At 72.1% G+C, this 50,872-nt stretch carries 46 protein-coding genes; 23 read left to right on the plus strand and 23 right to left on the minus strand.

Annotated features, from left to right (window positions below):
* The first annotated feature begins 123 nt into the window (after positions 1–123).
* Complete coding sequence (locus BUB17_RS19130; protein WP_072920322.1) at positions 124–1,521, plus strand: IS1380 family transposase; 1,398 nt, start codon at positions 124–126, stop codon at positions 1,519–1,521.
* 141 nt (positions 1,522–1,662) lie between these two features.
* On the opposite strand, the gene BUB17_RS19135 is transcribed toward BUB17_RS19130, so the two are convergent.
* The 4 genes from BUB17_RS19135 to BUB17_RS19155 form a co-directional block, all read right to left on the minus strand.
* The gene (locus tag BUB17_RS19135; protein WP_072920283.1) at positions 1,663–2,502 is read right to left on the minus strand and encodes a bifunctional allantoicase/(S)-ureidoglycine aminohydrolase; all 840 of its coding nucleotides are present in this window, start codon (positions 2,500–2,502) and stop codon (positions 1,663–1,665) included.
* 332 nt (positions 2,503–2,834) lie between these two features.
* Complete coding sequence (locus BUB17_RS19140) at positions 2,835–4,088, minus strand: DUF6986 family protein (protein ID WP_072920284.1); 1,254 nt, start codon at positions 4,086–4,088, stop codon at positions 2,835–2,837.
* A 244-nt stretch (positions 4,089–4,332) separates the two neighbouring features.
* Positions 4,333–4,803: a thioredoxin-dependent thiol peroxidase gene (gene bcp, locus BUB17_RS19150; RefSeq protein WP_072920323.1), complete on the minus strand. Its 471-nt coding sequence runs from the start codon at positions 4,801–4,803 to the stop codon at positions 4,333–4,335.
* Positions 4,804–4,847: 44 nt separating this feature from the next.
* Positions 4,848–6,560, minus strand: coding sequence for an NAD-dependent malic enzyme (locus BUB17_RS19155; RefSeq protein ID WP_072920286.1), 1,713 nt, complete (start codon positions 6,558–6,560; stop codon positions 4,848–4,850).
* Between the two features lie 179 nt (positions 6,561–6,739).
* Between BUB17_RS19155 and BUB17_RS19160 the strand changes: the two genes are divergently transcribed.
* Complete coding sequence (locus BUB17_RS19160; RefSeq protein ID WP_072920287.1) at positions 6,740–7,021, plus strand: hypothetical protein; 282 nt, start codon at positions 6,740–6,742, stop codon at positions 7,019–7,021.
* A gap of 85 nt (positions 7,022–7,106) precedes the next feature.
* On the opposite strand, the gene BUB17_RS19165 is transcribed toward BUB17_RS19160, so the two are convergent.
* From BUB17_RS19165 to allB, 6 genes are read right to left on the minus strand one after another with little or no spacing between them, the layout of a single operon-like run.
* Entirely contained in the window at positions 7,107–8,591 is a 1,485-nt protein-coding gene (locus BUB17_RS19165; RefSeq protein WP_072920288.1) for a nucleobase:cation symporter-2 family protein, read from the minus strand.
* A 32-nt stretch (positions 8,592–8,623) separates the two neighbouring features.
* Positions 8,624–9,502, minus strand: a complete 879-nt coding sequence (gene pucL, locus BUB17_RS19170) for a factor-independent urate hydroxylase (protein ID WP_072920289.1) — start codon at positions 9,500–9,502, stop codon at positions 8,624–8,626.
* A gap of 31 nt (positions 9,503–9,533) precedes the next feature.
* A complete protein-coding gene (gene uraH, locus BUB17_RS19175; protein WP_072920290.1) occupies positions 9,534–9,866 on the minus strand; it encodes a hydroxyisourate hydrolase in 333 nt (110 codons plus the stop codon).
* Positions 9,863–10,375, minus strand: coding sequence for a 2-oxo-4-hydroxy-4-carboxy-5-ureidoimidazoline decarboxylase (gene uraD / locus BUB17_RS19180; RefSeq protein ID WP_208983489.1), 513 nt, complete (start codon positions 10,373–10,375; stop codon positions 9,863–9,865). The genes uraH and uraD overlap by 4 nt, the downstream gene beginning before the upstream one ends.
* Positions 10,376–10,383: 8 nt before the next feature.
* On the minus strand, positions 10,384–10,746 hold the full coding sequence (locus tag BUB17_RS27475; protein ID WP_072920291.1) for a hypothetical protein: 363 nt from the start codon (positions 10,744–10,746) through the stop codon (positions 10,384–10,386).
* A gap of 2 nt (positions 10,747–10,748) precedes the next feature.
* Positions 10,749–12,086 (minus strand): allantoinase AllB, encoded by a 1,338-nt coding sequence (allB, locus tag BUB17_RS19190; protein WP_072920292.1) that lies wholly within the window; start codon positions 12,084–12,086, stop codon positions 10,749–10,751.
* 431 nt (positions 12,087–12,517) lie between these two features.
* On the opposite strand from allB, the gene BUB17_RS19195 reads away from it, so the two are divergent.
* From BUB17_RS19195 to BUB17_RS26270, 7 genes are all read left to right on the plus strand, one after another.
* Positions 12,518–13,333: a hydroxypyruvate isomerase family protein gene (locus BUB17_RS19195; protein WP_072920293.1), complete on the plus strand. Its 816-nt coding sequence runs from the start codon at positions 12,518–12,520 to the stop codon at positions 13,331–13,333.
* A gap of 17 nt (positions 13,334–13,350) precedes the next feature.
* Positions 13,351–14,265, plus strand: coding sequence for a 2-hydroxy-3-oxopropionate reductase (locus tag BUB17_RS19200; RefSeq protein WP_072920294.1), 915 nt, complete (start codon positions 13,351–13,353; stop codon positions 14,263–14,265).
* A 68-nt stretch (positions 14,266–14,333) separates the two neighbouring features.
* Positions 14,334–16,124, plus strand: a complete 1,791-nt coding sequence (gcl, locus tag BUB17_RS19205; protein WP_244277384.1) for a glyoxylate carboligase — start codon at positions 14,334–14,336, stop codon at positions 16,122–16,124.
* An 88-nt stretch (positions 16,125–16,212) separates the two neighbouring features.
* On the plus strand, positions 16,213–17,385 hold the full coding sequence (locus tag BUB17_RS19210) for a glycerate kinase (RefSeq protein WP_072920296.1): 1,173 nt from the start codon (positions 16,213–16,215) through the stop codon (positions 17,383–17,385).
* Complete coding sequence (locus tag BUB17_RS19215; RefSeq protein ID WP_083606444.1) at positions 17,363–17,785, plus strand: allophanate hydrolase-related protein; 423 nt, start codon at positions 17,363–17,365, stop codon at positions 17,783–17,785. Before BUB17_RS19210 ends, BUB17_RS19215 begins: the two co-directional genes overlap by 23 nt.
* A gap of 80 nt (positions 17,786–17,865) precedes the next feature.
* Positions 17,866–18,549: a GntR family transcriptional regulator gene (locus BUB17_RS19220; RefSeq protein ID WP_141243097.1), complete on the plus strand. Its 684-nt coding sequence runs from the start codon at positions 17,866–17,868 to the stop codon at positions 18,547–18,549.
* 602 nt (positions 18,550–19,151) lie between these two features.
* Positions 19,152–19,607, plus strand: coding sequence for a hypothetical protein (locus tag BUB17_RS26270; protein ID WP_141243098.1), 456 nt, complete (start codon positions 19,152–19,154; stop codon positions 19,605–19,607).
* 944 nt (positions 19,608–20,551) lie between these two features.
* On the opposite strand, the gene BUB17_RS26980 is transcribed toward BUB17_RS26270, so the two are convergent.
* Positions 20,552–20,719, minus strand: coding sequence for a hypothetical protein (locus BUB17_RS26980; protein WP_175561420.1), 168 nt, complete (start codon positions 20,717–20,719; stop codon positions 20,552–20,554).
* Between the two features lie 279 nt (positions 20,720–20,998).
* On the opposite strand from BUB17_RS26980, the gene BUB17_RS19230 reads away from it, so the two are divergent.
* Entirely contained in the window at positions 20,999–22,264 is a 1,266-nt protein-coding gene (locus BUB17_RS19230; protein ID WP_072920299.1) for a D-arabinono-1,4-lactone oxidase, read from the plus strand.
* Positions 22,265–22,455: 191 nt separating this feature from the next.
* Positions 22,456–23,796 (plus strand): SAM-dependent methyltransferase, encoded by a 1,341-nt coding sequence (locus tag BUB17_RS19235; RefSeq protein WP_083606445.1) that lies wholly within the window; start codon positions 22,456–22,458, stop codon positions 23,794–23,796.
* Between the two features lie 127 nt (positions 23,797–23,923).
* On the opposite strand, the gene BUB17_RS19240 is transcribed toward BUB17_RS19235, so the two are convergent.
* Positions 23,924–24,193 (minus strand): hypothetical protein, encoded by a 270-nt coding sequence (locus BUB17_RS19240; protein WP_072920300.1) that lies wholly within the window; start codon positions 24,191–24,193, stop codon positions 23,924–23,926.
* Positions 24,194–24,470: 277 nt separating this feature from the next.
* Between BUB17_RS19240 and BUB17_RS19245 the strand changes: the two genes are divergently transcribed.
* Positions 24,471–24,641, plus strand: a complete 171-nt coding sequence (locus BUB17_RS19245) for a CsbD family protein (RefSeq protein ID WP_072920301.1) — start codon at positions 24,471–24,473, stop codon at positions 24,639–24,641.
* A 142-nt stretch (positions 24,642–24,783) separates the two neighbouring features.
* Here the strand turns inward: BUB17_RS19245 and BUB17_RS19250 are convergent, their stop codons facing one another.
* From BUB17_RS19250 to amrS, 3 genes are all read right to left on the minus strand, one after another.
* On the minus strand, positions 24,784–25,116 hold the full coding sequence (locus tag BUB17_RS19250) for an alpha/beta fold hydrolase (RefSeq protein ID WP_072920302.1): 333 nt from the start codon (positions 25,114–25,116) through the stop codon (positions 24,784–24,786).
* 166 nt (positions 25,117–25,282) lie between these two features.
* On the minus strand, positions 25,283–26,098 hold the full coding sequence (amrB, locus tag BUB17_RS19255) for an AmmeMemoRadiSam system protein B (RefSeq protein ID WP_072920303.1): 816 nt from the start codon (positions 26,096–26,098) through the stop codon (positions 25,283–25,285).
* A 3-nt stretch (positions 26,099–26,101) separates the two neighbouring features.
* Positions 26,102–27,202 carry an AmmeMemoRadiSam system radical SAM enzyme gene (gene amrS, locus BUB17_RS19260; protein WP_072920304.1) on the minus strand — a complete coding sequence of 367 codons (1,101 nt, stop codon included), beginning with the start codon at positions 27,200–27,202 and terminating at the stop codon, positions 26,102–26,104.
* A 445-nt stretch (positions 27,203–27,647) separates the two neighbouring features.
* Between amrS and BUB17_RS19265 the strand changes: the two genes are divergently transcribed.
* Positions 27,648–28,622 carry a sensor histidine kinase gene (locus tag BUB17_RS19265; protein ID WP_072920305.1) on the plus strand — a complete coding sequence of 325 codons (975 nt, stop codon included), beginning with the start codon at positions 27,648–27,650 and terminating at the stop codon, positions 28,620–28,622.
* A 396-nt stretch (positions 28,623–29,018) separates the two neighbouring features.
* On the opposite strand, the gene BUB17_RS19270 is transcribed toward BUB17_RS19265, so the two are convergent.
* Positions 29,019–30,965: an acyl-CoA dehydrogenase family protein gene (locus tag BUB17_RS19270; protein WP_072920306.1), complete on the minus strand. Its 1,947-nt coding sequence runs from the start codon at positions 30,963–30,965 to the stop codon at positions 29,019–29,021.
* A 490-nt stretch (positions 30,966–31,455) separates the two neighbouring features.
* Positions 31,456–31,839, minus strand: coding sequence for a response regulator transcription factor (locus BUB17_RS19275; protein ID WP_072920307.1), 384 nt, complete (start codon positions 31,837–31,839; stop codon positions 31,456–31,458).
* A gap of 135 nt (positions 31,840–31,974) precedes the next feature.
* Between BUB17_RS19275 and BUB17_RS19280 the strand changes: the two genes are divergently transcribed.
* The 3 genes from BUB17_RS19280 (at position 31,975) to BUB17_RS19290 (ending at position 33,413) form a co-directional block, all read left to right on the plus strand.
* Positions 31,975–32,457, plus strand: a complete 483-nt coding sequence (locus tag BUB17_RS19280; RefSeq protein ID WP_141243099.1) for a hypothetical protein — start codon at positions 31,975–31,977, stop codon at positions 32,455–32,457.
* A gap of 360 nt (positions 32,458–32,817) precedes the next feature.
* Positions 32,818–33,081 (plus strand): hypothetical protein, encoded by a 264-nt coding sequence (locus BUB17_RS19285; RefSeq protein ID WP_072920309.1) that lies wholly within the window; start codon positions 32,818–32,820, stop codon positions 33,079–33,081.
* Between the two features lie 23 nt (positions 33,082–33,104).
* A complete protein-coding gene (locus tag BUB17_RS19290; RefSeq protein WP_141243100.1) occupies positions 33,105–33,413 on the plus strand; it encodes a hypothetical protein in 309 nt (102 codons plus the stop codon).
* Between the two features lie 291 nt (positions 33,414–33,704).
* Here the strand turns inward: BUB17_RS19290 and BUB17_RS19295 are convergent, their stop codons facing one another.
* Positions 33,705–34,994, minus strand: coding sequence for a ferric reductase-like transmembrane domain-containing protein (locus BUB17_RS19295; protein ID WP_072920311.1), 1,290 nt, complete (start codon positions 34,992–34,994; stop codon positions 33,705–33,707).
* 707 nt (positions 34,995–35,701) lie between these two features.
* Complete coding sequence (locus BUB17_RS19300) at positions 35,702–36,553, minus strand: class I SAM-dependent methyltransferase (protein WP_072920312.1); 852 nt, start codon at positions 36,551–36,553, stop codon at positions 35,702–35,704.
* A gap of 125 nt (positions 36,554–36,678) precedes the next feature.
* Here BUB17_RS19300 and BUB17_RS19305 point away from each other — a divergent pair, with 125 nt between their 5' ends.
* Positions 36,679–39,756 carry an ATP-binding protein gene (locus tag BUB17_RS19305; protein ID WP_072920313.1) on the plus strand — a complete coding sequence of 1,026 codons (3,078 nt, stop codon included), beginning with the start codon at positions 36,679–36,681 and terminating at the stop codon, positions 39,754–39,756.
* Between the two features lie 447 nt (positions 39,757–40,203).
* On the opposite strand, the gene BUB17_RS19310 is transcribed toward BUB17_RS19305, so the two are convergent.
* Positions 40,204–41,415, minus strand: a complete 1,212-nt coding sequence (locus BUB17_RS19310) for an AI-2E family transporter (protein ID WP_072920314.1) — start codon at positions 41,413–41,415, stop codon at positions 40,204–40,206.
* A gap of 324 nt (positions 41,416–41,739) precedes the next feature.
* Positions 41,740–42,087, minus strand: a complete 348-nt coding sequence (locus BUB17_RS19315; RefSeq protein WP_072920315.1) for a helix-turn-helix domain-containing protein — start codon at positions 42,085–42,087, stop codon at positions 41,740–41,742.
* 700 nt (positions 42,088–42,787) lie between these two features.
* Between BUB17_RS19315 and BUB17_RS19320 the strand changes: the two genes are divergently transcribed.
* From BUB17_RS19320 to BUB17_RS19345, 6 genes are all read left to right on the plus strand, one after another.
* The gene (locus tag BUB17_RS19320; protein ID WP_072920316.1) at positions 42,788–43,003 is read left to right on the plus strand and encodes an RGCVC family protein; all 216 of its coding nucleotides are present in this window, start codon (positions 42,788–42,790) and stop codon (positions 43,001–43,003) included.
* A gap of 561 nt (positions 43,004–43,564) precedes the next feature.
* Positions 43,565–44,494 carry an NAD-dependent epimerase/dehydratase family protein gene (locus tag BUB17_RS19325; protein WP_072920326.1) on the plus strand — a complete coding sequence of 310 codons (930 nt, stop codon included), beginning with the start codon at positions 43,565–43,567 and terminating at the stop codon, positions 44,492–44,494.
* Positions 44,491–45,414, plus strand: a complete 924-nt coding sequence (locus tag BUB17_RS19330; RefSeq protein WP_072920317.1) for an RNA polymerase sigma-70 factor — start codon at positions 44,491–44,493, stop codon at positions 45,412–45,414. The genes BUB17_RS19325 and BUB17_RS19330 overlap by 4 nt, the downstream gene beginning before the upstream one ends.
* Positions 45,415–45,927: 513 nt before the next feature.
* Positions 45,928–46,311 (plus strand): DoxX family protein, encoded by a 384-nt coding sequence (locus BUB17_RS19335; protein ID WP_072920318.1) that lies wholly within the window; start codon positions 45,928–45,930, stop codon positions 46,309–46,311.
* 10 nt (positions 46,312–46,321) lie between these two features.
* Positions 46,322–47,266: a hypothetical protein gene (locus tag BUB17_RS19340; RefSeq protein ID WP_141243101.1), complete on the plus strand. Its 945-nt coding sequence runs from the start codon at positions 46,322–46,324 to the stop codon at positions 47,264–47,266.
* 239 nt (positions 47,267–47,505) lie between these two features.
* Complete coding sequence (locus BUB17_RS19345; protein ID WP_072920320.1) at positions 47,506–49,227, plus strand: GAF domain-containing sensor histidine kinase; 1,722 nt, start codon at positions 47,506–47,508, stop codon at positions 49,225–49,227.
* A 13-nt stretch (positions 49,228–49,240) separates the two neighbouring features.
* Here BUB17_RS19345 and BUB17_RS19350 read toward each other — a convergent pair whose 3' ends face one another.
* On the minus strand, positions 49,241–49,912 hold the full coding sequence (locus BUB17_RS19350; RefSeq protein ID WP_072920321.1) for a response regulator: 672 nt from the start codon (positions 49,910–49,912) through the stop codon (positions 49,241–49,243).
* Positions 49,913–50,220: 308 nt separating this feature from the next.
* The coding region (locus BUB17_RS26985) for a hypothetical protein (protein ID WP_208983493.1) at positions 50,221–50,872 on the minus strand (652 nt) is incomplete at its 5' end.

Raw genomic sequence — 50,872 nt, forward strand, 5'->3', positions numbered from 1 at the left:
AGCCTCGATTCACCGTCGGAAATCGTCGCCGGTAGCGGGTCCTAACGCACGAATGCCCCTCTGACCAGGGACGATGTGGCTTGTCTAAGGCCCATATCGTCCGTGCAGAAGGGCATCCGCTGGATGCGACTGTCTCACGGTTCGTCGGCGTTGTCGGCGACGTTCGATGACCCGAATCTCGTGTCGGTCGGCGGGCTGGCCCCGGTCGTCGCGCTCGCCCAGTCCTGCCGGCTCGGTGACCTGGTCGGCGAGAAGCTCACGCTGCAGGCCACCGGCGGGGTCAACGCCGCGCTGAAGGTGCCGGCGCTGGTGGCCGGGATGGTCGCCGGCGCGGACTCGATCGCCGACATGGACCTGCTGCGGCACGGCGGCATGGACCGGCTGTTCGCCGGCATCCGGGCGCCGTCGACGTTGGGCACGTTCCTGCGGGCCTTCACCTTCGGCCACGTCCGCCAACTTGACTCCGTCGCCGCGGCGTTCCTGACCGCGCTGACCGCGGCGACGCCGCTGCTGGCCGACGCCGGCCAGGTCACCTACCTGGATCTGGACGACACGATGCGCCAGACCCACGGCTACGCCAAGCAGGGCGCCGGCTACGGCTACACCAAGGTCAAGGGCCTCAACGCGCTGCTGGCCACGATCTCGACCCCGACCGCGGCGCCGCTGATCGGCGCCGCCCGGCTGCGGCGAGGAGCGGTCAAGTCCGCCCACGGTGCGGGCACGCTGGTGGCCGAGGCGCTGCGCACGGCCCGGGCGGCCGGCGCCGGCGGACCCGACCGCAGCGGGCTGGTCCTGCTGCGCGGGGACTCGGCGTTCTACGGCCACGACGTCATCGCCGCCGCCGGTCGCGGCGGGGCATGCTTCTCGATCACCGCCCGGATGGACGCCGCGGTCAAACGCGCGATCGCCGCGATCGCCGAGGACGCCTGGACGGCGATCCGCTATCCGCAGGCGATCTGGGACGCCGAGGGACAGTGCTGGATCTCTGACGCCGAGGTCGCCGAGATCTCCTTCACCGCGTTCACCTCCCGCCGCACGTCCGACCACGTGACCGCCCGGCTGATCGTCCGCCGGGTCAAGCGGCTCAATCCCGGCTCGGTGCCGGCCGGGCAGGGCGAGCTGTTCGCCGCCTGGCGCTACCACGCGGTGTTCACCGACTCACCCGAGCCGATGCTCGCCGCCGAGAAGACCCACCGGCAGCACGCGGTCATCGAGCAGGTCCACGCCGACCTCAAGGCCGGGCCGCTGGCCCACCTGCCCTCCGGGAGCTTCGCCGCGAACTCCGCCTGGCTGGTGCTGGCCGCGATCGCGTTCAACCTCACCCGCGCCGCCGGCGCACTGGCCTCGGCCTTCCACGCCAAGGCCACCACCGGCACGATCCGCGCCCAGCTGATCAGCGTCCCGGTGCGGTTGGCCCGTTCAGCCCGGCGGTTGCGGCTGCACCTGCCCCGCGACTGGCCGTGGCAGACCGCCTGGTCCCAGCTGTTCGACGCCACCTGCGGCCCCCCGGCAGCCGCCTGACCGACCATCGCCCGCAGGGCCCGACCGAAGACCGACAGTGGAAGACCCGGACAGACCGGCGGCCCACCCACGCCCAGTCGCGGCCATCAAGATCGAGTCATCCGCCGACAGGGACGACCAAGATCGACGGTGGATCGAGGTTCAGACGAACTGCCGGCTCAGCTGCACATGCCGGTTGACGTCCTTGTACAGCAAGTACCGGAAGCGACCGGGACCTCCCGCGTAACAGGCCTGCGGGCAGAAAGCGCGCAGCCACATGAAGTCGCCGGCCTCGACCTCGACCCATTCCTGGTTGAGCAGGTAGACGGCCTTGCCTTCCAGCACGTAGAGGCCGTGCTCCATCACATGCGTCTCCGGGAAAGGGATGACGCCGCCCGGCTCGAAGTTGACGATGTTGACATGCATGTCGTGCCGCACGTCGGTCTGGTCGACGAAGCGGGTCGTCGTCCAGATGCCGTGGGTGTCGGGCATGGGCAGAGGCTCGACCTCGCGCTCGTTGGTGACGAACGCCTCCGGCGGTTCGATTCCGTCGACGCGCTGGTACGCCTTGCGGATCCAATGGAAGCGAGCAGGTTCCGATCCCCCGTTGTGCAGCGTCCACGCAGCGCCCGGAGGGAGGAAGGCGTAACCCCCCGGGTGGAGGTGATGCTCCGTCTCCCCGATCGTCAGCCGGAGTTCACCGTCCACCACGAAGAGCACCGCCTCGGCGCGAGGATCGGTCTCCGGCCGGTCGCTGCCTCCGCCCGGCGAGACCTCCACGATGTATTGGGAGAAGGTCTCGGCGAACCCCGAGAGCGGCCGGGCGATCACCCACAAGCGCGTCCTGTCCCAGAAGGGGAGGTTGCTGGTGACGATGTCGGTCATCGTCCCCTTGGGGAGAACGGCGTAGGCCTCGGTGAACATCGCCCGATTGGTCGTGAGCTCGGTCTGCCCCGGTAGGCCACCTCGGGGGGCGTAGTACGGGGTGTTGGTCGACGTCATGTCGAGCGTCCTTTCGGTTGTGCCGCCGATGCGGCGTCGTGAGGGTGTCTGCTGCGTGGCTCGTGTCCGCCTCGGCTCAGGAGACGGCCGCGCGATTCGGTCGAACCCGATCGGCCTCCGCGCAGCCACGGTGCTGCGGAACACACCGCTGAGCGGTCATCCCGCCTGGGAGGTCACAGGTGTGCCACGCCGATGCCGGCCATCGGCGGCAGCCGGCCGCGCTGCCGTCACGGAGTGCATCCTGCTGCGCTCGGCGGCGTCGCGCATGACCCCTCGCAGGCACACACTGGTCGCGTGGTGGGCGGAGCCCACCGAACCGGCTGCCGCTGCTGTCAAGCATGGGTGCGTCGGGCCAGGCCCTGGAGCCGGGCGCGGTCGACGCCCGTCAGTTCGCTGGCTTCCTCCAACGTCACGGCGCCGCAGTCGACCCCGCGTAGGACGGCAGCCGCGAGCGCCTGGGCCGTCGCAGGCTCGTCCATGACCCCGCCTTCCACCCGGCCGAGGTAGGCCCTGATCCGCGCCGCCGTCGCCGGCAGGCTCGCCCGGAAGAAGGAGTAGGTGGCCAGGTAGCGGGTCGGTAGGTGCCCGGGGTGCATGTCCCAGCCCTGGTAGTAGCCCCGCTCCAGAGAACGTGTCACGAGCCGGGCATGCAGGCGCCAGGCTGCGTGCACCGCGTCCTGGTCACCCGTCGGGAGCACGTTGGTCGACCCATCGGACAGATGCACGCCGGTACCGGCGGCGGCGACCTGCATGACCGCCTTGGCGTGGTCGGCCGCCGGGTGTTCCAGACTCTGGGAGGCGGCGGTGACCCCGAGGGCGGCGCTGTAGTCGTAGGTGCCGTAGTGCAGGCCGGTGCAGCGCCCATCCGCCGCGGCGATCATGCGCGCGACGGTGGCGGTGCCGTCCGCGGCCAGGATGGCCTGCGGGGTCTCCACCTGGATCTCGAACCGCAGCCTGCCCGCAGGCAGAGCGTGGGCCTGCTCCAGCCGAGCGCAGACCTCGACCATGGCCTCGACCTGCGCCACCGAGGTGACCTTCGGCAGGGTCACGACGAACCCCTCCGGCAGGGCGCCGGACGCGAGGAGCCCGCCGACGACGAGGTCGAGGGTTCGCAGGCCGCGCCGGCGGGTCGGCGCCTCGAAGCTCTTGAACCGGATGCCCAGGAAGGGCGGCCCATCCTCGGCTCGGGCGACCGCTGCGAGGGCGGTGGCCCCCTCGCCGGCCGCCCGGTCCTCCTCCTCGTCGGAGCGCTGGCCGTAGCCGTCCTCGAAGTCGACGCGCAGGTCCTCGATCGGCTCGCGACCCAGCTTGGCGCGCACCCGGTCGTGGACGTCGCCCACCAGCTCGACGGGCATGCCGGTGGCGTCGGCCAGGACCTCCGTCGACGGGGCGTGACGGTCGAGCAGCTCCACGGCCGCTGCGCCCCACTGCCTGTGGGCGTCGGCGGAGAACCGGTCGGCCGGGATGTAGACGGTGTGCACCGGCTGCCGGGTACCGGGCCCGGGGTACCGCTGCTGGAGCTCCCGGTCGGCCTCGGCGAGCCGCTCGTCCAGGACGTCGGCGAGGACGTCGCTCAGTCGGGTCATCTGCGTGATCCCTCTCCCGTCGCGCCGTGCATCAGTCGACGACCTCGTAGGCGGGCACAGTCGAGCCGGGCCATGTCCATGCCGGCCTCGACCAGGGACCAGTTGCACTCGTAGGGGTGCGTGGCCGGCCCCACGGTGCTCACGATCCTCGCTCGCCTGGACACCGTGCCCAGCAACCGGGACGGCGACCGGTCGGAGTGCCGGCCCACCTCCGCGGGCGTGGTCACGGCAGCCGGTGTCCTGGTCATCCCAGCGCGAGGGTCCGGCGCAGCTCGGCCACGTGACCGGTCGCCTGGACGCCGTACATCGCCGTCTCCACCCGGCCCTCCGCGTCGAGGACGAAGGTGGACCGGATCACGCCGGTGACCGTCCTGCCATCGAGCTGCTTCTCCCCCCATGCGCCGTACGCCTCGCAGACGGCATGGTCACGGTCGGCGAGGAGGGGGTAGGTCAGCGCTTCCTGCTCGCGGAACTGGGCGAGCCGCTGCGGGTCGTCCGGCGAGATGCCGAGGACGGTGTAGCCGGCACCGCGGAGCGATCCGAGGTTGTCCCGGAAGTCGCAGGCCTCCGTGGTGCAGCCCGGCGTCATGGCCGCCGGGTAGAAGTAGAGGATCACCTTCCCGCCGCGCAGGCTCTGCAGTGACACCTGGGCGCCGTCCGCGGTGGGCAGGGTGAGGTCTGGGGCTGGATCGCCCGGTTGGAGTCGTCTCGACATCGCTCTCTCCTGGGTGAACTCGTGATGGCTGACCCGCACCGGGGTCAGACGGCCTCGATCTGCGGGTACTCCGGCCGCCACATCGCGGCGTGCACCTGCTGGACCGGGTCGTGCAGTTCGACCTGGGCCAGCCCCTCCGCCGCCGCGGCCTGAGCCACCGCGATGCCGACCGCCGCGGAGACCAGCCGCAGGTCGTCCACCGGCGGCAGCAGCGCGGACCCGGGAGCACCCGCGCCGGAGAGCTCGGCGACCGCGGCGGCGGCCGCGGTGAGCATGCCGGTGCTGATGCGCCGGGCCTTGACCACCGAGACCCCCAGCCCCAGGCCGGGGAAGATCAGCGCGTTGTTCGCCTGCGCGATGACGTGCTCCCTGCCGTCATGGTGCACCGGCGGGAACGGGCTGCCGGTCGCCACCAGGGCACGGCCGTCGGTCCAGGCCATCAGATCCTCGGGCAGCGCCTCGCACAGGGAGGTGGGGTTGGACAGCGGCAGGATGACCGGTCGGTCGGCCGAGGCCGCCATCGTCCGCACGATGGGCTCGCTGAAGGCCCCCGGCTGGGTCGAGGTGCCGATGAGGATCGTCGGCTGGGCCCGGGCCACGACCTCGGCCAGCCCGATGGACCCGTTCGGTCCGGCCCAGCCGGCCGTCTCGCCGGCGGGGCGGGCGTAGGGCACCTGGAAGTCCCGCAGCCGGGAGGCGCCTTCCTCGGTCAGCAGCCCGCGGCTGCCCAGCGCCCAGAACCGCTGCACCGCCTCCTCGCGGGACAGTCCCTCCCGCACCATCGCGTCGCGCAGCATGTCGGCGATCCCGATACCCGCGGTCCCGGCGCCGTAGACGACCACCCGCTGGTCGCGCAGCCGCGCGCCGCTGGAGCGCAACGCGGAGAAGACCGCCGCGAGCACGACCGCCGCGGTGCCCTCCATGTCGTCGTTGAAGGTGCAGATGGTCTGGTTGTACCGCTCGAGGATCCGCCGGGCGTTGCTCGCGCCGAAGTCCTCCCAGTGCAGCAGGGCGCTGGGGAACAGCTCGGTGACCGCGGTCACGAAGGCGTCGATGAACTCGTCGTAGCGCTCACCGCGCACCCGGGAGTGCCGGTTCCCCAGGTACATCTCGTCGTTGAGCAGCCGGAGGTTGTCGGTGCCGACGTCGAGGACGACGGGGATGACCCGTCGGGGGTGGATCCCGCCGGCCGCGGTGTAGACGGTCAGCTTGCCGATCGAGATCTGCACGCCGCCGACGCCCTGGTCCCCGATGCCCAGGATCCCCTCGGAGTCGGTGGCGACGATGAGGTCGCAGTCGTCGGGCCCGAGGCCGTAGTCGCGCAGCGCCCCCTCGATGGCGTCCGGCTCGTCGATGGACAGGAAGACCCCGCGCGGGCGGTTGTAGTCGTGGCTGAAGCGCTGGATGACCTCGCCGATGGTGGGGGTGTAGACGATCGGCAGCATCTCCTCGAGGTGCTCGGCGAGCAGCCGGTAGAAGAGGACCTCGTTGCGGTCCCGCAGACTGGCCAGATAGACGTGCTTGGCCAGCGCGTCGGGCCGGCTGCGGTACTGCTCGTACGTGCGGCGCACCTGCCCGTCGATCGACGACACCGCGCCGGGGAGCAGGCCGCCCAGGCCGAGCGCCTCCCGCTCGGCTCTGGTGAAGGCCGTGCCGCGGTTGAGCATCGGGTTGCGCAGCACGTCGTTGCCCCGGGCGCGGATGCGCGCGATCAGGCTGTCGGGCGTACCGACCAGCTCATAAGGCCGTTCGTACACGGGGTCACTCCTTCTGTTCGGTGTCCACCGGTCGCCGGTCGAGGATGGAGTCGGGCACACGCCGACACCTCCCCGCCCCGTGCGGTTGATGCGTGATCCGGGGCAGGTACGGGTCGGTGATGGTGCCTTCGAAGCCCCCGTCCACCCCCACCCGACGGTCTCCGACAGCGTCGGGTGGGGTGGACGGTCATCCCGACGGCCCCCGCGTCGGCACCCATCTCGATGGCCAGCGCGGCTGCCGCGATCAACTCACCGGCGGGATCGTGTTCGGGCACGGCGTGGTCGCGCTGTACGGCACCGGGCGCGCCCTTGCGGCGGGCCTCGGCGACGATCTCGTCGAGCAGGTGGATCGCCCGTTCGGCACCCTCGTACGCCAGGACCGAGTCGAGCGCGTCGACCCACTCTGCGTCTCGACCGGGTCCAGGTCCTCGAGCACGGGGAGCCTCCATGGTGCGAGCTGACTGCGCGTGGTGGGTGCTGTGGGGGAAGCGACCGGTACGGGACGGCGGAGCGGGCTCGGACGAGTGCGCTCCGCCGTCCCGCCGCTCAGCGGGGGGCGTCCGAGTCGCGATGCAGGTGCCGGGTCGGGGTCGGGTGGTCGGTGTCGGTGTGCTCGACCATGATCCCCTCGGCGTCACCCTCGAAGGTGGCGATCGCCGGGGCCTCGGCGAAGATCGGGCCCTCCTCGAGATGGCCCCGCCGCACGTTGAACAGCAGGTTGAGCAGGATGGCGGTGATCGCGGCAGCACTGATGCCGGAGTCGAAGATGACCTCGAACCAGCTCGGGAAGGGTTCGTAGAACTCCGGGACGGCGATCGGGATGACGCCCATCGCGAGCGCGGCCGCGACGATGACCAGGTTGGCGTTGCCGTCGTACTCCACCTTGCTCAGCGTGCGGATGCCGCTGGCGGCGACCGTTCCGAACAGCACCAGGCCGGCGCCGCCGAGCACGGGCAGCGGCACGACCGCCACGATCGCTCCGAGGACCGGGAAGAGTCCGAGCAGGAAGAGGATCACGCCGCTCACCGCGACGACGAAGCGGCTCTTGATCCCCGTCACCGCAACCAGCCCGACGTTCTGGGCGAACGCGCTGACCGAGAAGCCGTTGAAGACGCCGGCCACGGTGGTGGACAGCATGTCGGCCTGCAGACCGCCGGTCACGTCACGGCGGGAGAGCCGCTTGTCGACGACCTCCCCGATGGCCAGGATGTCGGCCGTCGTCTCGGTCATGATCACCAGCATCACGACGAGCATCGAGATGATCGCGCCGACGGCGAAGGTCGGTGTCCCGAAGTGGAACGGCGCGGTGAGCTGGAAGGGTGCGGCGTCGGCGAGGGCACCGAAGTTGGTGGCACCGAAGGGGATGGCCACCAGCGTCCCGAGCACCAGCCCGAGCAGGATCGCCACCCGGTTGAAGAAGCCGCCCAGGAAGCGGTAGATCAGCACGATGATCAGCAAGGTGGCCGCGGCCAGCCCGATGTTGCGCATCGACCCGAACTCGGGGCTGGTCGCGGGCCCGAGTGCCCACCGCATGGCCACCGGTAGCAGGGAGATCCCGATCACGGTGATCACGGTGCCCGTGACCACCGGGGGGAAGAACCGGAGCAGCTTGGTGAAGAAGGGCGCGAGCAGCAGGGCGATGGCGCCGGCGACGATGAGCGCTCCGAAGATGGCGCGGAGCCCCGCTTCCCCGCCCAGCGGGGCGCCGATGGCGAGCATGGTGGAGACGGCCGCGAACGACGTCCCCTGCACGATCGGCAGCCGGGCGCCGATCCGCCAGACTCCGAGGGTCTGCAGCAGCGTGGCCAGACCCGAGATGAACAGGCCGGCGCTGATCAGGTACGTGGTCTGCGCGGGGGTGAGCTCGAGCGCGGTGCCGACGATGATGGGCACGGCCACCACCCCGGCGTACATGCTGAGCACGTGCTGCAGGCCGTAGGCCACCATCGGCCCGGGCGGGAGCACCTGGTCGACCGGGTGCACGCCGGTTGCGGCCGCACCGGTGCGGCGACGCTTGTTCCACTTAGCCATCGGACGGTCTCCTCGGTCAGCGGTCGGTGTGGTCACCAGCCCTGGCCGGGATCGAAGGCCAGGCCGGGGGGAGGGGCGTCGTCACGGCGCACGGTGAGCTCCTGGAGCCCGTAGGGACGGTCGTCGGCGTGGAAGACCTCGCCTGCGTTCCCGATGCCGAAGCGCGCCAGGTCGTAGACGAAGTGGTGCTTGTTCGGGGCGGTGATGCGGATCTCGGCGATCTCCGGCTGCTCCTCGATCAGGGCCGCGCCGGCGTCGTACAGGGTCTGCTGGTGCGCCAGGCTGTAGTGGTTGGCGTAGGTCTCCAACAGCGTCTGAACGGCCAGGTCGTGGGACTTGCCCCAGTCGACGTCCTCACTCGTGTGCAGCCACTGGGCCCGCATCGAGGTCGCCATGAGCCGGTCGTGCGTGGGCGCCAGTGTCGTGAACCGGTCCTCGAGGAAGTCCGCGAACTCCGAGTCGGTGGTCTTGAGGATCCAGAGGTCCTGCACCCCGGAGACCACCCAGGTGGTGGAGCCGTCGTAGGTGACCGTCGCGGTCCGCACGTAGCGGCCGTCGCGGGTGAAGGCGTGCGGGTTGCCCAGCCGGGTCCACGGGTACATCTCGAGGTGCACCCGCGCATGGGTGATCGGCTCGGTGTTGTCCACGAAGTGGCGGGCCAGCCGGATGCCGAACGACTCCGGCTGGGCGACGACGTCGTCCTCCTTGGCGAAGGCGTAGACGGTGTTCTTCTGCGTGTCGGTCGGAAGCACCGGCGAGTTGTCGCCGGTCAGGTGCGGCGCGTCCTGCCCGCCCCAGAGCGCGACGCTGACGTTGTAGTCGACGATCTCGTGGGGGTCGCTGTCACGGAAGACCCGGACGACCCGGTTCTCCGCCTTGCCGTACTGGTTGTGGCCGAGGACGACCGCCATGGGGATCACACTCCTTGTCGATGAACCTTGTCTAGGAACCGCGGTAGGTGGAGAAGGCATACGGGCTGAGCAGCAGAGGAACGTGGTAGTGCCGGTCCTCGGTGACGGTGAAGGCCACCGTCACCTCGGGGTAGAAGCCGGTCTGGCCGGTGGCCGCGAAGTACTCCCCCGTGGCGAACACCAGGCGGTGCGCACCGAGGTCCAGTCCGTCGGGCGCGAGGTCGCGCAGTCGGCCGTCGACGTCGGTGACCCCGTCGCCGAGCGGCCGCCACTCCTCCCCCACACGGCGTTCGAGGGACACCCGCACCCCCACGGCGGGCTGCCCGGAGACGGCGTCGAGGACGTGCGTCGACAGGGAACTCATGACTGCAGCGACCTCTCCAGCCGCAGCCGCGTGATCTGCCGCAGCTGCTCGGCGACCTCGCGCTGTTCGGTCGCGGGGTCGTTGCGCAGCCGCCTGCGGAGCTCGGTGAGCATCTCCGCGGGTGAGCGGCCGGCCGCCCGGATCAGGAAGACCTGGTCGAAGCGCTCCTCGTAGGCGACGTTGCCCTCACGCAACGCGGCGCGGACCTCGGCGTCGGCGTCGGCCATGCCGGACTGCTCCTGCCGGGACCAGGTGGCCTCGGTGGACGAGCCGCCCACCCGCTGTCCGATGCGAGGGTGCGCCGCCAGCGCTTCGGACAGATCGTCGGGTCCGAGTTCCTGGATCACCCGGTCGCTGGCGCTCAGGAGTTCCTGCACGTCGGCGTAGGGCCGGCCAGCGGCCATGCGGGCGACCCAGGCGGGGGCCGCGCAGCAGGCGGCCAACTGCTCCTCGGCCTGGTCGACGGGCAGCGTGTTCAGCGTCCGGAGACCGGCCTGCAGTACGTTCACGGACCCGCTCACCGCGCACCTCCCGCCGGCAGGGCGCGGACCGCGTCGGGGAGTGCGTCCAGACCCTGGGTCGGCCGGCCGGGGAGGACGTCGTCGGCCGCACCGCCGTCCGGTCCGCCCTCCTGGTCCCCCTCGTGCCCGAAGGTGTAGGTCGGGCAGGACGGCGCCTCCGGCTCGATGAGGTTCTCCCGCTCGGCGAACAGCTCGTCGTCGGCGTAGAAGACGCTGCCGCCGAGGCTGCGCGAGGCCAGGTCGGGCAGGTGGGTGGAGTCCTGCACCGGCGGAGGAGCGGCCGCACGGCCGACCGGGTCGATGCCCACGGCATCGGCGCCGGAACGTCCGGCGGTCCGTTCCTGCACAGGGCTGCTCATCGTCAGGCCTCTCCTCGGGTCAACAGGTGGCCCCGCGGCTGGTGGCCGGTCAGCTCCTGGCCGCGCAGCCAGGTGCTGCGGACGACTCCGTCGAGCCGCCGGCCCGCGTACGGGGTGATCGGATTGCGGTGGAAGAGCGCGGTGGGGTCGACGACGAAACCGTCGTCCGGGGCGAAGATGCAGAAGTCGGCGTCGTGGCCCGGTTCGATGCGGCCCTTGCGCCGCAGCCCGGCGAGCTGCGCCGGCCGCTCGGCCATCCAGCGCGTGACGTCGACGAGGGAGAAGCCGCGCCTCCGCGCCTCGGTCCACACGTCGGAGAGGCCGATCTGCAGGGAGGAGATGCCGCCCCACGCCGCGGCGAAGTCGCCCAGGTCGAGCCGCTTGAGCTCCGGGGTGCACGGCGAGTGGTCGGAGACGATGCAGTCGATCGTCCCGTCGGCGAGCCCCCGCCACAGCTGCTCGCGGTTGTCCGCCTCCCGGATGGGCGGGCAGCACTTGAACTGCGTCGCCCCTCCCGGGATCTCCTCGGCCGCGAACGTCAAGTAGTGCGGACACGTCTCGGCGGTGATCCGCACGCCGTCCTGGCGCGCCTCGGCGATGAGCGGGAGCGCGTCGCTGCTGGAGAGGTGCAAGACGTGTGCCCGTCCGCCCGTGGCCCGGGCGGCCTCGATGACCCGGCTGATGGCGCGGTTCTCCGCCGCCCGTGGCCGGGAGGACAGGAAGTCGCGGTAGTCCCCGCTGTGGAGGCTGGGCGCGCGCTCGATCTCGTCGCCGTCCTCGGCGTGGACGATGAGCAGCCCGTCGACGGTCCGCAGGACCCGCAGGTAGTCCTCGAGGTCCGCGGGAAGCAGCGGGGGGAACTCCTCGACGCCCGAGTGCACGAGGAAGCACTTGAAGCCGAAGACGCCCGCGGCGTGCAGCGCGGTCAGCTCCCCCAGGTTCCCGGGGACGGCTCCGCCCCAGAAGCCGACGTCGACGAAGCACTGCCCCAGGGCGCTCTTGCGCTTCACCTCCAGCGCGGCCACGTCCACCGTCGGCGGGATGCTGTTGAGCGGCATGTCCAGGATCGTGGTGACGCCGCCGGCGGCCGCCGCCCGCGTCGCCGACGCGAACCCCTCCCACTCGGTGCGGCCGGGTTCGTTCACGTGCACGTGTGCGTCGACGAGGCCGGGGAGCAGCACGACGTCGTCGCCGAGCTCGACGACCTGCCGTCCGTCCAGACCCGACCCCAGCGGCTCGACGGCGGCGATGCGCCCGTCGGTGACCCCGACGCAGCCCGCCTCCTCGCGTCCGTTCGTCACCAGACGGCGAGCGCACAGAACCGTGTCGTACTGGGCCACGACGCCTCCTGCTGCGTGAGAAGTGGATGGTCCGGGGTCGCTCGCGTGACCGGCGGCCAGTGACGGGGGCTCGGCGGCGCCGGCCCTGCCACAGGTCTGCCGGGCGGGTCGAGTCGACCGTCCGTTGGCGAAGGACGCTAGGTCCGCGAATGTGACCGGGTCAACACGCGGTCCACGGATATACGAAATACTCCTCGGGCCCGAAGAATGGGGCCTGATCCCTTCGTAGCGGGTATCCGATATATCTTCCCGGAACCCCGGATCGGTGCGGCCCATCGCTTGACCGCGCCTGTCAGCAGGACTTACGGTCCGGGACAGCAATTCATCCGCACGAATCCGCCCTCCCGGCGCACCGACTCATGATGTCATTCCGGTCCTTGCGAGTCGGCCGTGCGCTCACATTCGCACCAATCAACCCCACGGAAGACGTGATGGTCGCTCGCAATCTCCGCTACGAGGTCAACTGCTCCATCCTGTTCGCCGAACTGCCCCTGCTGGAGCGCCCGGCGGCCGCGAGGGATGCCGGTTTCGACGCCGTCGAGTTCTGGTGGCCCTTCCCGGTCGCCGTCCCCTCCGACGCCGACGTCGACGCCTTCGTCGGGGCCATCCGGGACGCCGGTGTGCAGCTGGTCGGGCTGAACTTCTTCGCCGGGGACATGCCTGCGGGCGACAGGGGGCTGGTGTCCTGGCCCGCGCGCTCGCAGGAGTTCCGGGACAACATCGACGTCACCGTCGGGATCGGTGAGCAGCTCGGCTGCCGCGCCTTCAACGCGCTCTACGGCAACCGGGTCGACGATGCCCGGCCGGAGGAGCAGGACGCGCTGGCGGTGGAGAACCTGACCCTGGCGGGCCGGGCCGCGAGCCGTATCGGGGGCATGGTGCTGGTCGAGCCGGTGAGCGGCGCACCTCGGTACCCGCTGCGCACGGCGGCCGACGCCATCGGGGTGATCGACCGCGTCGCCGAGGGGACCGGGGTGACGAATCTGGGCTTCCTGTGCGACCTGTACCACCTGGCGGTCAACGGTGACGACCTCGACCGGGCCGTCGAGACCTACGGTCCGCGGGTCGCGCACGTGCAGATCGCCGACGCCCCCGGCCGGAACGAGCCCGGCACCGGCGACCTCGACCTGGACCGCTACCTCGACCAGCTGGCGGCCGCCGGTTACGACGGCTGGGTGGGGCTCGAGTACAAGCCCAGCGGCGCCTCCGCCGACAGCTTCGGCTGGCTGCACCGCTCCGCCGCCTGAGGAAGGTCCCCTACCCCATGAGTGCACCACCCCGACACGGAGGAAGTGTTCCAATGACAACGGTCGCCTTCATCGGCCTCGGCATCATGGGTGGGCCGATGGCCAGCAACCTGGTCAAGGCCGGCTTCGACGTCATCGGCTACAACCGCAGCCCCGAGCCGATCCAGCGGCTCGTCGAGCAGGGCGGGCGCGGAGCCGGCAGCCTCGCCGAGGCCGCGCGGGACGCCGACGTCGTCGTCACCATGGTCCCCGACTCGCCGGACGTCGAGGCGGTCACCACCGGTGAGGACGGGTTCTACGGGCTGGTCAAGCCGGGAACCCTGCACGTCGACATGAGCTCCATCCGCCCCGACGTGGCGAAGAAGGTGGCTGACGCGGGGAAGGAGCGCGGGGTGCGCGTCCTCGACGCCCCGGTGAGCGGCGGCGAGCAGGGCGCGATCGACGCCACCCTCTCCATCATGGTCGGCGGGAGCCCGGAGGACTTCGCCGACGGCCGGCCGGTCCTCGAGGCGGTCGGCAAGACGGTGGTGCACGTGGGCCCGGCCGGCTCCGGCCAGACGGTCAAGGCGGCCAACCAGCTCATCGTCGCGGGCACCATCGAGCTCGTCGCCGAGGCCATCGTCTTCCTCGAGGCCTACGGCGTCGACACCGAGGCCGCGGTCAAGGTCCTCGCCGGTGGCCTGGCTGGTAACGCGATCCTCGACCGCAAGGCCGCGAACATGTTGCGCCGCGACTTCAAGCCCGGGTTCCGCATCGAGCTGCACCACAAGGACCTGGGCATCGTCACCTCCGCCGCCCGCGAGGCCGGGGTGGTCATCCCGCTCGGGGCGGTCGTCGCGCAGCTCGTCGCCAGCCTCAAGGCCCAGGGCGACGGCGCCCTCGACCACTCGGCGCTGCTCAAGCTGGTCGAGCAGCTCTCCGGCCGGCACTGACCACCCACACCCCACGACAGGACGCGGGTCCGGCACACGGGCCCGGGGACAGGAGACCCATGCCTCGCATGAGGGCCATCTCGGCCGCCGTGCAGATCCTCCAGCGGGAAGGCGTGACGCACGCCTTCGGCGTGCCCGGAGCGGCGATCAACCCGCTCTACGCCGCGCTCCGCGAGAACGGCACCATCTCGCACGTGCTCGCCCGGCACGTCGAGGGCGCCTCGCACATGGCGGAGGGGTACACGCGGGCCAAGGCGGGCAACATCGGGGTCTGCATCGGCACATCCGGGCCGGCCGGCACCGACATGATCACCGGGTTGTACTCGGCGTCGGGCGACTCCATCCCGATCCTGTGCATCACCGGCCAGGCGCCGACCGCGCGGCTGCACAAGGAGGACTTCCAGGCCGTCGACATCGCCGCGATCGCCGCGCCGGTCACGAAGATGGCGATGACCGTGCTGGAGCCGGCGCAGGTGCCGCGGGCCTTCCAGCAGGCCTTCCACCTGATGCGTTCCGGCCGGCCAGGCCCGGTGCTGATCGACCTGCCCTTCGACGTGCAGATGGCCGAGATCGAGTTCGACATCGACACCTACGAGCCCCTGCCGGTCTACAAGCCTCAGGCCACCCGCGCCCAGATCGAGAAGGCCCTCGACATGCTGGCCGCCGCCGAGCGGCCGGTGATAGTCGCCGGCGGGGGGATCATCAACGCCGACGCCGCCGACTTGTTGATCGAGTTCGCCGAACTGGTCGACGTCCCGGTCATCCCGACGCTGATGGGCTGGGGCGCCATCCCCGACGACCACCGGCTGATGGCCGGCATGGCCGGGCTGCAGACATCGCAGCGCTACGGCAACGAGAACCTGCTGGCTTCCGACGCCGTGCTCGGCATCGGCAACCGGTGGGCCAACCGGCACACCGGCGGCCTGGAGACCTACACCCGCGGGCGCACCTTCGTCCACGTCGACGTCGAGCCCACCCAGATCGGTCGGGTGTTCACACCCGACCTCGGGATCGTCTCCGACGCCGCAGCGGCGCTGCAGCTCTTCGTCGAGATCGCCCGGGAGCGGCGGGCGACCGGGGCGCTGCCCGACCGCAGCACCTGGGTCGAGGAGTGCGCCGAGCGCAAGCGGACCCTGCTGCGCCGAACGCACTTCGACGACGTCCCGATCAAGCCGCAGCGGGTGTACGAGGAGATGAACAAGGCGTTCGGGAAGGACACCCGCTACGTCAGCACCATCGGCCTCTCCCAGATCGCCGGCGGCCAGTTCCTGCACGTCTACCGACCCCGCCACTGGATCAACGCCGGCCAGGCCGGCCCCCTGGGCTGGACCGTGCCCGCGGCCCTCGGTGTCTGCGTCGCCGACCCGGAGGGCACGGTGGTGGCGCTGTCCGGCGACTACGACCTCCAGTTCCTGATCGAGGAGCTGGCTGTCGGGGCCCAGTTCAACCTGCCCTACATCCAGGTGCTGGTGAACAACTCCTACCTGGGGCTGATCCGGCAGTCGCAGCGGGCCTTCGAGATGGACTACGCCGTGCAGCTCGCCTTCGACAACGTCAACTCCCCGGAGCTCGGCGGCTACGGCGTGGACCACGTCAAGGTCGCCGAGGGACTGGGCTGCAAGGCCCTGCGGGTCCACGAGCCCGACCAGATCGGCCCCGCCCTGGAGGAGGCCAAGAAGCTGCTGGTCGAGCACCGCGTGCCGGTGGTCGTGGAGATCATCCTCGAGCGCGTCACGAACATCTCGATGGGCACGGAGCTGGACGACGTCGTGGAGTTCGAGGAGCTGGCCAGCAAGGGCGAGCACGCCCCCACCGCCATCTCCGCGCTGAACCTCGACACCATGCAGCTGCTCGACTAGCGAAGGACCACCTCCTCACGCCTCGCACGCTCGGCGCGGGGCCCCTGGAGGGTGACCGTTCCACTCCGTTCCCAGATCAGGAGGGCGCATGCGCGTCGTGGTGGCGCCGGACAAGTTCAAGGGCTCTCTGTCCGCGCCGCAGGTCGCCGCCCACCTGGCCGCCGGGTTGGTGCACGCCGTCCCCGGCACGGAGGTCGTCCAGGTGCCGGTCGCCGACGGGGGCGACGGAACGCTCGACGCGGCGGTCTCCGCGGGTTATCGGCGGGTGCCGGTGTCCGCGCAGGGGCCCACCGGCGAACCGGTGGAGACCGCCTACGCCGAGCGGGACGGCACCGCCGTCGTCGAGATGGCCGACGTGTCGGGGCTGCGCCAGCTCCCCGGCGGACAGCTGGCCGCCCGCACCGCGTCGAGCTACGGCACCGGTGAGGTCGTCCGTACCGCGCTCGACGCGGGATGCCGGCGCATCGTGCTCGGCATCGGGGGCAGCGCGACGACGGACGGCGGCGCGGGGCTGGTGCAGGCGCTGGGCGGCCGCCTGCTGGACGCCGGGGGCCGCGAGGTCGGGCGGGGTGGTGCCGCCCTCGCCGCCGTCGAGTTGCTGGACCTCTCCGGTCTCCACCCGGCCCTGCGCGAGGCCGAGGTCGTCGTCGCCAGTGACGTCGACAACCCACTGCTGGGCCCGCGCGGCGCGGCGGCCGTCTACGGTCCGCAGAAGGGCGCCTCGCCCGGCGACGTCGCCGAGCTCGACGCCGCGCTGGCGCGGTGGGCGGACGCCGTGCGGGTGGCAACCGGCGTGGACACGGCCGATCGGCCGGGCGCCGGCGCGGCCGGTGGCGTGGGGTTCGCGGCGCTCGCCGTCCTGGGGGCGGAGCTGCGACCGGGGATCGACCTCGTCCTCGACCTCGTCGACTTCCGCGCCACGCTCCCCGGGGCAGGCCTGGTGATCACCGGTGAGGGCTCGCTGGACGAGCAGACCCTCCACGGCAAGGCACCCGCCGGCGTCGCCGTGGTCGCCCGCGCGTCGGGCGTACCGGTCGTGGCCGTCGCCGGCCGCTCGCTGCTCGACCCCACCGACCTGGCACCTACCGGGATCCGCGCCGCATACGCGCTGACCGACATCGAACCCGACCCCGCTCGTTGCATGAGCGAGGCCGGCCCCCTCCTGGAGCGGCTGGCCGCACGAGTCGCCGCTGACTGGGTGACCGACGACGACGACGACGACGACAAGGAGCCATCGCGTGACAGCACCAGCTGGGTCTGAGGGGAGCGTCGCCGTCCCCCTCTTCCTCAACGGCGAGGGCATGCGCGGGGGGCGGGTACACCCCAGCATCGCGCACTACACCTTCCTCGGTGAGGTGCGGACCGCTCCGCGTTACCGCTTCTACGCCTGCGAGGGTGGCTTTCCGGCCCTGTGGCCGGTCGCCGAGGGCGGGGTCTCCGTGCCCGGGGAGCTGTACGCGCTCCCACTGGAGGCTGTCCGCGACGAGTTCATGCCGGTGGAGCCCCCCGAACTCGAACTCGCCGTGATCGAACTGGCCGACGGGTCGGCCGGCCTGGCCGTGGCACTGCGTCCCGAGGTGCACGCTCGGGGAGAAGGGCTCATCGACATCTCCGACTCCGGTGGCTGGCGCGCCTACCAGGCGAGTTCGAAGCGTCGATAACGGCCCGGAGGAGGCACACTACCTGCCACGTACGCCAGCAGAGCGAGGTGGCAGGGGTGACCACGTTCCGACCGCAGACCATGCAGGAGGCCGTCCTCCAGGAGCTGCGGCGCCGCATCCACGACGGGGAGCTGCGACCGGGAACCGTGATCCGGGTCGATGCGGTGGCAGGAGCGCTGGGGGTCAGCCGGATCCCCGTCCGCGAGGCACTCATGATCCTCGAGGGGGAAGGCCTGGTGACGCACCGGCCGCACGTGGGGTTCACCGTGCCCAGCCTCACGGCCGAGGATCTCGAGGAGATCTACTTCGTCCGCGCGCTGCTGGAGGACGAAGCCCTGCGTCGGGCGCTGAAGAACACCACGGACGCCGACCGTGCCGCAGCCCGAGAAGCGTGCCGAGCAGCGGCGGAAGCCCTCGACCACGGTCAGGTCAACGCCTTCAGCGACACGGGCCGTCGTTTTCACGAGGCTCTGCTCGCCCCCTGCCGCATGCCGCGACTGCTCCGGCTGCTCGACGGCCTGTGGGAGGCGACCGAGAGTTATCGAGCGGCGAACAGCCTGGACAGGAGCGGGCAGGAGGGCCTGCAGGCCGAGCACCAGGTCATGCTCGACGCTTACCTCGATGGTGACGAGCAGCGACTGATCCAGGCGGCGGAGCAGCACCGACAGCATCTGCTCGCCGGCGCTCAGCTGGGCACGTGCTCCGCAACGGACACGCCCGCCGGCCAGACCCAACGAGGCGGATCGGATCTCCCGGCATCCTGAGAAGGATGGATGAGCACCCGCCGACCGATGAGGGCCGGCGAGGAGAGACTCGGCACCGCGACCAGTGCCGGGAACCGCGGGCGCGGCCAGCTGCGGCAGCTGGCCGCCGTGCGGGGCGTCGGCAGCGCGCTCCTCGGGCATCGGCCGGGTGTCAGCACCGCGGTCCTGTTGGTGCGGAGCGCCGCCCGGTGTGAGCCACGAGGTCGGAGAGCGCCGCCTGGTCGCGCTCAGTACCCGGTGGACGAGCGGGTCGCCGGCCCTGAGGGCCTCGTCGTGCAGCCGGAATGGTCCGGCGGGGTCAAGCGTCTCCGAGCCTGCTCCCAGAGGCGAGGACTGCCATGGGCCGCACTGTCGGAAGGCGCACCCCTGCCGCCACCACCAGGGCCCGGCGGTCTGCACCCGCCGCAGGCCACGATGGAGCAGAGCCCCACGGCCCCCGGATTCCAGGGCGGAGGCCGGCGTGGAGTCGCCGGAGACGATGACGACCACGCGCCCGTGCTCTGCTGCGATCAAGACCCTCGGTCATCGATCCGATCACCCACCGGGCGCCCCAGCGCAGCGGCCTGCGGTCGACGTCGCAGTGGACGCTCCACCACCCCACCATGGCCACATGGTGCGGCGGGCCCCAGATCACCATCGGACGACGCTGCGCGCTGCACCATCCGGAAGTCGCCGGCGTCACCGCTGAGACCGTCGACCAGCGGTCAGCGCCGGCGGTCGAGGACGTCGAGCACTGCGGCGATGTCCTGCACGTCACCCACCAGTCCGAGACCGGCACGTCGGCGACGCGAGGGCTCCAGCCTGGCACGCCGGGTCAGCCCGGCTCGTGCGAGCCCGACATCGAGGTGGTCCTCGTACGCGGGGCAGCCGAGGTCGGCGATGAGATCGACGTCGACGGCGTCCTTTTCGTCAAGATATGTAGTACTCATGCGTCTATTGAAGCCCGGGATTCCCGGTCGAGCAAATATGATGTCGGACACCTTTGGCAATGTGGCAAAGGGCACGACATCGCAGGGCTGGAAGTTGAGTGCGACAGAGACGGAGGATTGCGGACGTGAGACGAGGGAGTCGAGAGAAGCGCACCTGAAGACCTCCGATCCGGCTGAGAACGGCTCGGGGTGGCGTTCGCATCCGGCCTTCGCCGGAAACGGCGCATCGGTGATCCATCAGCATGGGTTCATCACCGAATCGGCTCCTGACCTGCAGTTGTGCCGCTGGACCCGACGGCGTTGGTTGGCCCGTCGCGGGCTGGTCGTGAACTTCTTGCGTGCTCTCCGATGGGCGATACAGGTTCCCTACCGCCGGTGGTGCCACCTCTGGTGGCCGATGCCCGCCCCAAGGCATGGACCACCCGTCCAGCATTCTATGCGGTGGTGGTCATCACTACCGAGATGAGCGCAATATTCACCAGAATCCACTCAGCGGGACGCTCCGCAATTCCGAGGACGTCTCCTGGACCATGCTTTCTGCACGCATCGGAGCGTCGTTCTTCCAGCGCTGCCATCGCCACTGGCCATCGGGGGCGGGAAGCACACCGGTTCGCGGGCGCTCGCTAGCGGGGAAGGACTGCACTCCCCGCTCGTCGACGATGTCGCTCGGAGGCCGCTGGGCTACTGCAACGTCGACGCGTACCGGAACGCCATCGAGCCGCACCCGTGGGGTCGAGCCGCCTCCACCGACGCGAAACCCGGTGCTGACACCCACAGCTCCACGGTCTCCAGCTGTGGCTCGCAGGTCAGGACGGTCGTCACACCAGTTCCTTCCTCCTGGCGTGGACGTGTTCCCAGCATGGCCGCGGGCCGCGTCGCGCCCTACGGCCCCGGTCGGTCAACTCGACCAGCGACCGGCTGCCGACGCTCGGCAAGGGCCGGGCGGTGGTCGTTCCAGTCCCCCCTCGGACACCGCGTCACCCCGGTGTTCCTGCAGGTCGAGAGCCGGGGTGTTCGTCTGTCGAGGCCAGCCGGGGCGTCGTGATGCCCGCGTGGTACTTCGCGCCTTCGGATCAGCCCTCGAGCAGCGCGGCGGAGCGGTCGTGCGGCCGGATCACCGGCAGTAGGTCCTCCCCCATCGCCTCGGGGGCCCGGAGCACCTGGCCGACGCCGCGGCGGGCGAACCGTTCCGAGTGCCGGTGGGTGCCGTCCAGGTGATCTCCTTCGTCACCGGAGCGCACGGGTCCCCTGGAGGAACGGACTGCGATCGAGCACCGGGTGGCCTGTCACAGCGCCCGATCCTCGACGATCGTCGATCCGCACCTCCTCGTCCACGCCACCCGCTCCTGATGCCGGGCTTGTCCTCCGCGAGTGCACCGACTCAGCGCCGGGACGCCGTGCACCGACGCAGACCAGGACCTCCGGGTGAGCCCGGGGGACGACCGCTCCGCCGCCGTCCTGGGCTGGTCGCACCCTCAGGCTGCACGGTCCGCAGGCCAGACGCTCTGTAGCGTCTCGCCGTGACCGTGGAGACGAACTGGGCCGGCAACCACACCTACCGGGCCGAGCGGCTGCACCGGCCGACGACCCTGGAGCAGGTGCAGGAGATCGTCGCCACCGCCCCGCGCATCCGCGTCCTGGGCTCGCGGCACTCCTTCACCGGCATCGCCGACTCCGCGGAGCTCCTCTCGCTGGAGGCCGTGCACGCCGCGGCGACCCCACTCGCGGGGATCGACGTCGATCTCGAGGCCGGCACCGTCTCGCTCGGCGGAGGGGTCAGGTACGGCGAGCTGGCAGAGGTGCTTCGTGACGCGGGGGCCGCTCTGCACAACCTCGCCTCACTCCCCCACATCTCCGTAGCGGGCGCCGTGGCCACGGCCACCCACGGCTCAGGTGTGGTGAACGGAAACCTCGCGACGGCCGTCGCGGCGATGGAGATCGTGACCTCCAGCGGCGAGATCGTCCGGGTGTCCAGGGGCGATGCCGACTTCGACGGGATGGTCGTCGGCCTAGGAGCCCTCGGTGCGGTCACCCGGCTCACGCTCGACCTCGAGCCCGCGTTCGACGTCGAGCAGCGGGTGTTCGAGGGGCTGGCCTGGGACGCCCTCCACGAGCACTTCGACGAGATCACCGGGTGCGGCTACAGCGTCAGCCTGTTCACCCTCCTGGGCGACGACGTGGAGATGGTCTGGGTCAAGAACCGACCCGACCGAGGCGGCGCCCCCGCCGGCGACCTCTTCGGCGCCGTCCCGGCCGCCGTGGACCGGAACCCGGTCATCGGCCTGGACCCGACCCCGTGTACCCCGCAGCTGGGTAGGCCCGGGCTGTGGTCGGACCGCCTACCGCACTTCCGGATGGGCTTCACCCCGAGCGCGGGAGACGAGATCCAGTCGGAGTACCTGATCCCGCACGGCTCCGCCGTGGCCGCGCTCCAAGCGGTGCGCTCCCTCGCCGAGCGCATCCGGCCGCTCCTACTGGCGTGCGAGATCCGCACCGTCGCCGCGGACCGACTGTGGATGAGCACCGCCTACGACCGGGCCAGCGTCGCCCTCCACTTCACCTGGAAGCCCGCTCCGCCCGCCGTGGAGGACGTGCTCGTCGACCTCGAGCGCGTCCTGTCGCAGTTCGCGGCGCGCCCGCACTGGGGAAAGGTCTTCCAGGCCGACGCCGCCGCGATCGCCCCGCTGTACGAGCGGCATGCCGACTTCCTCAGCTTGATCGAGCGGCTCGACCCGCGCGGTGCGTTCCGTAACGCGTGGTTGGAACACCACCTCCTGACGAGCTGACCGCGGCGGTCGCGCAGGTCGACGGACCGGAGCAGGCCAGTCAGCTGGACGAAGTCACTCAACCGGTCCCCTCGAGGACGGTCGTGCCGGGCATCGCTCCTGCACGCCGGTCGGACGGCTGAGGCCTGCCCGCACCACGTCGGGCCAGCGATGATCACCGCGCTACCGGACGACTGTGCCAGGGTCGAGTGATGACCTCCCGCGGGGCCGCCGAGGTGGTGGGCGAGCTCGGTCGGCTCCTGCTGGGCGCGCCGGTTCCTCTGTCGATCCGTTGCTGGGACGGCTCCGAGGCCGTCGTCGAGGGGGCTCCCACGCTGGTGGTACGCCACCGGAGGGCCTTGCGCCGCCTGGTCTACGCGCCCGGGGAGTTGGGGCTCGCCCGCGCTTACGTCAGCGGGGACCTCGACGTCGCAGGCGATCTCTACGCGGCACTGGGCTCTCCGGACGAGCTGCCGTCCCGCCCGGAACTGCACGTGGATCGGCGGGCCCTGGCGCGGCTGGTCGGCCCGCTGCTGCGGCTCGGGGTGCTCGGGCTGCCCCTAGCGCCGCCGCCCGAGGAGGCCCGGTTGCGCGGGATCCGGCACTCGCTGCGTCGCGACCGGAGCGCCATCAGCCACCACTACGACGTCGGCAACGACTTCTACCGCTTGCTGCTGGGCCCCTCACTGGTCTACAGCTGCGCCTACTTCACCGAACCGACGGCGTCGCTGGAGCAGGCCCAGAAAGCCAAGCTCGACCTGGTCTGCCGCAAGCTCGGGCTGCAGTCGGGGATGCGGCTGCTCGACGTCGGGTGCGGCTGGGGTTCGCTCGCCCTGCACGCGGCGGCCGGGTACGGCGTGTCGGTGATCGCAGTGACCATCTCCGCGGCCCAGGCCGAGCTGGCCCGCCGGCGCATCGCCGACGCCGGGCTCACCGAGCGCGTCGAGGTCCGGCTGCAGGACTATCGCGAGGTCGTCGACGGGCCCTTCGACGCGATCTCCTCCATCGGGATGGCCGAGCACGTGGGGCTCGCCCAGTTGCCGAGCTACGCCGCCAGGCTGTACGCGCTGCTGCCGCCCGGTGGCCGGCTGCTCAACCATGCGATCGCACGGGGCCCGGCGGCCGGTCCCGACCGGCCCGATCCCCGGTCGTTCCTCACGCGGTACGTCTTCCCGGACGGCGAGCTGCAGCCTCTGGCCACCCACGTCCGGGTCCTCGAGGAGGCCGGCTTCGAGGTCTGCGACGTCGAGGCGCTCCGCCGGCACTACGCGCTGACCTGCCGGGTCTGGGTGAGCAATCTCGAGCGCCGATGGGATGAGGCGGTTCGACTGTCCTCCCCGGGCCGGGCCCGGGTGTGGCGGCTCTACCTGGCGGGATCGGCCCTGGCCTTCGAACGCCACCGGGTCGGGGTGAACCAGGTGCTCGCGGTGAAGCCGGGAGCACCCGGACAGGTTCGACTCCCCCTGCGCCGTCCGGACTGGAGCCACCCTGCCGTGAGGGAAGGCCACGAGCCTGCAGCGGCTCAGCCTGAGGACGTGGCGGAGGACCAGTAGCGGCATCCGGTCACCTGCTCGTCCCCTGGAGCCCCTCCTCACCAGCTGACCGGCGGTCGGCGTGCGTCGATGGACTGCAGGGCACCCGTCGGCTCCAGCCGCTACCTGCCCCGGAGACGGGGTGGCGTCAGGCCGGCGACCCAGCACCCGTCCCGGGCGACGCACCGCGGGTGCGCACCATGCCGGGGCACCATCCGCTGGAGGTGGTGCTGCGGCCCCGCCCGGGGGGCGGGACGAGCCGGCCGTGCAGCTCCCGCCCGTCGCCGGCCCAGTGCAGCAACTCCTCCTCCCACGGCCGGGCGAGCAGTGCCGCGCGCTCGTGCAGCTCGACCTGGACGGACAGGAACCCGCGGAGTCCCCGCCAGGCCCGCGACGTCGACGTCCTCCAGCTGAGCATCGGTCCCCTCCCGGACTGCCCGGCCTCCGGCGGCGTCCGCCGCCGGACCCAGGGTCGACCGCGCGAGGCCCGGGGGCCAGTGGCGGGAGTGACCCCGACCGCGTCCTTCCTGCCAGCTTCCGGCCGGGTTCCCGACGCGCGGGCGTACGCGGCACCTCATGGCCATCACCTGCCCCAGACCCCTCGTGGTCCCTCCGGGGGTCCACGGGAGACCCCCACGGTCCCGGACTCCGATGCGCTGAGGGTGCCCGCCCACCGATGCGGGTAACACAGGACCATGAGCGCTGAGGACAAGATCAGGAACAAGGCCGAAGAACTGCGCGGCAAGGGCAAGGCAGCCGTCGGCCGCGCCACCGACGACCCCGACCTCGAGGCCGAAGGCCGGGCTGAAGAGACGAGAGGCAACGTCAAGCAGGTGGGCGAGAAGATCAAGGACGTCTTCAAGTGAGGCGGGTCCGCGGAGGTCTGCCCCGTTCCCTGTCACGCTGAGACCCTCACGGTCCGTCGATTCCCACCCCGCCGACCTGCCCGTCGTCCGCGAGCGCGTCGATGGGCGGGCGACCGAGTGGCGTCGGTCTCCTGGAAGCCGGCTACCGGTGCGTGCCCGTCCGGTCGGCCTGCTGATCGAGCCAGGCGCGCAGTTCGTCTGCCGAGGCGATCGAGGCGTCGAGGTGCACGAGGTGACCGGCGGCGCCGACGAGGCGCAGTGTCGAGCCCGGGATCGCATCGCGCAGGGACCTGGCTCGAGCGACGGGGGTCCAGGTGTCGTCCTCCCCCCACCCGATGCGGACCGGCGCTCGGACGCCATGCAGTCGGCCCGCGAAGTCGTCGGTGCAGCGCTCGTCGGCCCGGGCGATCTGGCGGTAGAAGGCCGCGCGGCCCTGCTCGGTCAGCCACGGGGCCGCCAGTTCGTCGAGTTGCACCTCGGTCAGATCACGATGGCTCGCGCCGGCGATGTAGCCCGCAGCGCTCCTGCATGGACGGCTTCCGGTGGTCGAGGACGACGTCGGGGTGGGCGACCGGCCGCGGATGTCCTCGGTGAGCACGGCCTCCGACCGGTCGCCGGCCGCGCCATGCGGGTCGTTGTCCTCAGGAGGTTCGTCCTCCTGCCGCGTCGCGCAGGAGGAACGCGCCGTACCCGACGACGCGGGCGCGCCCCGCTCCGCTGTCCGCCGACGTGGCCAGACGGAGCAGTTCGACCGACATGTGGCGCTCTGCGGCGTGGTGCAGCAGCCCGCGCAGAGGTTGGTGGCCACAGGCGTCGTCCGGGCGCAGGGCGGCGGCGTCGCGGGCCAGGACGGCGTCGGCAGTGCGCCGGTCCCGCTCGTGGGCCGAGGGCTCGTCGAGGTGGTGGCTGAGGTCGGTGGAGACGACCGCGAGGGCGCCGTCGACCGCGAGCAGAGCGGTCAGGACAGCCGCCACGGACTCCGGCTGCGTTCGGCCCACCAGCACCGGCAGCACCGCCACCTCGGGGCCGAGGACGCGCTGGAGGAACGGCAGCTGCGTCTCCAGGGAGTGCTCGCCGTCGTGGGGACGGTCGTCCACCGCCACGCCGGGCAGCGCAGTGGCCACCGTCCGGGCGTCGTCGTCGATCCTCACGATGCCCAGCGGTGTGGCGAAGGCGTCCACGGCCGGCACCGCCATCCCGTCGAGCGGGCAGAAGTGTGCCGGCCCCAGCAGCACGACCCGGGGAACGGCATGCGGTGCCACGGTGAGGTGCGCGTACGCGGTCGCGGCCACCGCGCCCGAGTACCGGTACCCGGCGTGCGGCGCGACCACGGCAGCCGGCGGCACCGGTCGCGGCTGGCCGCAGACCTCGTCGAGCAGTCGGTCCACCAGGTCGCGCAGCTCCTCCGGATCAGCGGGGTAGAACCGGCCGGCGACCGCGGGCGGGCGCACGCGCACCGATCAGCTCCCGGCCACGGACACCGGCAGCCGCCGCGCTCCCCACCTGCCGACCGGCCCGTCGTAGCGCCCCGGCACGGCGGCACCGCACGAGGCGCAGCGCCCGTCGTCGGTGAGCCGGTAGCGCCCGATGACGTACCAGTTCCGCTCCACGAGGGCCTCACCGCAGGCCGGGCATGTGGTGCGGCCGCCCTCGGCGTCGTGCACGTTGCCCGTGTAGACGAAGCGCAGCCCCTGTTCCAGGGCGATCCGCCGCGCGCGGGTCAGCGTCGCCGGCGGGGTGGGCGGGACGTCGCGCATCTTGTAGTCCGGGTGGAAGGCGGTGAAGTGCAGCGGGACGTCGGGCCCCAGGTTCTCGGCGATCCAGGCACACTCGGCGCCGATCTCCGCGTCGGAGTCGTTGTGCCCCGGGATGAGCAGCGTGGTGATCTCGAACCACACGTCGGTCTCGTGCCGCAGGTACACCAGGGTGTCGAGCACCGGCTGCAGGCGGGCGGCGGACACCTTCCGGTAGAAGTCGTCGGTGAACGCCTTGAGGTCCACGTTCGCCGCGTCGACGTGCGCGTACAGCTCCCGTCGCGGGTCGTCGCCCACGTAGCCGGCGGTGACCAGGACGGACCTGACGCCCCGTGCCCGGCAGGCGTCGGCGACGTCCACCGCGTACTCGAGGAAGATCGTCGGGTCGTTGTACGTCATCGCGACGCTGCGGCAGCCCAGCCGCTCGGCGGCCGCGGCGATGTCCTCCGGACCGGCGGCGTCGGAGAGCCGCTCGATCTCCCGCGACTTGGAGATGTCCCAGTTCTGGCAGAACCGGCAGGACAGGTTGCACCCCGCGGTGCCGAAGGACAGCACCGCGCTGCCGGGCAGGAAGTGGTTGAGCGGCTTCTTCTCGATGGGGTCCACGCAGAACCCGCTCGACCGCCCGTACGCAGTCAGCACGACCTGGTCGTCGACGCGACCGCGCACGAAGCACAGGCCCCGCTGGCCCTCGTGCAGCCGGCACTCCCGCGGGCAGACGTCGCACTGCACGCGACCGTCGTCGAGCCGGTGCCAGAACCGGCCCGGCACCGTGAAGCGGTCGTGAAGACTGATGTCGGCCGTCATGACGCCTCCTGCACCCACGATAGGCGCGCACAACGGGTGGACGGGTGCGCTGAGAGCAGCCCTTTCGAGCAGACCCGCCCCCAGCACACCTCCCCGGGTGCGGGGGCCGCACGATGACCCGGAACCCCAGGCGTCGGCCGCGGGTTCGCGGCGGTTCATCGCGGTGCATCGGCGCAGCTCACACGGACCACGGAACTCCGGAGGACAGCGGCGGACCATTCGAACCCGGGCCGATGGTGGTCAAAGAGGGGGGTCAGGCTGACGCCGCCCGTCGTGCGCGGCCACAGCACGTGCGTGGCCTGTACTGATCCCGGAACCGATGTCGGCGTCCCGCGCGTGCAGCCAGGACTCGTCAGGAACTCGAGGGTGACCCCATCACCACGACGCCTACCGTGTAGGGAGGAATCTGCGCTCGCTTCATCCCCACGATCCAGGGAGCCCTCTGGTGAGCGAAAGCAGAACGGGCGAGTACGCGCGCCGGTCAGTGGACGGTTACATCCACGATGCCCTGCTCTACGACTCGGTTGGCGAGCTCACCGGCGTCGCGGCACCCTTTCTCCTGGAGGGTCTCGCCGCCGGGGATGCCGCCGTCATCGCCGCCGGCGCTCGTACGACAAGCGTCTTGACCGAGGCCGTCGACGGGGACCCACGGGTCCAGGTGCTGGGGCGCTCCGACGTCTACGGCACGCGCACCCCCACGGCGATCACGGCCATCCGCCGGTTGGCGGAGCGCAACGCGGCGGAGGGCATCGGCCGGGTCCGAGTGGTCGGCGAGGTCGACTTCGGGCGCACCCAGCGGGACTGGCTGGAGTGGCAACGCTACGAGGCCGTGATCAACATCGCCCTCGCGCCGTGGCCCTTGTGGGGCTTGTGCGTCTTCGACGCACAGCGACTGCCCGAGCAGGTCCTCGTGTCCGCGCTGCGCACGCATCCGAACCTGGTCACCCCGGAGGGCCGCGCATCCAATCCGCTCTTCGGCGACCCGGTGCGTTATCTGCGCTCGTTCCCGGTGCCACCGGAACCGTTGGAGAGCACGCCGCCGCGGCTGGCCGCATGGGATGTCTCGGACTTCATCGGCCTCCGGCACGCCGTCGCGGCGGAACTCGCCACCTCGGATGCTCCCCGCGACGTGCTCGGGGACTTCTTGATCGCGGTCGACGAGATGACGTCCAACGCCGTCCGGCACGGTCAACCCCCGATCGACGTCGCGCTGTGGATCTCGTCCGACAGGCTGGTCTGCACCGTCCGGGACCGAGGACGCGGATGGGACGACCCGCTGGCCGGCTACGATCCCGCGCACGGCGGCGACCTGTCCCGCGGCGGCATGGGGTTGTGGCTGGCACGCCAGTTCTGCGACCACGTCGACATCACCCATCCCGGGGAGGGCGTCAGCGTGCGGCTGACCACGCGGCTGCACTGAATGAAGCCGGAACCAGCCGGCTGGTCCAGCCGCGATTCGACCCCCCCGCCGACGGCCGACGGACACTCACTGGCCTACGCGTTCCTCGATCGGTGGTGGCAGTACGGAAAAGGCGCCGGGTGACCGCGTCCCAGCGCGAGCGGTGTCCTGTCCAACTGGCACCGCCACGTCCTCGTGGTCACCGCGGTCCCGCGCTTCGTCACCCTGCTGTGGACCGGCCGAGGCGGCTGCGCCGGTGGGAACTCCGGGACCTGTCCGGCGATCTCCACTGGCGCGGCGTCGTGCGCCGGCCCGCCACCCTCGGTTCGACCGGCGTGGCTCGACCGCCGCGGCCTTCGGGCAGCCGCGGCGGCTGCTGAACTCATCCACGGGATGGCCGCGGACCGCGACAACCCCCTACCGGGTGGCCGTGGCCCCCACCTCGGGCGCCGCCACGGCTGGCAGCCTCTCGTACTGCTCGGCGGCCGGCTCGGGGTGCGTCGGCATCATCGGGCCGTCGCCCGCCGGGTCGAGCACGTCCTCCTCGAACCACTCGTAGCGGCCGGAGAGCACCTGCTGCGCGGCCTCGTACTGGGCGTCGTCGTCGTTGGCCCACAGGGCCGTGAACAGCCGGTCGGCCCGCCGGCGGGCCTGGCCGCAGAACAGGTCGGCCAGTTCGACGGCCTGCTGCCTGCGGTCGGGCTGCTCGCGGGCGATGGTGTCCGCATACACGCACGCGCACGTGATCCCGTAGAGCTCGGCGCCGATGTCGACGATCCGACCGAGCAGGTGGCCCTTGTGCTCGAGGCGCGCCTGGTAGCGGCCCATCGCGTAGAAGGTCGAGCGCGCGAGCTTGCGCGAGTGGCGCTCGACGTAGCGCAGGTGCCTGGCCAGGTCGCCGAACTCCGAGAACGAGCCGGGACGCTGGCCAGCGCCCGTCGTCAGCGTCGGGAACCACGTGGCGTAGAAGGCACCCGCCTTGGCGACGGCCTTCGCCTTGTCGGCCAGGCCGGAGCCGCCGAGCAGTACGTCGCCCGCGACCTGCAGGTGCTGGTCGACGGCCTCACGGGCGATCAGCAGGTGCATGATCTCCGTGGAGCCCTCGAAGATGCGGTTGATGCGCATGTCGCGCAGCATCTGCTCGGCCGGCACCGGCTTCTCCCCGCGCTGCGCGAGCGACTCGGCGGTCTCGTATCCGCGACCGCCGCGGACCTGGACCATCTCGTCGACGGCGGTCCAGCCGAGTTCCGACCCGTAGAGCTTCGCGAGCGCGGCCTCGATGCGGATGTCGTTGCGCTCGTCGTCGGCCAGCCGGCTCGACACGTCGAGCATCGCCTCGAGGCCGAACGCCGTGCCCGCCAGCCAGGCGAGCTTCTGCGCGATCGGGTCGTGCTTGCCGATGGGCCGGCCCCACTGCTTGCGCTCGGCCGACCACTCGCGCGCGATCTTGAGCGAGTACTTGACCATGGACAAGCAGAACGTCGGCAGCGACAGGCGGCCGGTGTTGAGCGTGGTGAGCGCGATCCGCAGGCCCTTGCCCTCGCCGCCGATGACGTCCTCGTTGGGGACGAAGACGTCGTCGAAGCGCGTCACCGAGTTCTCGATGCCCTTGAGCCCCATGAAGTCGTTGCGGTGCTCGACCGTGATGCCCGGGCGGTCGTACGGGCAGAGAAAGGCGGTGATGCCGCCCTTGTGGCCGTCGGACCTCGGGACGACGGCCATGATCACGACCACGTCGGCGATCGCGCCGTTGGTCGCCCACAGTTTCGTGCCGTTGATCCGATAGCCGGTGCCGTCCTCGGTCGGGACCGCGGTCGTGCTCATCCGCGCCGGGTCCGAGCCGACATCCGGCTCGGTGAGCAGGAATGCCGAGATGTGGTCCTTGGCGAGCTTGGGCAACCACTGGCGCTTCTGCTCCTCGGAGCCGAAGTGGCGCAGCGGCTCGGGCAGGCCGATGGACTGATGCGCGGACAGCAGCGTCGAGATCGACGAGTGCCACGTGCCGGCCATGGCCAGCGCCTTGTTGTAGTAGACCTGACTCAGCCCCAGCCCCCCGTACCCCTCGGGGATCTTCATGCCGAGGGCGCCCAGGTCCCCGAGTCCCTGGATGACGTCCTCGGGGATCTTCGCCTCGCGCTCGATCTGCCGCCGGTCGACGCGCTCGGTGAGGAAGGCGCGGAGGCTCTTGAGGAACGCCTCGCCCCTCTCGACGGCGGCTGGTCGGAGTTCGGCCTGCGGGTGGATCAGGTCGAGGCGGAAGTTGCCGAGGAAGAGCTCCTTGCCGAACGACGGCTTGGTCCACTCGGTCTCGCGACTGGCCTCGGCGACGCGCTTCGACTGTTGGTATGACGGGTTCGACGCCATGGACCAGGATCTCCTCCTGTCCCTGGGTCGACAACCGACCTCGACGCCGGAAGGCCTGGACGGCCCGGTAGCGGACCGTGATGGCGAGCTGCGGGTCTGGTGTGCAGTCCGACCTTCCATCGGCCATCGACCCATGGACGCGTCTCACGGTTGGTTCGTCGTGCCGGCTACGCGCTGCGGGTGCGCCGGGCGGAGGCTGTGGTGGGTGATCGGGGAGCCCGTTCCGTGCGCATCACAGTGGTTCCACGCGGACAGAGGAACTAGCCGGGCGGTGAGCTCGGCCACGTCCATGCGAGCAGAGGGCCCCAGGACATGGCGGCCTTCGTCCCCGCAATGCTCGCTACCTTCGCCACGACCGCGCCGGAGCCGGCCAGGACAGCGCCGGGGCATGCGTCCGATCCGCAGCGCAACGCACCCCCCGGCATGGCCGTCGCCGCCCCGGCGCCGGCCGCGGCCCCGGGCGCCGCCACCGTCCAGCGGATGAGGGGTCTCAACCGCTGCACGGGACAGTCCGTGCCGGTCCGGTGATCACCCGCAGAAGTGTCTCGCCGCTCAACTCCCCCTTGGCGATGAACCCGCGCGCCGTGCTGGCGTCCACTCGGTGGCCGTAGTCCCGCAGTGCCCGGCTCGAGACCAGCACGACGATGGGTGCGCGCGCCTCCGCGGCGAGCGCCTCCGCGACTGTGAAGCCGTCCAGGTCCGGCAGCTGGATGTCGAGGAGGACGACGTCGGGCACCAGATCGCGGGCTACGGAGAGGCACTCGGCGCCGTCGGCCGCCTCCCCCACGACCTGGAAGCCCTCGGCCATGAGCAGCCGGCGGGCCAGCGACCGGAAGGGAGCGTGATCATCCACGATCAGCACCCGCGCTGCCACGGGTCGATGCTGACACCGGTTCCCGGCACTGCCCACGGGGACAACCCTGCATGCAGACCGGGGTCTGCCCGCTGGTGGGGCCTCGTCGACCGGGCGAACCCTCGGGAGGGTCAGTTCAATCCCCCGGAGGCCGTCATGTCCCGTTCCGTGCGCCCGACCGCGAGCTTGTGCCGAGCCGGCGTGGCCGGCGCGGCCGCAGTCGTCCTGCTGACCGCCTGCGGCGGCGATGGCGGAGCGTCAGCGACCAACTCACCGGAGGCCACCAGCACCGTGGCGGAGCGGACCGCCACTCCCGGTGCGGCCACCTTCTGCGCTCAGGCCGCCGGGATCGACCAGCGGGTCGACTCCGCCTTGTCCGACCTCGAGGACAACGACCCGTCGGTCACCGACGCGTTCCATCAGATCGCCACCGAGTTGCGCGGCATCGACGCACCGGACGCGATCAGCTCCGACTGGGAGGCGATGGCGGTCGGCCTGGACCGGATGGCCGACGCGTTCGCCGACATCGACGACATCACCGACCTCGACTCGATCGAGTCACTGGACCGGGCCGAGGGCGACCTGACCACGGCGAGCACCAACGTGGACACCTACCTCAGCGACGAGTGCGGGCTCTGACCCGTCGGTGCAGGTACCGACCTCCGAGCGCCGAGCCCAGGGGCGCCCCTTGCACCGAGGGAGTCGCCCGCCGGTCCGGCGGAACGACCGGACGAACGCCCCGATCCCTCCCCCACCTGCCGTTGGAGGCCGTCATGTCCCGCACCGTGTCCTGGGTCCAGCAGCACCGGCTAACCACGTTCTTCGCCCTGGCCTACCTGGTGGGATGGGGCCCCTGGCCCCTTCGCCGCCACCGGTCTGCTGCCCGCCCAGATCTCGTTCTTCCCCTTCGGGCCCCTCGTCGCCGCGGTCGTCGTCATCGGTCTCGCCGACGGGCGGCCCGGCTACCGCCGGCTCGGGTCCCGGCTGCTCCGGTGGCGGGTGGGCTGGGTCTGGTACGTCGTCGCCCTCGGGCTCCCGGTGGCCCTCGTGCTCGTCACCGGCTTCGTCACCTCCTGGCTCGGCGCCCCGGCACCCGACTTCTCCACCATCGTCGGGTCGGACGTCCTGCTGTTGCTGGCCGTCCGCCTGGTCGACGTCACCGACGGCGCGGCCGGTGAGGAGCCGGGGTGGCGCGGCTTCGCACTCCCCCATCTGCAGGCCAGGTTGCCCCCCTGGGCACGGCCGGCCTGCTGGGGGTCGTGACCGCCGGCTGGCACGTTCCGCTGGTGGTTCTCGGCAGCCTGGCCCCGGCCGGCTTGCCGAGCACCGTGGCGATCACGTTCCTCTACGTCTGGCTGGTCAACCGCACCGATGGCAGCCTGCTGATGCCCCTGCTGTTCCACGCCAGTCAGGGCGCGCTGACCTTCGGCATGCTCGGCTTCACCGGTGCCGACGCCGACCGCGTCCCGGTCGTCTACTTCGGCGTCCTCGTCGTCGCGGTGGCGGTCACCATCGGGTTCGACCACACGGCCTGGCGGAGCGCGCCGGCGTCCGCCGTCAACGAGGAGCCGGTACCCGCTGCTCTGGCGCACTGACGGCGAACCGGCTCCGAGCGATGATCCCCACCGTGGACACCCCCGCGGTCGACCGTCCGCGAAATCGGTGTTGGCGTGATGACCGCGGCCATGCTGCCCGCCCAGCAGGCGCCGCGGTCATCACGCGCGGACGAGAGGCGGAGCCGCCCTACCCGAATACCGAACGCGGACTCGAGGCGCGTACAGCGGTGCGGAGATCCGGGCGATCAGAGGTGTAGCGCGGATCGGTATCGCGGCCTCCGACACCGCGTCCGCTCGGCCCGCCGTGTCGCGTTCTCGATCGGGGTCCGCTCAGGAGTCCCAGATGGGGCCGACGGCCGTCATGCCCCGCTGCCGTAGCTGTGCGACCAGCCGCAGGGTGGTCTTCCTGTTCGAGATGCAGATGACGGCCTCGGCGCCGGTCTCCCGGCACACGCGGTAGGCCAGCCCGGCCAGGTCGGGCTGGCCGTGCGCGTCGGTGTCCCACAGGATGGCGTCCGGCTGGGCGGTGAGGATCTCCCTCAGCAATTCGGGACCGTAGGTGCGCTCGGGGTTGCGGGTGACCCACACCAGCCGGCCGGGCGTCGGGTCGCAGAGGAGCTGCGGCAGGCACGGCGCGATCCCGCTGCCGGTCGCCACCCACACGACCCGGTTGAACAGCCGAGCCACCGTGACGACGCCAGCCGTCGGGACGCCGCGCACCCACACCGACTCCGGCCGGTCGGCGATGAAGCGGGCAGTCCAGTCACCCCCGCAGGAGACCGCCATCCGGGAGGCGTAGGCATCGCTCGAGGGCATGTCGGCGAAGGCGTGCCATTCCCCGAGCGGCCGGCGGGCGATCCGGCTCGCCGTGCCGGGCTGCACCCGCCGTCCACGATCGAGGGTCACCAGCGCCACGTGCTCGGACGGCGTCACGACCGACACCGGTACGTGGCACAGCTGCAGCCATGGGATCAGCACGAAGACGGCGACGGCCAGGACGATCCACGTACCGGGCGACGCGGCCAGCCCGGCGACGACCGAGCCACCGGAGCGCGTTGCCATCAGCACGGTCAGCACGCCGAAAAGCACCACGGACAGCCAGCCGCCGTAGCGGTGGGTCAGCTCGTACCGGTTGTGGCGCTGCTCGCGCGCGGTCGGACGCGCGCACACCGCCATGGCGCCGAGGACGGCCAGGATCGCGGTGGCCACGGCCAGGAGAACGATCTCCGGGCCGCTGTCCGGACCGGTGACCACGGCGCCCGCCGTCATCGCCGTGAAGGCGGTGAACCAACCGATCGCCGACAGCGCGCAACCGACGTGGACTCCGCCGCTGAACTGGTGCACCTGCGCGAGCGCCGAGCGGACGCGCAGCGGCCAGCGAAGAGGAACCGACGTCGCCATCCGGAACAGGACGTTGACGAAGTACTGCTGCCGTACCAGCGCGGCGAGCCCGACGTTGATGCTCGCCGCAGTGACGGAGTACGCCAGCACGGACGGAACCGACCTGCCGCTGACCAGCACGAGCGCGGCGGCGATGACGTTGCCGGCGAGCACGAACGCCAGCCAGCGCAGGAACGGCAGCATCGCCCGGCGGGTCGGGATGGCGGCGTGGGCCGCCATCCGCCGGCCCCGCGCGGGCCGGCGGGCCGAGGCTCGAGCAGGAGTTCCGATCGGAGGAAGAACCGGCTCGATGGGGACCGGTGGGCTGGGAAGAACCGCGACGCTCATGACGCGCACCTCTCGACCTGGCCGGGAGGATCCCGATGGCGCCCCGAGACTGCTGGCCAAGGGGGCGCGGTCTGGCCAGCGCCCGGAGGACGAGATGCCGTTCTCCGATGGGTGGACAGCTGGCCGCCGATCCATCCTCGCCGTCCGGCCGGCAAGGTGAGAAGAACGCATCCGCGGTGGTCCGGTGAGCCCTGATCGATGGCGAGGAGCACCGGCGTCTGAGTAGCCCTGTACGGCGGAGGACGGCGGCGAGGAGCGGACCGCAGAGGCAGCGGCATGGCGGTACGCCCACTCGCCGGGCCGGTACGCCCGCGGCCGGGATGCGTTCCGTGCGACGGCTTCGAAGCATCGCTTGGGTCCACGCCGTCGCGAGGCCTCCCGGCATCCTCTGCGGCCCTGATGCCGCTCCTCACGGATTGCCGTGGACATCGCAGCGCGCGTCCTGCCACGGCCGGAACAGAGGTCGAGCGAGACGCACAGTCGCCGCGCGCGGTACCACCGCGGACGACATGCGACCTGACGGTGTCAGGGAGCCCGGTCCCCGCGCCGACTGATACGGCTCGGCCCGGCGTCGGCAGGCCGATGCCGGGCCGGTGCGGTCAGTGCGTTCCCCGAGCGACGAGCAGCTCGCACGGGCCGACGAAGCCGGTGCCCGCCTCGAACTGCTGGAGCCCGTGCTCGACCTCGGCCCAGACGTCCTCCCTCTCCTCCTCGGGCACGGCGGCCAGCATCTGGTGCAGCGCGCCGAAGGACTCGCGCTCGAAGCGCAGGCACTCCGCCGCCGACGGCAGCAGCAGCGGCGCCTCGACCGTCTCCACGCCCACGTCCCGGAACCCCGCCGATTCCAGGGCCTGCTCCAGCGCCCCGGGGGCGCCCAGGCTGAACGGTCCCGGCAGTCCCGGACCGGGTGCCGGCAGTCCGGCGCGGCGCCGGATGACCGACACGGGAACCGAGAAGAAGCCGTTGCGGTCGGGCGTCGAGTAGACGATCGCCGAGACCCGGCCGCCGGGACGGAGGGCGGCTCGGATCCCCCGGAGCGCGCCGACCTGGTCCGGCAGGTAGATCAGGCCCAGCCGGCAGATGGCCGCGTCGAACTCCCCGCCGGCGAGGGCGCCGAGTCGCTCACCGTCGGCCTCGACCGTCTCGACGTTGACCAGTCCCGCCTCGGCCGCCTCCTTGGCGGCGTAGGTGAGGATGGTCGGGGAGATATCGGTGGCCACGACGCGGCCCCGGCGGCCGGCCCGCCGTGCGGCGGCCAGCGTCTGGCCGCCGGAACCGGCGGCGATGTCCAGCACCGATGCGCCCGGGGCGACGCCGGCACCGTCCAGCATCCGATCGGTGGCCTCTGCGAGCCAGCACTCGACCGTGGGGCCCCAGCGGTGCCACGCCTCTGCCGCGTCCTCCCACTGCTGTCGGGTGGTGGTCTTGTACTGCACCGGGTCGAAGCTCATGGCTTCCTCCTCGCGTCGTCGGGGACCTCACCCGAAAGGCGCCAGAAGGAGCCCTCGGACCGCCAGAACGGATCTGGCGGATCGCCAGACGCCGCGAGGGGGCGCCGGAGCGGCAGGATGGGCGCGTGGACCGCCCGCCGCGGGAAGCACTCATCGGTAGGGACGACGCGCTCGCCCGCATCACCCGCGCCGTCGCTTCAGCCAGGCATCACGCCCGAGGGACCCTGCTGGTCAGTGGGGCGGCCGGCATGGGCAAGACCGCCCTGCTGCGGACCGCGCTGGCGGGCGCCGGCGACGTGGACCAGGCGTGGGGTACCTGCGTGGAGGCCGGGAATGCCCCCGGCTACTGGCCGTGGACCCAGGCGTTGAACGGACTCGTCCGGGGTGTGGGGTTCGACCGGGCGCGGGCGGCAGCAGCCGACGATCGGGGGCTGCTCGCCACGATCTCGACCGCGCTCGGCGAGCAGGGCCCTGCCGAGCAGTCCGACCGGGGACGTCTGCTGCTGCTCGACGCGACCGCCGCCTGGCTGGACGCGCTGGCGGCGGTCCGTCCCGTGGTCGTCGTCCTCGATGACCTGCAGTGGCTCGACGACTCCTCCCTCGCCCTGTTGGAGCGCGTGGTGCAGGACGCCCGCCCGGCCGCGTTGTGCGTGCTGGGGGCCTTTCGGCACGACGAGGTGCCGCGGTCCCTGCAGGCACGTCTGACCGCGCTGGTCGCGCGCGCCCAGCACGTCCACCTGACCGGCCTCGACCGTTCCTCCGCCGCCCTGCTGGTGCAGGGCACCGTCGGCCGACCGGTGCCCGAGGAGACGACCGCCGCGATCTACCGGCGCGCAGGTGGTCACCCCCTGTTCACCCGGGAGCTGGCACTGGCCGGGGCAGACGGCCTGCCCGAGGCTCAGGTGCCGGCTGCCGTGCGGGAGGTCATCGGGCGACGGCTCCGGACACTGCCGGCGGAGACGCAGGAGGTCCTCCGGGTCGCGGCCCTCACCGGGTCCACCGTGCTGCCTGACGTCGTCGCCGTCGTCACCGGGCGCACCCCGGCCGCCGTTCAGGACGCGGCCGCCGAGGCCGTCCCCGCAGGAATGCTGCTGTGGCACGCCGGGCGGCTGCGCTTTGCCCACGACCTCTTCCGCGAGTCGATCGCCGCCGACGTCGACGCCGCCTCGAGACCCGCGCTACACCTCGCCATCGGGAGCGCACTGGAGTCGAGGGTCGAGCGAGGCGGCGACGTGGCCGCCTCCGAGCTGGCCCGGCACTTCCGTGCCGCACTGAGCTGCGGCGGCCTCGACCACGCCGTGTCCTGGGCGCTGCGAGCGGCCGAGGTCGACCGCTCGGCCCTCGCTCTGACGGAGGCCGCCATGCAGCTGCGCCGGCTCCGCGGCGCGGTGGCCGACGCCGGGCTCGCCCTGCCCGAGGACCGACTCCTCGACGTCCTCCTCGCCGAGGCCGACGTCCTGGCGCGCAGCGGCCGACCGTCCGACGCCCGGGGTCTCGTCCGCGCCGCACGTGCCGCCGCCGATCAGGCCGGCGACGCCGTCGGGACGACCCGCGCCGCGTTGGCCGCCGCCGCGCTCGGGTCGCGCTTCGCGACTCGCCGGGACGACCTCGTCGCCGAGCTCGAGAGCGCGCTGGCCTCGGTCGGGGACGTCAACCCCGCCCTGGAGGCGAGGCTGACGGCGGCGCTCGCCCGCGAGCTGCAGCACTCCGTGCCCGAGCAGCGCTCCCGGGCGGGACCGCTCAGCGAGCGCGCGCTACTGCTCGGCCGGGCCACCGAGGACCCCGAGGTGATGATGGCCTGCCTGCTGGCCCGTCACGACGTCCTGTGGACGCCGAGCGAGTCGGCCAGGCGCGCGGAGGTCACCTCCGAGCTCGTCGCCCTCACCCAGCGGTCCGGGGACCGCGAGCGGCAGGCCGAAGCACTGCTCCTGCAGGCCACCGCCCTGCTGGAGGCCGGGAGCGCCGCCTTCGAGCCGGCGCTGGAAGCCTGCCTCGAGGTGCTCACGGCCCTCGGGCAGCCACGCCACCTCTACATCGTGGAGACGCGCCGTGCCTGCCTGGCCCTGATGCGCGGGGACCTCGAGGAGGCGGCCGTCCGGATCGAGGACGCCGCCGCGCTGGGAGACCGGCTGCGCGAGCCGGACACCGGCAACGTGCACATGTCACAGCGGCTGGAGCTCGTCCGGGCCCATCGGGTGCCGGAGGAGCTGACGACCTTCGCGCGGGAAGCCGTGGGGCACTGGACGGGTGCGCCCGTGCACGCCCATGCCGTCGCAGCCGGTTTCTGCGCTCGCGGAGGAGACCTCGATGGGGCCCGGCACCACGTCGCCGCCGTACACGACCTCGGCACCTGGCGGGCCGACCGCTCGTACCTGTGGTCGGTGTTCGTGCGCGAGCTCTCGTATGCGGCTGCGGCGCTGGGGGACGTCGAGTTGTGCACCGAGCTGCTGGAGGAGGTGCGACCGCTCGCCGGCAGGTGCGGCATGAACGGTGCGTTCGTCGCCTTCGCGGGCTGCCACGCCCACACCGCGGGCAGGCTCGCTGCGGCGGTGGGCGACGACTCGCTCGCCAGGACCCTGCTCGAGGAGGCGTGCTCCGCCTACGAGCGACTGGGTGCGGCGGCCCTCGCCCAGGCCAGGGAGGACATGGCGGCCTGCGCAGCACCCTCGGGACGCGCGGCGTCGCTGATCCGGCGGGGCCCGGTGTGGGAGGTGGCCTTCGCGGGCCGCACCGCCGCCGTGGGGCACTCCAAGGGACTCCAGGACATCGCCACCCTGGTCCGGCACCCACGCCGCGAGGTCCACGTCCTGGATCTCGTCGCGTCCCCCGGGCGGTCGGAGTCCGTCGGTGAGGTGGTCGACCGCACCGGGCTCGACCTCTACCGGAGTCGGTTGGCCGACCTGTCCGAGGAACGCCTGCAGGCAGGAGAGGACGGCGATGCCGCCCGGCTCCGCGCCGTCGACGAGGAACACGAGTCCCTGGTGGCCGAGCTCCAGCGGGTGACCGGCCTCGGCGGACGGCCACGGACTTTCGCGAATCGCGCTGTCGAGCGTGCCCGCAAGGCCGTAACGGCACGCATCCGCGACGCCGTCCGCCACCTGGACGACGTCATGCCGGAGGCCGGCGCCCATCTCGACCGGTACGTCGTCACCGGGGTCCGGTGCCGCTACCTCGGCGACCAGCACTGGGACGTGAACTGCTGACCCGCGCTCGCCCCTCGCGCAGCGGAGAACGGCTGAGGCCGAGTTTCCGCTGGTTCTCCGAGGGTGACGTCCGCGCTGGTGGTGTGGGTCCAGGTCACCGCTCGCGTGGGTGACCACGTGAGGGGCCATCGTGTGATGGTCAGCGAAACCACGCCGATGGTTCTCGGGGAAGGACACTGCACACGATGGCCCCTCTCTGAGCGAACCTCGGCGGGAACACGCAGAACATCCACGCGGTGGCCCCTCGCACGCCAGCGCTTCGCAGGCGAGCTCAGGACCTTCGACCAGCTACACCACTTCCTGGGACGTCACCTCATGGGGCTGACCTGGGGCTACGCAGAGCGCACCCAGTGGGTGCTGGCTCTGTGCGAGACCAGGCGCCGCATACGGCGGGTGCGGGGTGTAGGCGTGGTGCGCGAGCGGTCGGGGGACCGATTTCTTCGTCCGTCACGTCGGTCCCTCGACGCCGTCGCCGTCGGGGGCGCCGACCGGGTCGTCCGGCAGCCCCTCCGCCGGGCGACGCCCCTCCCGACGCCAGCCCTGCACCGCGGCCGCGAGCACCCCGGCGACCGGAACCGCGACGAACAGCCCCAGCAGGCCGAATGCCGAGGCGGCCCCGGTCGTCAGGAGCAGCACGACCAGGGGGTGGAAGCTGATCGCGCGGGACAACAGCAGCGGTGCCAGCACGTTGCCCTCGATCTGCTGCACCGCGACGACGACGAGCAGCGCCCACAGCGCCGTGGCCCAGCCGCCGGTGACCCCGGCCACCGCCACCGCCACCGCCCCCGCGATCGTCGACCCCACCAGTGGCACGTAGCCCAGCAGGAAGGTGAGCGCGCCGATCGGCAGGGCCAGCGGGACGTCGAGCACCCACAGCCCGAACCCGATGAGGACCCCGTCGATGAGGCCGGTGGCGGTGGCCGCGTAGAACCACGCGCCCGCCGTGCGCATGCCGGCGCGGAAGGCAGCGTCGGTCGGCGTTCGGTGTTCCACGGGCAGCGCCCGGACGAACTGGCGCCACAGCCGGTCGCCGCTGGTGAGCGCGAAGAGGGTGAAGAACAGGGCGATGACCAGGACAGTGGCCAGATTGCCCACCGCGTTCAGCCCCTGGGCCGCCGCACCGCCGAGGCCGCTCATCGCGGCGCCCACCGACGCCTCCAGCTGGCCGAGCACCTGGTCCAGCCCCGCGCTGTCGAGGTCGTCCGTCCGGTCCTGGGCCCACACGGTGATCGAGTTCACCGCATCGGTGCCTGCCGCGATCAGGCCTGGCCAGGCGCCGATCAGCTGCAGCACGAGAAAGACCAGGACGCTGACGAAGAAGGTCAGGTAGGCGACGACGCAGAGGATCGCGGCCAGCACGGCCGGGAAGCCGTGCTGGCGCAGCCAGTGGGCGATCGGCCACAGCACCGCGACCTGGGCGAGCCCGAGCATCGCCGCGGCCGCGACGAACTGGACCTGCAGCACCAGCCAGATCGCGCCTACGACGGCCAGGCCGACGACCAGCAAGCGCCCAGCGATCGTCGCCTCGCGCTGCAGCAGCGTCACCCGGTCGGCCGGCGGTGGCCGGGGCGCGGGCCGCGCCCCGGCCCCGGTCGCCCGAGCCGGGCCGCGGCGCGGCCCGGCCGGGTTCCGGGCGGAGGCCGATGCCGGCTCTGCCATGCCCCGCCTCCCGTCAGCTCGGCCCGGCCGGTGTTCGGACCGCTCAGGCCGGCGTCTGCCCGTACCTCGCCATCCTGGCGCTCCGGTCGGCCCGGCGCTCCCCCCGGCCTGACCGCCGGACGGGAGTGTCAATCTCGGCGGCGGTGCACACCGGGCACCGCTGCGGTGGTTGTCATCAGACCGGGCGGCGGTTCGTTGGAGAGCTATCCCGCCACGCCGAACATCTCAGGACGTGACGGATGGTGGCCTGCTCGGGCGCGGCTCCATCGGGGTCGTGCGCGGCTTCCCTCCTGATGACGACCCCGGAGTGGCAGGACGGCCACGTCACCGAAAGCCCGGCCGTCCGCCGCGTGCAGGAGCTGACCGAGAGGGCCCTGGGGGCCGGTAGTAGGCCACATGGCCCTCCTTGCGCCGACCGACCAACCCCGCGCCACGTAGCACCCGCAGGCCGTAGCGGGCCTGGTCCTCGGTGACGCCCAGCGCCAGGGCGGGGTCGCCCACGCACAGCTCCTCGGCGACGCCGAGGGCGTGGAGAAGCCTGGCGCGAACCGGATCGGCGAGCAGACCCAGCAGGGAGGTGATCCGCTCGGCGCGCGCCGCCGAGGGCAGCCGGGCCCGTGCGGCAGCGACCCGTTCGGGGTGCAACGGGTGGTCGTGGGCGAGCTGGGCCATCTTGAAGTAGTGACAGAGGGCGTCTCTGCACCGCGGTCAGGTGGCGTCGTCGGGCCGGCGTCAGTGGTGCTGGTGGCCCCCTTCGGAGTCCCAGGCCGTGGTCTCCTCGGTGGGCGCCCCGTCGATCTCAGCGGGCCAGCCGACCGCCCTCGGAATCCCAGACGGCCGTCTGGGCCGCGTCTGCGCGAGTGGGGTGACGCCGCGACTGCCGCGCCGGTACCGATCGCCGGCCAGCGCGTGAACGGCTGGTCGGCGCCGCCACGGTGTGGGGATGGCGGGTCGTGCGGATCGTGGTCACTGGCGAGCACCCCGAGTGCGCGCGAGATTGAGCCGTCGAGCCTCGGGATGGGCGCAGCTCGGAAGGGCGTCGATGGCTGCCGGTGCCTGGGTGGGCCCCATGAGGGACCGCCGATCCCCCTCCGCCAGCGAAGGGACTCCGACGCCGAGGTGGCGTCGAACCCGACACTACGCGCCTCGGCGCGACCGGATGGCGGCTGCGCCCGAGGAAGCGGTGCCCGTCGAGAGACTGACGGGCCGGTCGCCCGGCGCACCCGTCCGTGGCTGAGATCGACCGCCGGTAGCGGTGCGGGCGTAGCGTCGGCTTGTCGATCCCTCCTCGTTCGTTGCCTCCCATGGCAGCGCCGGGAATGACGTACCACTATCCCGCCGCTCTCTGCGGTGGAGTCAGGCCGTTTCCGCCATGACCTCCTCCACGTTCGTGATCGCGAGCACGACCTCTGCCGACATCGGCGACCTCGAGCGGGCATCGTTGCTCGACGACGCCGCTGAGGGCATGAACGAGGAATCGTGCGGCGTGTGCCCGCACCCGCATGCGGACCATGACGCGATCGCCGCGCGGTTCTGCTCGGCAACGCGCAACGGCGCCATCGCCAGGGGTTGCGTCTGCCAGGCCTGACCCGCGCTTCGGCCCCTACAGCGGTCGCGGCCCCCCCATCGCCCCGGGCTCACCCATCCAGGCGGAACGCTTCGAGGTGGTGGGTCAGCACCGAGGATCGTCAGGGCGCTGCTCCGACGCCGCCTCACCGCCCCGGCGACCACTGAGCACGATGCGGTGGTCCGGGACCGGTTCCCCGACACCCTCTCGGACACGCATCGGGGCTGATCGCCGCGCGCCGAAGGCTCGACCGCGACCGCGCAGGACTCGAACCTCGCCGCCACTGCTGGACGTGGGCCCGCGTCGTGCTCCGGCCGCTGACGCTCGAGCCCCTTCGAACCGGGGCGGCCGCGGCGCCTCGTCCAGGAGCGGCGCCTCGTCCAGGAGGCACGGGTCTGGGCGGCCGACCGCGCCGAGGACGGTCAGCCCGAGCTCTCGTCCTCGATCGGCAGGCGGTCGTCCTGACGGCCGAGAGGCGCTCTCATCGGTGGACACGTGCGCCGGGACCTCGATGTCACAGATGGCCGTCGCTGTCTCGTCACTGGACTGAGAGCCGATCCTCGGAACAGGAAGGTGATGGTCATGCGGGTGTTCGTGGCCGGTGGCACCGGGGTCATGGGGCGGCGGCTGGTGCCGCTGCTGGTGGCCCGGGGCCACCAGGTGACCGCTACGACGACGGGCTCGGGCCACGTGGGCCTGCTGGAGCAGCTGGGCGCCGATGGTGTCGTGATGGACGGGCTGGATGCGGTGTCGGTCGGTGAGGCCGTGGCAGCCGCCCGGCCGGACGTGATCGTGCACCAGATGACCGCGATCAGCCCCGCTCACGCCGGCAAGCCCGACATGAAGCACATGGATCGGTTCTTCGCCACCACGAACCGGCTGCGCACCGAGGGGACCGACCACCTGCTGGCCGCGGCCGAGGCGACCGGCGTCTCCCACGTCGTCGCCCAGGGCCACGCCGGTTGGAACGGGATCCGCGAGGGCGGATGGGTCAAGACCGAGGAGGACCCGCTGGACCCAGGCCCGCCGAGCATGCGCAAGGGGATGGCGGCGATGCGCCACCTCCAGGACGTCGTCGTCGAGGCCGGCGGCGCGGTACTGCGATACGGCGGGTTCTACGGGCCGGGTGCCACCGACGACGTGGTCGAGCTGGTGCGCAGGCGGCAGTTCCCGCTCGTCGGGGGCGGCACCGGCTACAGCTCGTGGGTACACCTCGACGACGCGGCGAGCGCGACCGTCCTGGCCGTGGAGCAGAAGGCGACCGGCGTGTTCAACATCGTCGACGACGAACCGGCGCCGGCCAGCGAGTGGCTGCCCTACCTGGCTGCGTGCACGGGCGCGAAGCGGCCCCTGCGGATCCCCACGTGGCTGGCCAGGCTGCTGGCCGGGGACGTGGCGGTGACGATGATGACCGAGGGGCGCGGCTTCTCCAACGCCAAGGCCAAGCGCGAGCTCGGCTGGGAGCTGCGGTACCCCTCGTGGCGGCAGGGCTTCAAGGAAGGGTTGCCATGACCCGGGCCGAGGAGTTCGAGGAGCTGCGATCGCTGCTGTTCGCGATCGCCTACCGGATCCTCGGCAGCGTGAGCGAGGCCGAGGACGCGGTCCAGGAGACCTGGCTGCGTTACCAGGCCTCCCCGACACGACCCACGTCGACCAAGGCCTTCCTCTCGGCCGTCGTCACGCGGATCTCCATCGACGTGCTGCGCTCGGCCCGCGTGCGGCGGGAGGAGTACGTCGGGCAGTGGCTCCCCGAGCCGCTGCTCGACGACCCCTACGAGGATCCGGCGCGCTCGGCGGAGTTGGCCGACTCGGTGTCGATGGCGGCCCTGTTGCTGCTCGAGCGGCTCAGCCCGCTCGAGCGGGCGGTCTTCGTGCTGCGGGAGGTGTTCGGGTTCGGCTTCCCCGAGGTCGCGTCGGCGGTGGGGAGGTCGGAGTCGGCGTGCCGCCAGCTCGCGGTGCGGGCGCGCCGCCACATGGACGCCGGGCGCCCCCGGTTCGAGGCCGACCGGCGGGAACGCGAGGAGCTCGCCGAGCGGTTCTTCGACGCCTTCAGGGACGGCGACGTCGACCGGCTGCGGGAGCTGCTCGCCGCCGACGTCCAGCTGGTCGGGGACGGCGGCGGGAGGGCCCCGCAGTTGGCCAGGGCCGTCGTCGGCGCCGCGAAGGTGGCCCGACTGCTCGCCGCCATCGTCCCGCCGATGGCCCGGATCCACGTGACGTTCGAGCCGCACGAGATCAACGGCCAGCCGGGCGCCATCTTCCGCGACCGGAACGGCAAGGTCCTCCACACCTGGACGCTCGACATCCTCGACGGGCGGATCCAGACGATCCACTCGCTGATCAACCCCGACAAGCTCGCGCACCTGGGTCCGGTGGCGGACGCCTGGGCCGTCGCCCGCGAGGCGAACCAGGCACGCCGGCTCACGGATTGACTCGACAACGAGACGGCCAGCGCAAGAGCCCAGCACCTGCGGACCCCGGCGAGCCCATCGAGACGCTGCCGGGACGTCAGCTGCTTCTCCCACAGCAGACGGAGCTCCCGTCTCCCACCGGGACAGCCAGCTCTGCGCGATGGGTGGCGTAACCGACGCGGCCCTCGACAGCTGCCCGGAGTACGTCGGTGTCTCCGAGCCGCCTCGGCGACCTCGAGCTCAGCGAATCCGGAGCAGGCCTGGTCAGTGCCTCGTCTCCCGTCACCTGCACCGGCTCCCTGGCACCTGAACGAAGATCGACCTCGCAAGCAGAACCCTCATGAACCCGCTCTGCGAGGGGCCGGCAGGACCCCAGGTCCGGTGGTGAGCACCTTCGAACCGACCGCCGCGTCCCGATGTCACAGACGGACCGGGTTGCCTCGTCCCAGGTTCGAAGCCGTGACGCCGGGTTCCGGTCGGGTCCCCTCCAACTGAGGCGGCCCGGATCACCGACACATCGCCAGGAGAGAACTCATGAACCTCACCCTGTGGATCGCTGCCGGACTGCTGGCCGCAGTCGCTCTGGCCGGCGGCATCAGCAAGACGTTCGTGCCCAAGGCGAAGCTGGCTGCGGCCCACGGCGGTGAATGGACCGCAGGTGCCAGTGTCGGTTTCGTCAAGACCCTCGGTGTGCTCGAGCTACTGGCTGCAGTTGGCCTGATCCTGCCTGCCATCGTCGACATCGCACCGGTGATGGTGCCGGTGACTGCCGTGTGCTGGATCTTGCTCATGGTCGGCGCGATGATCACTCATGGCCGCCTCGGCCAGTTCAAACTCGTGATGCTGAACGTGGTCTATCTCGCGCTCGCCGCCTTCATCGCCTGGGGTCGCTTCGGTCCTGAACCCTTCGCGGGCTGACGAGGACCACGTGAGGCAGCGAGTGGTGGTCGGCTACCTGGTGGTGGCCGCGATGCTGCCCTATCTGCTGCTGAAGGCTGCCTGGATCACCGGCTCCACGATCGGCTTCGCCACGGAGTCGTCGGTGGATCCCCGGGTCCTGCTCGGCGGCAACATCGCGACCGCGGGGATGGAACTCGTGGCGATCGTGGTGGTGCTGGCCTTCACGCACGACTGGGGCATGCGCCTTCCGGCCTGGTCGGTGCTGCTGCCGGCGTGGGTGGGGACGGGACTGCTGGCGCCGTTCGTCGTCGCCGGTCCGCTGGTCGTGGTGTCCGTGGCGACCGAGGCGTCGCCGGTGGGCGACGGCTCGTTCGAGCCCTGGGTGGGTCCGGTCGTCTACTCCAGTTTCGGCGCGCAGGCCGTCGGCATCATTGTGACGTTCGCCCTCTACGCCTGGGCCCGCTGGCCACGTGTGCTCCGGAGTCGCGGTAGGGGCCGATCCGCCGGACCACGACCCGTTCTGGCCCCGGCCGCCTGGGTCGCGGCTGTTCTGCTCGGAGTCGTCGCCGCCGTCCGACTGCTCTGGGGGGTCGATCCGGCCGCAGCAGCCTCGTTCGGACTCACCGACGCCCGGGGCGCCACCGAGCGGGCTGTCGATGTCGGCGCCGCCGCCTTTGCGCTGATGGCGGCCGCGGGCTTGCTCATGCTGGTGCGCCGAGGGCGTGCGCGGACTCCGCTGTGGGTGCCCCTCACCCTCGCGTGGGTGGGCAGCGGCGCCACCTGGGCCGGTGGGTGGTGGCCGGTGCTCCTGTGGATCGGCGAAGTGGCAGGAGCCGGGACGTCGAGCCCCGGCGGGGGACTGGTGGCCGGTGTGCATCTCGGGCAGGTGATCGCGGGCCTCCTGGTCGCCACGGTGGGCGCCCTCGTCCTCGCCGGACAGGACGCCGAGACCCGGCTGCCTGCCGGCCAGTAGAGGACCGGCTGGTGCGCGGCGACCACCTCGAGCACTGCTCCTCGCCGCCTGGCCTCCTCCGCCGCCCGCGTCAGCGCGGTGCGGACCACCGCCGGGTCGTCGAACGCCACGACCGCGCACGGCGGGTGTCCCCGACCCCGACTCACCGGTGGCCGGCGTCTCACCGCCCCCGTCCCCGGCTGGACCGGGTTCCCCCCTGCGCCGCTCCATGCCACGCTCGGCCCGGGGGTGACCGCACCATGCCGACCCGGCAGCACGGCGCTCGTTCGAACGACTCGTCCACGGACTCCCCGCTGGCCGGCATGCGGCTCACCGAGCTGCTCGACGAGGTGCAGGACCGGCTGGCGGCAGTGGCCCGGAACCAGGCCCGCGTCCAGCACCTGCTCGACGCCTTCCTCACCGTCTCGACCGGGCTGGACCTCGAGGCGACCCTGCGGCGCATCGTCGAGGCGGCCACCGACCTCGTCGACGCGCGCTACGGGGCCCTGGGCGTGCTGGCGCCCGAGGGCGGACTGGCGGCCTTTCTCCACGTGGGCATCGACGACGACCTGGCCGCGCGGATGGGGACGCTGCCCGAGGGCAAGGGGGTGCTCGGCCAGCTGATCACCGAGCCCTACCCGCTGCGCATCGCCGACCTCAGCCGGCATCCGGCCTCCGTGGGTTTCCCCCCGCACCACCCCGCGATGCACACCTTCCTCGGCGTCCCGGTCCTCGTCCGTGGCGAGGTGTTCGGGAATCTCTACCTGACGGAGAAGCGGACCGGCGAGTTCACCGCCGAGGACGAGGCGGTCCTCACCGCGCTCGCCGGCGCGGCCGGCATCGCCATCGACAACGCCCGGCTCTACGAGGAGGCCGAGGAGCGCCGGCGGTGGACGACCGCGATCTCCGACGTGCGGGCCGGCCTGCTCGACGCCCCGTCCGCCGACGAGGCACTGCGGCTGGTGGCCGCGCGGGTCTGCGAGCTCACCCGAGCCCAGGGTGTGTGGATCGTGGTCGGCCCCTCCCCCGACGACGGCGCCTACGAGGTCCGCGTCCAGGTCGGCGAGGGCCTCGACGAGCTGACCGGCCAGCGGCTGACGATCGAGGACGACCCGGTCCTGGAGGCCGTGACAGCAGCCGACGGCGTCGTCACCGTCGACCTGCGGGGGATCGACTACGGGGGACCCAACGCCCACGTGGACTGGGGGCCCTGCATCGCCGTGCCCCTCCGGGGGACCCACAGCGAGGGCGGCGTCGTCATCGCGGCCCGACGTGCCGGGGCCCCCGCGTTCGACGCGACCACGGCTCCCCTCGTCACCGCCTTCGTCGACCAGTCGGCCACCGCGCTCGACCTCGCGGCCCGTCAGCGGTTCGCGCGCCAGCTCGACGTGTACGAGGACCGGGACCGGATCGCCCGCGACCTGCACGACCACGTCATCCAGCGGGTGTTCGCGGCCGGACTGAGCCTGCAGTCGGTCGTCCCCCGCGTGCAGGACCCCGACGCCAGGCGGCGGATCGGCGAGGTGGTCGGTCAGCTCGACGAGACCGTCCGGGACATCCGGACGACGATCTTCGACCTGCACAGCGCCGCGGACGTCGACCGGTCGGCGAGTCTGCGGCGACGGGTGCTCGACATCGTCACGGAGACGGCGGGCCCCGACCTGCACCCGACCGTGCGCATGTCCGGGGCGGTGGACAGCCTGGTCACCGGCGACCTCGCCGCCGACGTCGAGGCGGTCACCCGGGAGGCGGTGAGCAACGCTGCCCGGCACTCCGGCGCCGGCCACGTCACGGTCACCCTCGACGTCACCGACGAGGTCGTGCTCGAGGTGACGGACGACGGCCGGGGCATCGATCCCCGCACTGCACGCAGCGGTCTGCGCAACCTCGAGGAGCGCGCCGTCCGGCGAGGCGGCGGTGCGAGCGTGGAGGCGCTGCTGAAGGGCGGCACCCGGCTGCGCTGGTGGGCGCCCCGGGGCTGAGCGGAGCGGACGCTCAGCCGCCGCGCGTGCCGGACGACGAGCCGCGCAGCTCGGTGGCCAGGACCGCTGCCTGGGTGCGCCGCTCCAGGCCGAGCTTGGCCAGCAGGTGGGAGACGTAGTTCTTCACCGTCTTCTCGGCGAGGAACATGCGCTCGCCGATCTGCCGGTTCGTCAGGCCCTCGCCGATCAGCTCCAGCACGGTGCGCTCCTGTTCGCTGAGCGCAGCCAGCGGACCGGCCGGCTCGGCGGCCCGGCGCAGTCGTTCCATCACCGCGGTCGCCGCGGTGGGGTCCAGCAGTGAGCCCCCGGCCGCCACGGCCCGCACGCCGCTGACGAGGTCCTGGCCGAGGATCTGCTTGAGCAGGTAGCCCGAGGCGCCGGCCATGATTGCCTCGAAGAGGGCCTCGTCGTCGCTGTAGCTCGTGAGCATGATGACCTTGAGCTCGGGCATCCTCGACCGCAGCTCGCGGCAGACCGAGACGCCGTCCCCGTCGGGCAGCCGGACGTCGAGGATCGCGACGTCCGGCACGAGGGCGGGCACCCGGGCCAGGGCCTCCGAGGCGTTCTTCGCCTCGCCAACCACCCTGATGCCCGGGTCGCCCTGGAGGACGTCGGCCACACCGCGGCGGACCACCTCGTGGTCGTCGAGCAGGAAGACCCCGATTCCACCGGTTCCCTCTGCCACTCCTCATCCCCTCCCTCGCAGCACAGCCACGGCGACTCCCCGCCAGCACCGTGGCTGTGCTGGTCCCCGGGTCAGGCTAGGCGCTGGGGCCACCGATCCGAGCAGGGTCGGAGGTCCCGTCCCGGCGGGGGGCATCCTCCCCGGGTCCCCGCCGGTCCCCACCACCGTGGGCACGGACGGCGGGCACGGCGGCCGGCAGCACGGCAGGGACCTCGGTCACCCGCGCGGCGGTCCCGGCATTCCGGTGGGGCGGCCCGGTGCGCCACGGCCACGGCCGGTCAGCCCGCCGCCGCGCCGGCCACTCCGGCTCACCGCTCGGTCCCCGGGGTGGTGCCGGCCTGCGGCGCGTCCGCCGGCGCATGCCGCGGCGCGGGCGGCGCCGGGGGTGCGGCGAGGGGGCCGGCGGCCGGAGGCGGCGGCGGGCCGTACGGCGCGGAAAACGGCCCGGCCGGGCCGGACCGGGCCGACCGCACCGCCAGCGCGACGAGCAGCGCACCCACGACGGCCAGCAACCCGCCGAGGACGAGCAGCCCGGACCAGATCCACGGCAGCGCGGGCACCGTGACGCCGGCGCGCGCGTCGACGTCCACGCCCGCCGAGCCGTCGGCGCGCAGCACCACGACCGTCCAGTCGCCGTCCGACGGCGTCCACTGCAGGGTCTGGGTGCCGGTCCCCTCGGTCCGGGCGACCCAGAAGTCCGCGTCCCCGGGAAGGGCGGCCGGTGCGCCGCCGGGAATCTCGCTGGGAACCCCGAGGCCGCCGTCGGAGCCGAGCTCGCCGACCCGGCCGTGCCCGACCCCGGCCAGGTACCGGGCGGCGTCCGCGGATCGCGCCATGCCGATGAACAGGCCGGTCGCGGGGTCGGCCGCGGTGGCCTGGACGCGGACGTCGCCGATGAACCGGTCGACGACCCACTCGTCCCCGGCGGTGTCGAGGGTGATGTCGTCGACGGTCAGCGCG

Origin of the sequence: Geodermatophilus obscurus (assembly GCF_900143215.1) — a bacterium.
GTDB classification, from domain to species: Bacteria; Actinomycetota; Actinomycetes; order Mycobacteriales; family Geodermatophilaceae; genus Geodermatophilus; species Geodermatophilus obscurus_A.

Coding starts and splice junctions, on each gene's coding strand:
- BUB17_RS19130 (WP_072920322.1), top strand. CDS start 124: ATGCGACTGTCTCACGGTTCGTCGGCGTTGTCGGCGACGTTCGATGAC.
- BUB17_RS19135 (WP_072920283.1), bottom strand. CDS start 2,502: ATGACGTCGACCAACACCCCGTACTACGCCCCCCGAGGTGGCCTACCG.
- BUB17_RS19140 (WP_072920284.1), bottom strand. CDS start 4,088: ATGACCCGACTGAGCGACGTCCTCGCCGACGTCCTGGACGAGCGGCTC.
- bcp (WP_072920323.1), bottom strand. CDS start 4,803: ATGTCGAGACGACTCCAACCGGGCGATCCAGCCCCAGACCTCACCCTG.
- BUB17_RS19165 (WP_072920288.1), bottom strand. CDS start 8,591: ATGGCTAAGTGGAACAAGCGTCGCCGCACCGGTGCGGCCGCAACCGGC.
- pucL (WP_072920289.1), bottom strand. CDS start 9,502: ATGGCGGTCGTCCTCGGCCACAACCAGTACGGCAAGGCGGAGAACCGG.
- uraH (WP_072920290.1), bottom strand. CDS start 9,866: ATGAGTTCCCTGTCGACGCACGTCCTCGACGCCGTCTCCGGGCAGCCC.
- BUB17_RS27475 (WP_072920291.1), bottom strand. CDS start 10,746: ATGAGCAGCCCTGTGCAGGAACGGACCGCCGGACGTTCCGGCGCCGAT.
- BUB17_RS19195 (WP_072920293.1), top strand. CDS start 12,518: ATGGTCGCTCGCAATCTCCGCTACGAGGTCAACTGCTCCATCCTGTTC.
- BUB17_RS19200 (WP_072920294.1), top strand. CDS start 13,351: ATGAGTGCACCACCCCGACACGGAGGAAGTGTTCCAATGACAACGGTC.
- gcl (WP_244277384.1), top strand. CDS start 14,334: ATGAGGGCCATCTCGGCCGCCGTGCAGATCCTCCAGCGGGAAGGCGTG.
- BUB17_RS19210 (WP_072920296.1), top strand. CDS start 16,213: ATGCGCGTCGTGGTGGCGCCGGACAAGTTCAAGGGCTCTCTGTCCGCG.
- BUB17_RS19220 (WP_141243097.1), top strand. CDS start 17,866: ATGCAGGAGGCCGTCCTCCAGGAGCTGCGGCGCCGCATCCACGACGGG.
- BUB17_RS26270 (WP_141243098.1), top strand. CDS start 19,152: ATGGCCACATGGTGCGGCGGGCCCCAGATCACCATCGGACGACGCTGC.
- BUB17_RS19235 (WP_083606445.1), top strand. CDS start 22,456: ATGACCTCCCGCGGGGCCGCCGAGGTGGTGGGCGAGCTCGGTCGGCTC.
- BUB17_RS19240 (WP_072920300.1), bottom strand. CDS start 24,193: ATGCTCAGCTGGAGGACGTCGACGTCGCGGGCCTGGCGGGGACTCCGC.
- BUB17_RS19245 (WP_072920301.1), top strand. CDS start 24,471: ATGAGCGCTGAGGACAAGATCAGGAACAAGGCCGAAGAACTGCGCGGC.
- amrS (WP_072920304.1), bottom strand. CDS start 27,202: ATGACGGCCGACATCAGTCTTCACGACCGCTTCACGGTGCCGGGCCGG.
- BUB17_RS19270 (WP_072920306.1), bottom strand. CDS start 30,965: ATGGCGTCGAACCCGTCATACCAACAGTCGAAGCGCGTCGCCGAGGCC.
- BUB17_RS19280 (WP_141243099.1), top strand. CDS start 31,975: ATGTCCCGTTCCGTGCGCCCGACCGCGAGCTTGTGCCGAGCCGGCGTG.
- BUB17_RS19295 (WP_072920311.1), bottom strand. CDS start 34,994: ATGGCGGCCCACGCCGCCATCCCGACCCGCCGGGCGATGCTGCCGTTC.
- BUB17_RS19300 (WP_072920312.1), bottom strand. CDS start 36,553: ATGAGCTTCGACCCGGTGCAGTACAAGACCACCACCCGACAGCAGTGG.
- BUB17_RS19310 (WP_072920314.1), bottom strand. CDS start 41,415: ATGGCAGAGCCGGCATCGGCCTCCGCCCGGAACCCGGCCGGGCCGCGC.
- BUB17_RS19315 (WP_072920315.1), bottom strand. CDS start 42,087: ATGGCCCAGCTCGCCCACGACCACCCGTTGCACCCCGAACGGGTCGCT.
- BUB17_RS19320 (WP_072920316.1), top strand. CDS start 42,788: ATGACCTCCTCCACGTTCGTGATCGCGAGCACGACCTCTGCCGACATC.
- BUB17_RS19325 (WP_072920326.1), top strand. CDS start 43,565: ATGCGGGTGTTCGTGGCCGGTGGCACCGGGGTCATGGGGCGGCGGCTG.
- BUB17_RS19330 (WP_072920317.1), top strand. CDS start 44,491: ATGACCCGGGCCGAGGAGTTCGAGGAGCTGCGATCGCTGCTGTTCGCG.
- BUB17_RS19335 (WP_072920318.1), top strand. CDS start 45,928: ATGAACCTCACCCTGTGGATCGCTGCCGGACTGCTGGCCGCAGTCGCT.
- BUB17_RS19345 (WP_072920320.1), top strand. CDS start 47,506: ATGCCGACCCGGCAGCACGGCGCTCGTTCGAACGACTCGTCCACGGAC.